We start from the raw sequence: 57,671 nt of genomic DNA on the forward strand, positions 1-57,671 counted from the left end.
GAAACTACGGATACTTTGGGCAACCAAAAGAAATTCAATTATGCCCTTCGTGCAGATATGACTCGCGAGGAATTTATCAAGGAAGTAACGGACGGGCTATTGCCACCTCCATCATATTTCCCTGAAAATGTGATGATGAACAAAAAGGGCTACGACTCAATAGACGAAGTGCTTGATCGTGGACTGCAAGCTTTAAGCTCAGAGGCCTTCGAAGCAGCAGCAAATGAAGTTGGCGCATTAATTCTAGATGCTAGAGATCCTGAAGTATTTGCGAAAGGATTTATTCCAAACTCAATTAATATAGGTATCAATGGAAGTTTTGCCCCTTGGGTTGGAGCACTTATCCCAGATATCAAGCAGCCGATTCTGATCGTAGCTGAGCCTGGTGTAGAGGAAGAAGTAGTGACAAGGCTTGCAAGAGTTGGCTATGACTTCGCTATTGGTTTTCTCGATGGAGGTTTCCAAAAATGGAATGGCGAAGTTGATAAAATTGAATCTATTTCTGCTGAAGAATTTGCTTCTCGCTTTGCAAAAGGCGGATTAGATGTGATTGATGTTCGTAAGGAAACGGAATATTATGCTGAACATGTAGATGGAGCTCGCAATTTGGCTCTTGACTATATCAATGACCACATGGCCGAATTCAGCAAAACTAAGCCACAATACCTGCATTGTGCGGGAGGATATCGATCAATGATCGCTGCTTCTATTTTGAAGTCTAGAGGCTATGATAATGTAGTAAATATCGAAGGTGGTTTTAAAGCAATTGCCGAAACTACTGTTCCAAAAACAGATTATGTGTGCCCAAGCACAATGACTAAATAAATAACCATTAGCTCAAGCTTGCTTATTTTCTTAAAAGGGAGCAAGCCGGCTTTTAACCAAAATAAAATGATGGACTTTTTTAAAAGCATGTTCACAAAGAACTACGAAAACCTAGATGGCAAGGCCTTCAAGGAGATATATGAAAAGGAAAAAAGCAATGCAGTATTGCTAGATGTTCGTACAAAAGCTGAATTCCAAGGTGGAACAATCAAAGGGGCAAAAAACATTGATTTGATGAGCCCTACTTTTTCTGAGCAGGTGGATAAACTCGATAAGAATAAGATCTACTTATTGTTCTGTCGTAGTGGAAACCGTAGTGGACAAGCTTGTAATATTATGGCAGGCAAAGGTTACAAGGTTTATAACCTTTCTGGTGGTGTAGGTGCTTGGCCTGTTTAGTTTCAACAGTTTTCAAATTATTTGATTCAATTACAAAATCTATACGACCATGAACAGCATCTTTAAAATAAGCATTTTGTTGATTGTGATAAGTATTGCAGCATTAGCTTGCCAAAACGCTACAACTACAGAAGTTATTGAGCCAAAGGAAATTGATTTCGAAGAGTTTACTGAAATGGCTTTGGATGAAAATGTGGTGGTGCTGGATGTAAGAGAACCACATGAATATGAAAACTGGCATTATGATGGTGCCATACTAATGGACTATAATAATGGTCAATTTGAAGCAGAAAAAGCACAATTAGATAAGTCTAAAACCTATCTGCTTTATTGCCATACCTCCCGCAGAAGTTCGGCCGCAGCACTTGAGTTAGCTGAAATGGGTATACAGAGCTTTTATCTAAAAGATGGTTACAGCGGATTGACCATCAACAAGTAAATTCCCTATTAATCAACATTTGAAAATGAATATTTTAATCCCAACGGATTTTTCTCCGCAGGTTGACTTTGCATTGATTTTGGCAAGGAAAATCGCAGCAAAAATTCCAACAAATATTGAATTACTCAATGTGATTCAATGCCGAACCGAAGCGCGTGTAGGTGCCAATGGCCAAATTGAGGTGGAGGAAGATAGTGTGCAAGGATACTTACAAGCACAATATGAGGCAGCACAAAAAGGTTTTGCAATGTATGACCTGTCGGTATTTGAACAAGCCAATACGCTTGTGGAATTTGGGCCATTGTCAGACACAATTGTAGCAAGAGCAGAGCAAGGTAATTTTGACTTGATAATAATGGGAACCAAAGGCGCCTATGGTTTGAAGGAGTTGTTCTCAGGTTCTGAAACCCAGCATGTGGTTCGCCATAGCAAGGCTCCAATATTGAGTCTGATGTGCGATAGATCAGATTTAGAAATTGAAGATATTTTGCTCGTGCATGATATTTTGGATGAAGATGCCACTTTACCTCGCGCCGTCAAAATGTTGATTGAAGCCTTTGGAGCCAAACTGCACATATTGAATAAGCAAGATGCAAAAAATGATGTGCTGACAGATGCTGTGTTTCAAGCATTTTTGGAACGTGAACATTTACAAAAAGTGGATGCTCATTTTTACAAAGATAAAATCGACGAACGTGCAATCATTGGTTTCGATCAGATGCACAAAATAGATTTGATTATGATTAGTGCACACATGCGCTCAGGTTTGTCACAACTTTTCCACCCTGAATTAGCAGAAAAGCTGGTAAACCACATGCACAAACCAATCATAACCTTTCACATATAAAAAATTAGAGATTTGATATGGAGTGGATAACCCAACCTTGGTCATGGTATGCTTCCGGCTTAGTCATTGCCTTTATAATGGTATTACTTATATTTTTTGGAAAGTCATTTGGCTTTTCTTCCAACCTGAGAACCATGTGTAGCATGGCTGGCGCAGGTAAGGTAGTTTCATTTTTTAAATTTGATTGGAAAAAGCAATCATGGAATTTACTGTTTGTAATAGGCTCGGTAATTGGCGGATACATTGCCAATACTTGGCTCAACGATGGTTCCGTAGTGGAAATTTCCCAAGCGACAATTAATGATTTGGCAGCACTTGGAATTGCTGCGCCTGTAGGAATTCAACCAACGGAAATATTCAGCTGGGAGTTTGCCTCATCTGCAAAAGGATTGATTTTCTTGATATTTGGAGGTTTCTTGGTAGGCTTCGGTGCGAGATGGGCGGGAGGTTGTACTTCAGGGCATGCAATTAGTGGCTTAAGCGATTTGCAAGTGCCATCGCTTATTGCAGTGGTCGGTTTCTTTATTGGAGGCCTAGTGATGACTCATTTTTTACTTCCATTTTTGATTTGATAGACCAATGGTAAAAGCATTAAAATTTATATTAGCAGGAATACTTTTCGGGATTGTGATGACAAAGTCCGAAGCGATATCCTGGTTCAGAATTCAAGAAATGTTTCGCTTCCAATCCTTCCACATGTATGGAATTATTGGCACAGCTGTGGCGGTAGGTGTGGTTGCAGTTCAACTGATCAAGCGATTTAAGCTAAGAGATATTGCTGGAAACCCAATCATCTTTAACCCGAAAGATATGAGTTGGTGGAGATACCTAGGAGGTGGCACCATATTCGGCTTGGGTTGGGCGATGACAGGCGCATGCCCTGGGCCAATGTTCGTAAACTTTGGCTATGGGTATACTATGATGATTCTGATTATATTAGGCTCATTATTAGGCACTTTTATGTATGGCGTGTTAAGATCAAAATTGCCACATTAAGATAATCGATCCATGAAAAGCCCTGAAAGAATCCTGCTCACCCTCACAAAAGTTATGGTCACGGCCATTGCACTTACAGTGTTTGTGGTAATTGCTTTGGTGTGGGTATTATGGTTTGAGCCGCAAAGTAGCTCCAGTGCTACTACGCCTAATTTGGCAGTAAATGTAGCTCCTGTAAAGCCTGTGATTGATTACTGGCAAGCTCCAGTCATTTCATCTATTCCGGAAGAGGATAAAGAAATGGTTCTTTACGGGAAAGATTTGATTGCAAATACCGCTCATTTTCTCGGCCCTAATGGAACTGTTGCCCAAATGAGCAATGGGATGAATTGCCAAAATTGCCATCTTGATGCGGGTACCAAAGCATTTGGAAACAACTATTCAGGAGTATCGAGTAATTATCCGAAAGTGCGAGCGAGATCAGGGAAAGAAGAGAGCATCGAAAAACGCATAAACGATTGCTTTGAGCGCAGTCTAAATGGCGATAAATTACCAGAGGAGAGCAAGGAAATGCAAGCAATGGTGGCTTACATGAAGTGGTTAGGAACGGGGGTAGAAAAAGGTGAATCTCCAACTGGGGTGGGTTTACCTCAATTACCGTATTTGGATAGACCAGCCGATATGGTGAAAGGCCAGCAAGTGTATGTTACCCAATGTGTAGTTTGCCATGGCGAAAATGGAGAAGGCGTAAAATCAGCAGACGGTCGCACATACACATATCCTCCACTATGGGGAGAACATAGTTATAATTCTGGAGCCGGGCTTTATAGAATATCTCGCTTTGCAGGATATGTGAAAGCTAACATGCCGCTCGGCGCTACAATCGATTTTCCAATTCTAACTGATGAGCAAGCATGGGATGTTGCAGCTTATGTCAACTCCCAAATCAGACCTGAGAAAGATCTATCTGCTGATTGGCCAGATATAAGCAAAAAGCCAATTGATCATCCATTCGGACCCTATTCGGATGGATTTACAGAGATTCAGCATAAGTATGGGCCATTTAAGCCTATTGTTGAAGCTCGTAATAAATAATACAAACTCATGATTCTACGACTTTCAATTACCGCTATACTATTACTAGCTGGGTTCAATTCTTTTGCTCAAGAAGTAGAGAAGAGAGACCTTGGCAAAATAGATGGTAGAGCGCGACTATATTTGATGAATACCTTAAATGAAGGTGGACTTACTGATTATTTCGCTTCTGCAATGGGAGTTGGCTTGGGTTATTCAAGTCCAATGATCAAAGGATTTCAATTCCGTACTTCAGCATTTTATACGCAAGGATTATACAATAGCGACCTTACAACTCCTGATCCACTAACCAACGCTGCCAATCGCTATGAAATTGGGCTATATGATGTAGGAAACCCATCTTCTAGAAGTGTTTTCCGGGTGGAGGAACTCTACTTACAATATAAATCTGAGTCATCTTATTTAAGATTGGGCAGGCAATTACTCAATACGCCTTTTATCAATCCGCAAGATGGCCGAATGAGCCCTACGTTTGTGCAAGGCATTTATGGAAATTTGCAACTTTCTACTCAGTGGAATGTAGAAGGAGGCTGGCTCAATAGGATGGCGCCAAGATCTACCTCCCGCTGGTTTGGCGTAGGTGAGTCGATGGGATATTACCCCCAAGGCTTATTGGAAACCGGGCAAGGGGCAAACTATTTTTCAAATATCGAAAGCGTCGGAATTGGTATTTTAGGGGTTCATTTTCGCCCAAATTCCAAATTCCAAATCAGTGCATGGAATTATTTCGTAGAGAATGTGCTGAATATTGGCCATATTCAAGTCACTGGAAATTTTCCTGCTGATGAAAAATGGTCGATAATTTCAGGAGTTCAATTGACCAGACAGGATGCTATAAATGATGGTGGGAATTCAGATTTGACTAAGACCTATCTCAATCCCAGTAGCTATAGCAATGTGTTAAGTGCTAGATTAGGTGCAAAGAATCAGCGGGTGGAATTTAATCTTAATTATACTCGAATTTCCAAAACAGGACGATTTCAGTTTCCACGAGAATGGGGACGAGATCCATTTTTCACCTTTATGCCTCGCGAGCGAAATGAAGGATATGGTGGTGTGGATGCGCTAATGGCCAAGTTCGAGTACAGCCTAAATTCTGGCAAGACTAAGCTCAGCTTATCGCATGGACGATTTAGTTTGCCTGAAGCCAATGATGCCAAATACAATAAATATGGAATTCCGAGCTATCACCAAAGCAATTTTGAACTGAGGCAACAAATCAATCCAAGCATTCAATTACAATATCTGGCGGTTTACAAAGGCCGTGTGGGCGATACCTATGGCAATGATAGATTTGTGATCAATAAAGTGAATATGTTTTATCAAAACTTGGTGGTGAATTACAAATTTTGATTTGACTAGCAATTTTGAAGCAAGTGAAATTCGATTAATTTTGTTTCATGAGGATCACTATTCCATTCATCTTTTTGGCTACTCTGTCAACCGGCTGTACACCGCAAAATGCTGAAAATATAACTCTGCCACTTGCAGAAGTAAATGCGCAAGGAGCCTTGCAGGAGGTGATGCTCAATGGCAATCTTCAAGCAAATATCCTTATCGATACGCTTGAAAATCAAAGGCTAATTGGCATTGGTCCATTAGGCAGATTGCAAGGAGAAATTACTATTTTGGATGGAAAAGCTTTTGTAACAAGTATAGATTCTGTTGGTAATCCTATCGCAGTAGAGGTAGATAGTCTACAGGCTCCTTTCTTTGCTTATGCGAATATTTCCGATTGGCAAACTTTCGGTTTTTTGAAGGAAGTAAATGACTTGCCAAGCTTGCAAGCAGCCATTGAAGAACTGGCAATAATTGAAGGATTAGATTTGACTCAACCTTTTCCTTTTCATATTAAAGGAGAAATCACCAAGGCTGGCTATCACATAATTTCTAAGCCCGCAGGCGAGCTCGAACATTCACATGATTTGCATAAAGCTGCCAAAGTCAATTTTGAAGTAGAAGAGGAGGAAGTAACATTTGTTGGCTTTTATTCTCAAGTACATCAGGGAGTTTTCACGCATAGGGGCGATTTCATTCACATTCATATTATTCTTCCCAATGGTAATATTACAGGTCATTTGGATGAGATTACCGCAAAGGCGAATACCTTAGAGCTCTGGGTTGGGTTAATGTAAATATTCGTTATTTCAATAAGATCATATTCAATTATTTCAAAAATCTGTTTCAAAGTCTTTTGCCTTTTTATAAAAATGCTATATTGCTGTAAATAAGAGTAATATGCAATTAGAAACAGTATTTAGCTTTTGTAGCAGTTTGGCTTTAATCAGTTGGATTCTGCTTTTTATTTTCTACAAAAAGTCATGGGTTTATGTCTTTTTGTTTTCCTTCGTTATTATGCTTTTGGCTTTGTTCTATGTCTTTTTTATTGCTCAGGGTATGGGCGGAGATTCAGCGGGGGGATTTGGCAGTTTGGCCGAAGTAGCCCTGCTTTTTCAAAAGGATGAAGCCTTATTAGCAGGCTGGATTCATTACTTAGCATTCGATTTATTTGTAGGAATGTGGGAAGCTAGCGATGCAGCCAAGCGAAATATTAACCGATGGCTTTTATTGCCTTGCATGATTTTTACCTTTATGCTTGGGCCAATTGGTTTGCTGCTATACTTTATTATTAGAGGGATTGCTAGCAAAAATGTATTGCAGAACCCATACGCAGCATGAAACTAGTAAGGGAGATATTTCAGCGAAACCAACTATTAGCTTGGTTTGGACTGTTTAATTTTTTATTATTTTTAGCACTGATTATTGTTTCCCAATTTGATACTCGCACTTTATTCAGCATAAATGTATGGGTTAAACCCATGAAGTTTTTCATTTCCATTGGCCTTTTCAGTTGGACGATGGCATGGTTGCTCGATTATATCAAAAGCTCAGGTAAAGTATTTCGAATTTCATTAGTCATTGTTATTTCAATGTTGATCGAAATTGTTATCATCAATTACCAAGCTTATAGGGGCGTCCCATCCCATTTCAATATTCAAAGTGTAATGGATGGCGTGCTTTTTCAAATTATGGGTATTGCTATTTTGGTAAATACGATCATGGTTTTTTGGTCTTTTGTCTTATTTGCGAAGCACAGTCGATTACCCAAAGGCTATTATTGGAGCATCCGAATGGGTATGTTAATATTTATTATTGCTAGTTTGGAAGGGTTTTTAATGGTTGGGAATTTGGGGCACACCATAGGCGCAGATGATGGACAAGAAGGGTATTTTTTTCTAAACTGGGCAAAGGAATATGGAGATTTACGGGTTGCACATTTCCTTGGACTACATGCTTTGCAAGTGATTCCCTTATTTGGCTGGTTTGTAGCTAAAGACAAGCCTAAATGGGTTTTCATTTTCAGTCTCCTTTATTTCCTATTATCCTTAGGCACTTTTTGGCAGGCGATAGCTGGGAAGCCTGTTTTTTGATGAGTTTGAAATCTTTTCTATCTGGGTATTTATCAAAGATTCAAGCATATTCAGCTTCAGACAATTTAGTTGCACACGCCTTTGATTAATACCCGAAATATTCCATAGGGCTGTTGGATTTAATATCGGATTCCATTAGGTTTAAAAACCTGTTAGTAACATCCACAGGTTACAATTCAGAAATGGCAAAAAAGATAATACTCTCATTAGCATCTGTCTTTTTATTTTGGCAATCTGTTTCATTGCTATCTAAAATTCATGAGTTTGACGTAGAGTCCTTAATTGCATTATTTATTATTGCTTGGATCGTGAATCTATTTATTACTGGGGTATTTGCTTTTGCAGGCTTTGCCTTTCCTACGCAGAGAATTCTTCCAGATTCATATTACCAAATACACAAACCCTCTAAACTGACGACTACATTTGAAGTGTTAAAAGTCGATCTCTTCAGGAAGTTTCTATTGGCTACCTTTTGGCGGAATAAGGCTCAAAGAAAGAAATATTTTAATGGTAAAAAAGATGGGATTTCCATCTTGGTCGAACAATCAATGAAATCTGAATTTGGTCATTTATTGCCCTTTATTATTATAAACTTGGTAAGTGCTTATTTTATAGCGATCAATTTTTTTGAATTAGCCTTATTTACACTTCTATTAAATATAATTGGAAATTTGTACCCTATCATTTTGCAGCGGCATCATCGCATGAGAATTCAGTTAATTAGTGAAAGACAGCAGGCAAGAAAGGATAAGTGAAATTTTTTTATAGTTTCCCAATTGGAGAAAATTAGAATTGAAGAAGAACCTTCATAAGTCTTCAATAATTTGAAGAGGAATTTAGTGAGTAAGTTTGTTCAGTGATGAGTAATAAGAATTAGATTAAAAGATCGAAGTCTACTTGAATTTATAACATCTGGTTAGCTAGTATTATTCAATTTGATCCTCTATCCCATAATTAGCACCTCCCAACAGAGGCAGGATTTACCAATCATGCTAGTAAATCTGCATTTTACACTCTTCTAAATGGCTTTCACTTTCAGATAAGAAATTTTGTCTATATCTTATTGAAAATAATCAAGCCAAAACCTATTTATGAATTTCGAGGAAGCAGAGTTACTATCGTTAAAAAATAGACAAGAGTTTATAAGCTTAGCAGGTAAAAAAAATGTCGATATAAGTAAGGCGCTTAATAAATTGAAGTACGAAACAGTACTCACTCAATTGCAAACTGAGCTTGTGGCATTGCAGCAATGGATTCACCAAAATAAAATGCGGGTGGTAGTGATTTTCGAAGGGAGAGATGCTGCTGGAAAAGGAGGCTCGATTAAGAGGTTTACCGAACATTTAAACCCTCGATATTCTAATCGGATAGCCCTGCCCAAACCCACCGAAATTGAAAGAGGCCAATGGTATTTTCGAAGGTACATTAAAGAGCTTCCCAATCCTGGTGAAATGGTGTTTTTTGATAGAAGCTGGTATAATAGAGCGGTAGTTGAACCTGTAATGGGCTTTTGTGACCAAAAAGAGTATAATCAGTTTATGGTTCAAGTGCCAGAGTTTGAGCATATGCTTTATGAAGATGGTGTTAAGATCATTAAGTTTTGGTTTTCAATCTCAAAAGACGAACAGAAAAAGCGCTTTGATGCAAGACTTAAAAGTCCACTGAAAAGATGGAAATACAGCCCAGTAGATATGAAAGGCCAAGAACTTTGGGACAGCTACACTAAATACAAAGAGTTGATGTTTAGTCGAACGCATACCAATTATAGTCCTTGGATTATTGTGAAAACCAATGATAAAAAGCAAGCTCGCCTAGAAAGTATGCGCTATGTATTATCTCAATTCGACTTTCCATTGAGTGAGAAATCGTCTGTTTCCATATTTCCCGATCCCAATATTATTATCAGGTATCATCGTAGTGCAGACCAAATAGATATTTAAATCCCTATGGAAAAGTTAAGTAAACATGCTGTGAAGCTTTTGAATAGTAAAATTGGTGTCAAAAACCTGCTAGCCAATAAGGAAATTGATTTGAAAAAAGTGCTCAATCGTACTCGCTACGAACAGGAACTTGGCCAATTGCAGGCAAAGCTGGTTAGGCTACAAACTTGGGTTATAGAAAATGATAAAAAGATTGTAATCATTTTTGAAGGAAGAGACGCAGCAGGTAAGGGTGGGGCAATTCGTAGAATCACCGAACATATCAATCCAAGGCATTTTAAAATCATCGCATTGGATAAGCCAAGCACTGATGAGGAACACCAATGGTTTTTTCAACGCTACGTTAACCATTTGCCCAAGCCCGGTCAAATGGTTTTTTTCGATCGAAGCTGGTACAACCGTGCCATTGTAGAGCCTGTAAATGGATTCTGCACCGATGCCGAATATCAAATTTTTATGAGTCAGGTAAATGGTTTTGAAAAAATGCTCATTCAATCGGATATCTACCTAATTAAGTTTTATTTTTCAATCAATAAAGATGAACAAGCCAGAAGGTTTGAAGAAATAGAAAACAGTCCTTTAAAAAGATGGAAACTAACGGCAGTTGATAAAAGAGCGCAAGAGCTTTGGGATGATTACACTAAGTATAAGGATGCGATGTTCGAATCTACAAATACTGAACTAGCACCTTGGACGATAATTGAAGCAAATAGAAAAACTAAAGCTAGAATTGCAGCTATTAATCATATTCTGCGTACTATACCATACGAGAAGTAAATTTAGCCCAAGCGTATTTTACTTCCTTGAACAGGTTAGAATCAAAACAAATTTTAAATTTATAAATACGGATCAATGAAAATTCAACTTAATTCAGACAACAATATTGAAGGAACTGATGACCTTAAAGGCTATTTGGATGAAACAATTAGCAAAGGACTTAGCCGATTTGAAGAGCAAATCACTAGAATAGAAGTGCACGTGTCGGATGAGAATGGAGCTAAGGGCGGCCAAAAAGATAAACGTTGCTTATTAGAAGCTCGTCTTGCTGGGCTCGAACCCATAGCTGTTACCCATCAAGCGGATACTTTACATCAATCTGTAACAGGAGCCATAGATAAAATGAAAGCAGCACTCGATACTCGAATCGGAAAGCTTAGAAATCATTAAAAATTATAAATGCTGACTCATTTGGGACAGCATTTTTTTTATCTAGCTAATACTATATTCATTGAATTTCAAATATATAAGTGGACAGAAATTTTAGGAAGATTATTTATTTAATTCTATTTCAACTATATTAGTAACATCTAATGTATATACACGTATTTGTGATATATAAGTAGTAATGACGAAGCTAGAAGAAGCCATACAGCAGAAGAAATTTGTGAGCGAGCGGCAAAAAGCCAACTTGAACATAATGTACACCTCATCTTGGATCACGGGCAAGATTAGTTCGGTACTCAAGCCGTATGGCATTTCTCCACAGCAATTCAATATTTTACGAATTCTGAATGGGCAAAAAGGCAAACCAGCCACAGTGAAGATGCTCACCGAGAGAATGATTGACAAGATGTCCAATACCAGCCGCTTGGTGGAGAAGCTAAAAATAAAAGGCTTGGTAGATCGCCGAGAATGTGAGCAAGATCGCAGACAAGTCGATATATTTTTGACCGACAAAGGACTTAAAGTAATGAATGAGTGCTCGGCCGAAATATTCAATAAAGTAGAATCAGCATTAAATCTTACGGAAGATGAAGCTGGATTACTTAACCAATTACTAGATAAAATTAGGGAGTAGTATTAAAAAGCGACTATATTCATGAGCGGCCACAGTGTCGCTCTTTTTATTTCAAGGCCAATCATGCATATTAGTTTATGGATAATATTTATCAGCAAGCATTTACCATACGAGCTTCCGAGATAGATCAGTATAAGCGGTTGAGATTAGATGCATTTGCCGCCCTAATGCAGGAAGTAGCTTGGGAGCATGCGAGTTTATTAAAAGTAGGAAAGCAGTTTTTTGATGAAAATAGATTTTGGGTTTTATCTCGATTGCAGATTCATGTAAATAGATTGCCAATTTGGGGTGAAGAGGTGGTGCTAAGAACATGGCCAAAGGGAATAGATAAATTTTTTGCATTGCGGGATTTTGAAATGAAAACGCGGGAGGGTGAAGAACTCGTTAGCGCAACTTCGGCTTGGCTTATAATGAATGAAACTTCTCGCCGTCCAATCCGCCCAGATGAAATAATAGGTAGGCTAAATCCAGTTGCAAACTTAGAAGCTATTGCAGGAACAGCACCAAAAATAGAAAGTACAAACCCATCCTCCCTCCGCATTTATACTCGCACGGCTCGAGTGTCTGACTTGGATATGAATGGTCATGTCAACAACGTTACATATCTCCGTTGGGCTTTAGATAGCCTCTATGGATCTGATTTTTCGGAAGCTCAGCCTTTCATGGAAATATCAATTAATTATCTCTCAGAAACATTTTTACATGAAGTAATTGACCTTTCAATCACTTCTGAATCAAAGCAATCAACTGTTATAGCGGGTATTTCAAGCCGTGACCAAAGAAAAGTATTTATGGTAAGGGTAAATTGAAAAATTGGAGCTAATTTCGGCTATTAAAAGATTGAATCTGCAGGGTCAAAATAGATTATAGATCTTTAGTATGAGAGCGCCTTTCCTTACCGTATTTATCTGCGTAGTGTTGAGCATTCCTTTCCAATCAATTGGTCAAGCCAAATTGGACAGCTTGCTTACGGTACTTCCTACGCAAAAGGATTTCGATAAACTTCAAACACTAAATAACCTTGTGTATGAGTATGCATTTTTCGATATGGAATCTGCAGAATTCTATGGTAAACAGGCTTATGAATTGGCTTCAAACTTAGGTAATGATAGTGCCAAAATTGAAACCATGAATTACTTTGGTATTGCTTTAATTGCAGCGAGGAAATTTGATGAAGCCTTAGAAATATTAGAGAATGCTAAAAATCAAGCAGAAGAAAAGGGATATAAAAAGGCTTTAGCAAATGCATTTAATAATCTGGGTCGCTACTATCATGCTCAATCTAATTTTCCCATTGCACTTGAGCATTTTATATTGGCAAAGGATGTCCGAGAGGAGATAGGTGATAGTTTAGGTCTTGCAGCTTCTTACAATAATTTGGGAGTAATTGAGCTTCAACAAGGAAATTATGAGCAGACTAGAGAATACTTAGAAAAGGCCTATTTTTTTTATCTAAAGACTGGAGACCTAGAAAGATCTGGAACCACCTTAAATAATATTGGAAATCTTTACAGAGATCAAGGCTCATTAGAAAAGGCAATAGAGGCATATTTGGAAGGAATTAGTATACTTGAAAAAGTTGGTAAGTACCATGAACTAGGTATAACCGAAAGAAATTTGGCTGTTGCTTTGGCTCAAAATGGTGAGTTGGAAAGGGCATTAGAATATGCTCGTAAAGCACTGGATTTTAGGAGATCTGGTTCTAATGATAACGAAAAAATTTCCACCTTGAATACAATGGGCAATATAATGCTCCGAATGGGTGAATTGGACAGCGCATTAATCTTATTGAAAGAAGCAGAAGAGCTGATTGTAGATAATACTCAAAACGCATTGTATCTGGATATATCCAAAAATCTAGCAGATACTTATGCTAACATGGGAGAGTATGATCAAGGCTTCTTGTATATGGAGAAGGCATTTTCGCTTAAAGACAGTGTGAATAGCGCAGAGAAGCAAAAAGCTTTACAAGAAATGAAAAATCGCTTCGAACTTGAAAAGTATCAAGAAGAATTGGCATTGCTGAATTTGGAATCAGAATCCCAACAAAACTCGATTAGACGACTTTTTATTATCAGCCTTGCAGTAGGATCATTGGTTATTATATTAGTGATTTTGCTTTACTTCCTGTTTAGATCGAGTAATCAGAAGAAGAGATTAAATGATGAACTTCAGCTAAGCTCAAAACTTATTGAGAGACAACGCAATTCTTTAATTGAGCTAAATAAAGAAAAGGACTATTTCTTAAGAATTGTGGCGCATGATATTGCCAATCAGCTTGCCAATATAAAAGGCCTACTGACATTAATGGAGCATGAGAAGAATGATGGAGCTGATAGAAGCGAATTGGCTCATTACTGTGAAAGAATAGGTAGTATCACGGGCAACATGATTTTGATGGTTCGTAAAGTATTAGATGTACGTAATCTAGATTTAGCAGTGCTGGTGCCTGATATGAAATCAGTAAATGTAAATGACCTGATTAAGGATTTGATTTTGTCCTACAAGGAAAAGGCGCGAAGTAAAAATATTGAAATCATTGTGCCTGAGTTGTCAAATAAAGAAAGTATAATTTCTGACCCGCAATTTTTGATGCAAGCCATGGATAATTTGCTCAATAATGCGATTAAGTTCTCTCCAGTTGGTTCGAAGGTTGGTGTATATATTCAAAAGAACAGTAATATTACTATTTCTGTTTTTGACGAAGGCCCTGGTATACCACCTAACGAAGTAGATAGGTTGTTTGAAAAATATTCAAAGTTATCTGCCAAGCCAACTGCAGGCGAAGACTCTAATGGTTTGGGCTTATCAATAGTTCGAAAATACGTAACGGTTTTAGGTGGGAGGGTCTGGCAAGAAAATCGTCCTGAGGGAGGTTCTGTATTTAAAATTGAGCTTCCATATTAGTGTTTCGAATATTTTATGGCGCAGTGTGGCATTTTTTTCCATTTAGAACTCATATTTCTCTAGTCTATTTATTCAAACAAGCTGGAAAAGCTTAATTTTGCCAGTCAAAAATAAATTTTTATGGGAAGAGCATTCGAATTTCGCAAAGCACGCAAAATGAAGCGTTGGGGTCAAATGGCCAAAACTTTTACCAAAATAGGTAAGGACATTGTAATTGCAGTGAAGGAGGGTGGTCCGGAGCCAGAAGCAAATGCGCGTCTTCGTGCGATTATTCAAAATGCCAAGGCAGTAAACATGCCTAAGGAAAACGTAGAGCGTGCGATCAAAAAAGCTAGTGCAAAAGATGTAGCCAACTATGAGGAAATCGTTTACGAAGGTTATGGCCCACATGGTGTTGCATTCCTAATAGAAACTGCCACTGACAATCCTTATCGAACAGTAGCTAATATTAGGATGTATTTCAGCAGATCGAATGGCTCATTGGGTACGAGTGGTTCAGTGGCATTTATGTTCGATCACAAATGCTTTTTGAGAATTGCTGCGGACGGAATAGATGTAGAAGAGTTGGAGTTTGAACTGATCGATTATGGAGCGGAAGAAGTTTTTGAAGATGACGATCAAATTGCTATTTATGGTGATTTCACAGCATTTGGATCTTTACAGAAATATTTAGAGGAAAAAGGCCGCGAAGTATTGAGTTCTGGTTTTGAGCGACTCCCATCAAACTTTGTGGAATTGGACGAACAGCAGGAGGAAGAAATTCAAAAGCTTATCGAAAAATTTGAAGACGACGAGGATATTCAATCCGTCTTTCACAATATGCAGTAATTCATTCTCAATTATTCTTATTTCCTCCAATTCGCTCAACACACAAAATGAAGAAAATATATGTAGCATCACGAAATCCTGTGAAAGTAGCTTGTACTCGAGCTGGATTTGAGCGATGTTTTCCATATGTAATGTTTGATGTGGAGGGAGTGAATATTCCTTCCGGAGTACCTGCTCAGCCAATGACTGATAAGGAAACCTATGAAGGAGCACTGATTAGAGCTGAACGAGCTAAGGAGGCATTTCCCGATGGTGAGTTTTGGGTTGGGATTGAAGGAGGTTTGGATCAGAAAGACGGAAACCTGGAAGCCTTTGCTTGGGTAGTGATTATTGGTAAATTCAAATCTGGTAAATCTAGGACATCCACTTTTTTTCTACCTCCCGCTATAATTGAGTTGGTATTAAAAGGACATGAATTAGGTGAGGCAACGGATATTATTTTTAATAAGGATGGCACAAAAATGAAAAGTGGTGCTGTAGGAATGCTCACTAGAGATTTACTTAATAGAACGGAGTATTATGAGCAGGCAATTACGCTAGCCTTGATTCCATTTATCAATCCACACCTTTTCTGATTTATTAGAATCCTTTGTTTCGCAAATTCTGAAAATAAGCTCGCATAGCTTGCTCCCAATTGGCATGTGCATCCCAAGTATCTCCAAGATAAATTTCTTGTGCGTAAAGTTGTCGCACATAATATTTGTGTACTAATTGGCCGCCTGGATGGGCATTTTCATTATAGCCAAGTATTTCTCTCAGGTTGCCTTCCGGAGCTCTCAAATAGCCAAGTATCCACTGAAAGCCATTACGACGAAGGACATCTTCGCTTATGGCAGCGTTTACCAATTCATATTTGTAAGGATAAGTCTTAGCGATTTCTTTCAGTCGAGCATTTTTTGCAGCTGCATTAGGATCGTTTTCTGGAAACATCCGTATGGCGAGGTTATCTAACTTTAAATCTGGGTTATATACCTCAAATCTTTTATCCGCAGGGATGCTTGCCGCTCTGAAAAAAGCCGGAAAATCAGGAATAAGGAAATTGGTGGAGGAAATGCTAGAGTTGCCAAGTGTATTTTTTAATGCTTCGTCTAATTGCTCAAATTCATTGAAAGAGAGATGCCAAGATGAAGCATCAGCTTTTACAAAATCAGCATCTTTGCTAAATGGAGCAATAGTTAGTTCCATTCCTCCCGCTCGGTTTTGCGAAAGTATTAGAACATTGGCAAATTGACGACGAAGCAACAAAGGCAGTAATTCTTTTTGGGCATCTGGTCCAGCCATCACTTCTTCTAATTGATAATAGGCAATCGCATCAATTTTGTTCTTTTGCAAAATAGGATGGATTTTCTTGGCTAATTCTTGCCAAGGAGTATTTCCCGGAGATATCAGAACCATGCTTCGTTCACGAAGTAGTTCGGGAGGCAAAGCATTACCATCTTTTAGCTGCGCAAGCTGTGGCATCACTTCTGTGGCTTGAGCGAAACTGCTAATCGGAAAATATGCCCAACCGCAAATGAGAATGGCCGTTAAAAATCTAGAAAAATTCAATTTCAATTTATATTTACCTTTGGATATAAAAGTAACCATAGCAAATTAACAACGCTACCAATCTAGGAATTTTATGAGCTCATTATATTATTTACCTAAAACCAATCAATCAGTGCAATCACCAAGAAAACCAATTGTAAATGTTTTGAATAAATTCAGTTTAATCACCTTTCTATTGATAGTTGGTTTTGTTGGATTATTATTCCCATTAGACTTAAGTGCTCAAAAAATTGATAGGGAACAATTACTTAAAGATATACAAATATTATCTGCCGATGATATGGAAGGTCGCAAGGCTGGAACGGCGGGAGGTGAAAAAGCACGACAATATCTTATTGGTAGATTTAGAGATAATCACATATTATCCTATGCTCAAGGTTATGAACAGCCTTTCAGTTTCAATACCTTCAGATCGAATGAGCGCTACGAGAATAATGTAAACTTAATTGGCTATATAGAAGGCGAAATTGAAGATATAATTGTCGTGTCAGCTCATTATGACCACATAGGTCTAGCAGAAGATAAAATATATAATGGCGCAGATGATAATGCCTCCGGTGTTTCAGCTATGCTAGCGATTGCAGCCTACTTCAAGGAAAATAAACCTAGACATACAATAGTTTTTGCGGCATTCGATGCGGAGGAGCAAGGCAAAAAAGGAGCAATTTACTTCGTTTCCAAGCCGCCTGAAGAATTGAGAAAAGGGCTAATTCGACTCAATATCAATATGGATATGCTATCGCAAAATGATAAAAACGAACTTTATGCATCTGGTACATTTCACAATCCATGGCTCAAGCCGCTTTTAGAAGAAGTTGTGACCCCAGAGAATTTCACATTACAATTTGGCCACGACAGACCAGAGCAAGGTGCTGATGATTGGACGAATTCATCCGATCATGGGCCATTCCATAAGGAAGGTATTCCATTCATTTATTTTGGAGTGGAGGATCATGCCAATTATCATCAAGCGACAGATACTTTTGAGAATATCCATCCAGACTTTTACTATAATGCTGCATCATTTGTGTTGGATGCGGTTATTCACTTAGATAAAGTGGACTTGATGACGGCACCATCCTCCCGCAATTAAGTTACCTTGCAAATATCTGCGAAGTGTCTTGAAATGATTTGAACTCCAACGCATTGCCGCTTGGGTCGAGAAAAAACATGGTAGCTTGCTCACCAACTTCTCCTTTAAATCTGATGTAAGGTTCTATTACGAAGTCTGTTCCAACTGCTTTCAGTTTGTCTGCTAAGATATGCCATTGCTCCCAAGGCAGCACGGCGCCAAAGTGCCTTACAGGTACCGACTTAGAATCTACTTCGTTGGTTTTGGCATTGCTTAGTTCCTCTGGTTTCAGATGAGCTGATAGCTGATGGCCAAAGAAATTGAAATCAACCCATTTGTCTGTAAATCGACCCATTTCACAGCCAAGTAATTCGCCATAAAAGGATTTAGTTGCTTCCAAATCGGCAACAGGAAAGGCTAAGTGAAAAGGTGTATAGTTTAAAGCACTCATTTTTGTGGATAATAGATTAAATTAGAAAATAATTTCCTTCGCAAGCGCAAGTTGCTAAAATGAATCAAGAATTAATAAAGAAAAAAGTAGCATTAGTATTGTCAAGTGGTGGTGCTCGTGGTGTTGCGCACATTGGTGTAATAGAGGCATTGGAAGAGTTGGGCTATGATATCCATTCTATTGCGGGCTGCTCAATGGGTGCTGTAGTTGGTGGAATATATGCTGCAGGCAAATTACCTGAATTTAAAGAATGGCTTTGTAACCTTGATAAGGTGGATCTCTTCAAATTGTTTGATTTCACACTGAGCAGTCAAGGCTTCGTAAAAGGCGAGAAGGTCTTCAAAGAGCTTAGAAACTTTATTGAGGATTGCAATATTGAGGATTTAAAAATCCCATTTGTATGTGTAGCAGTGGATATTTTAGGAGATGAAGAGGTAGTGTTCAACAAAGGCAGTTTATTTGATGCAATGCGTGCATCTGCTTCGATTCCATCTATTGTTACCCCTGTGAGAATAAATGGGCAAATATTGATCGATGGTGGTGTATTAAACCCTATTCCATTGAATCAAATCAACAGAATTGAGGATGACTTACTTGTAGTAGTGGATGTAAACGGCAAAGTAAAATTTGAGAAAAAGGAATCCAAAACCAAAAAGAATGAAGAAAAGGAATACCAAAACAAAGTGGAGGAATTTGCCCAAAAGCTTTGGTCTCTTTGGCCGAAGAGCCATGATGAGGAAAAGAAATTTGGCATCCTCGAACTTGTAACCAAATCATTAGACTTAATGCAAGACAAGCTTTCAGACATAATCTTAGAAAAGCATCGACCGGATATACTAGTAACGGTGCCGAGAAATGCAGCGGGCACATTTGAATTTTACAAATCAGCAGAGTTGATTGACTTTGGGAAAAAAATGTTTCTAAAAAAGCATGAGGAATGGGTGAAAAGCAAGCAGGAAGCATAAGTCAGCTTAACCAAAGCCTTGGGAATATCGACATATACTTGCTCGATCAAATACTAAAAGGCCGATTTGACGCGAGTATGAAATTACTCGACGCAGGTTGTGGAGAAGGCAGAAATTTGACTTGGTTTATTCAGCAGGGCTACGAAATCCATGCAATTGATCAGAATGAGAGTGCTTTGCAAATGCTCAAATACCAAATGCGCAGTCTTAATAGAGACGATTTAGTAGAGAATGTTTATAAAATGGATTTGGCAGAAATGCTTTTTCCAGACAAAGCTTTCAAAATTGTGATTTGTTCTGCTGTCCTTCATTTTGCAAATAATGAGCAGCATTTTGATGCAATGCTAAGCGAGCTCACCAGAGTAACTGCAAAAGGAGGGTATCTATTTGTCAGAGCTACGACGTCTAGAGGATTATCACCCGATTCCTATCAATCCATTTATGATGGTCGTTTTCATTTGGCTGATGGCAGTGAGCGTTTTTTGATGACCGATTCGCATATTTCTAGACTGCTAGCGATGGGTTGGGAAGCTGTTGAACCAATTAAAACAGTATTAGTAGAAGATTATCGAAGTATGTTAGTAGCAGTTTTACGCAGAAAAGAATAGTAGAACCTATTTTTGTAATACCAATTTTCGTCTGGCGATTTTAATACTCCACATTCCTCGTAAATCGCCCATGTCATGGTTCAAAGCATTATCATTAGGGTATTTCTCTTGGAGTGCTTTCAATGTTTCTGCTTGCACTTGGGTGTTTTCAATGCCGTGACAATTAAGACATAACCCATTTCCAATTACGATTGGCTTTGTATAAAGAATATAGTCGGCTCCTATCTTTTGAACATTATCGCTTAGTTCAATATCATTCTCCATGTTATATTCATAAGCCTCTAGAAGAGGCATTTCAGCTTCATTAGGTTGGTCTTGAGGATTTCTCCATCTATTGCTAGCTCGTCTTATTTCAACATCAAAGTCTTCCGAAACAGATTTCAGTAGTGGCAAAGCATTTACATTACAATAATCTATGGCGTTGGTTATTCCTCCCGCTTCTATTGCTTGCATTAATTCTTGGATCAAACTTGCTTGTGCGCTATCCGCGACCTTTCGACCATATTCAAATGCCCTGTCTATAATTTCACCGTCACTAATTACTCTTATTTCTCTTTCATCTAACTCTTTGGCTACTTCTTCGGTAATCAGTCCTTTCTGACTTTCTGGATTTCCACAGCTAATTATTAGACATCCGATAGCAATTATGGAGCAAATAGATTTATACATAATTCGAAGCTTTTTGTTAATAACGAATCAAAAGCAAAATTCTCTTTTCAATTTCGTAATTTTGCAGTCAATTACACAAAGATATGTTAGATAAGCTCGAAGCCATAAAAAATAGATTTGAAGAAGTTGCCGAATTCTTGGTAGATCCCAATGTAATGAGCGATGTAAAACGTTACACACAGCTCAACAAAGAGTATAAAGATCTCGACAAGATTGTAACCAAATACCATGAGTATAAGGATGTACTTGAAGGTATAAAGAACTGCAAGCAAATACTTGAAAAAGAAAAGGATCCAGATTTTAGAGAAATGGCTAAGGAGGAATTGGATTTACTTTTACCTAAAAAGGACGAGCTGGAAGAGGTAATGCGGCAAATGATGATTCCAAAGGATCCAAATGACAGTAAAAATGCCATTTTAGAAATTCGTGCTGGTACAGGAGGGGATGAAGCGGGCATATTTGCTGGGGATTTATTCAGGATGTATCAGCGATATGCAGAGAAAATGGGATGGAGATTGAATGTGATGGATTTCACAGAAGGTTCATCTGGAGGGTATAAAGAAATTGTTTGTGAGATTTCGGGAGAAGATGTTTATGGTAAAATGAAATACGAATCGGGAGTGCATCGAGTGCAACGTGTGCCTGCTACCGAAACTCAAGGTCGAGTTCATACTTCAGCAGCGACTGTTGCAGTACTTCCCGAAATGGAAGAAGTAGAAGTAAACATCGATATGAACGATGTAAGAAAAGATACTTTCTGTTCTTCTGGGCCAGGTGGTCAGTCAGTGAATACTACTTATTCGGCAGTACGGCTTACCCACGGCCCTACTGGCTTGGTAGTTTCTTGTCAGGATGAGAAATCTCAAATCAAGAACTTCGAGAAGGCACTTAAAGTGTTGCGCTCTAGGATATACGAATTGGAGCTAAAAAAACATAATGATGCGGTTGGCGCACAACGTAACTCCATGATAGGTAGTGGTGATAGGTCAGATAAAATTCGAACCTACAATTACCCACAAGGAAGAGTTACAGATCACCGAATTGGTTATACGGTTTATAATCTTCCTGTAGTAATGGAAGGAGAGATTGGAGAATTTATCCAACAATTACGATTAGCTGAAAATGCTGAAAAACTAAAAGCGGGAGGTGGAGGCTTATAGTCTTATATTGAGTTGAAGAGCAATTGCAGGGATGCATTAATTATATTGCGTTTTGATTAATCATTCCTTCAACGATGAAAAAAATTTTACTTCCAAGTTTAGTTCTTTTAGCTTTCATATTTGGTTTTGGGGTTGCCAAATATCAAGGTGAAATCACTATTGAAAGCATAGCCGAAGCAGAGAAAATTTTTAACCTAGAATTCTCCGATGCAAAGCGCAATCAAATGCTCAATAGTCTTAAATCCAATCAGCGCTCTTTGGAAGCATTGCATGGATATGAGCTTGATAATAATACTCCTCCCGCAATGGTTTTCAATCCACTGCCAATTGGATTTGAGGGTCCTTCGCAGCAATCGGTTATTGATTGGAATATCCCAAACAATATTGACATGCCAGCAAATAAGGATGAATTGGCATTTATGGGCATTGCTAAGCTAGCTTCCCTTATTCAAAACAGAAAAATCACTTCTGTAGAATTAACCCAATTCTTTATCAGTAGACTCAAAACCTATGGCGATACACTAGAATGTGTGGTTACCATCACAGAGGATAGAGCAATGCAAATGGCTCAGAAGGCAGACAGAGAAATTGCTGCTGGAAATTACAAGGGGCCGCTTCATGGGATACCTTATGGAGTGAAGGATTTGTTTGCTGTGGAAGGGTACAAAACTACATGGGGAGCTATGCCTTACAAGGATCAAGTACGTGAAGAAACGGCTACTGTAGTGCAAAAACTTGATGAAGCAGGTGCAGTTTTAATTGCAAAACTTACACTTGGTGCTTTGGCAATGGGCGATGTTTGGTATGGTGGCGTGACCAAAAATCCATGGAATATGGAGCAAGGCTCAAGTGGTTCATCTGCTGGTTCGGCTTCGGCAGTGGCTGCTGGATTAGTGCCATTTGCTTTGGGAACGGAGACACTAGGTTCGATTGTGTCGCCATCTACCCGCTGTGGTGTCACAGGCTTACGACCAACTTTTGGCAGGGTAAGTAGAGCAGGAGCAATGGCACTTAGTTGGAGTATGGATAAAGTTGGTCCTATGACTCGAAGTGCAGAAGATTTAGCGATTGTTTTCGATGCAATACAAGGTGTGGATGGTTTGGATCCTTCATTGATTCAGGCATCATTCAATCATAATTCCGATAAGGATTTGAGTCAACTGAAAGTGGGCTATATAAAAAGCTTTTTCGATGGGCAGTATAGAGGGAATGAATTTGATAAGCAGGTGTTGAAGGATTTGGAGTCATTAGGTGTAGAATTGCGGGAGGTTCAGTGGAACTTTGATTTGCCAATTACAGCTCTAAGAATAATTCTCAATGCCGAAGCTGGTGCAGCATTCGATGAATTGACTCGCTCAGGTATGGATAGTTTGCTAGTGGCTCAAAGCAATAATGCCTGGCCAAATATATTTCGATCTTCAAGGTTTATTTCCGCTGCCGATTATATCAACGCCAATAGAGTCCGTACCGAGTTAATTCAGCAAGTGAATGCCTTGATGCAGGATTATGATGTAATTGTTACACCTAGCTACGGAGGAAGCCAATTACTTGTAACCAATCTTACCGGACAGCCATGTTTGGTCGCTCCAAATGGTTTTTTCGATAATGGAAGTCCATCAAGTATTTCATTTATCGGTAATCTATTCGAAGAGGAGAAATTGATTCAGCTGGCAAGTGCTTGGCAAGGAGTCACTGAGCATAATAAGCTCCAACCTCCTTTGTTTGCGAGCAGCAAGTAATTGAATATTAAAATAGCTCTCCGATGAGCCATTTTTTATTTTGTTTCGAGCGTATAGTTATTAAGCCATCGGCTGTTGTCCTAATTTCTGAGGCTGATAACTGATTATACTTGCCTTCAATTTCAAGGATTTGATTTTCCCCCAATTTGAATTTCAATTGGGTTTGTTCAGGTAGCCACTTTTCAAATTTCAATTCATTGGGCAAGTGCCATTTGAAAGGATCACTGAAGATTATTATTTGCGAAGATGCTGATTCAAATAATTGAAAATCAATAGTTAATGTATTTTCAGTGTCAAATACATTCAGATTCCTCCCGCCATTTTTTTCAATGATGCGTAGGGATTTTTCAATTAAATTATCGGTAAGCTCAATTTCAAACAAATCGATATTCCACTGCATTTCGATCAAATTCAGAATCAATTCCCGATTCACTTTTTGACAAAGTACTGCGTCAATTTTTATTTCCTTATTAAGGACATCTGCAAATACATTTTCATGAACAATTACATATGGCGCCCATTCCAGCAAGGACTCCAATTTCCCAATACCCTCCTCCTCTAGCGAAAGAATAAGCAATGCCGGCTCTTGAAATTCCTTAACAAAATGATGGGAGGACATTTAATTCATAGTTGATTTCTGCAATAATAAGAAATCAAGGGCAATAAAAAAGGCTGACAGAATCTCTCCATCAGCCTTTCAAATAAGTTTTAAATTTTATCAGAAGTCAAAGCTAAGTCCGACCATGAAATTTCTGCCAGCCATAGGGTAGTAGAAGTTTTCTTGTACTCTTTCGCCGCCAGCGATATAGCCAAAGGTATAGCCATTTGGCTCGTACTCAATATCAAAAATATTGTTGAGCATAAAAGTGAATCGAGTACTTTTGATATGTTTGGATCTAAGCAAATAATTAAAGCGCAAGTTTTGGACAAAAAATGCATCCAATTTTCGATTTTGGTTGGAAGTGTTATCCAAAAATTGATCACCTACATACTTATTTGCCAAGGCAATTTCGAAATCGCGGGAGGGTTGATAAGCTAGTGTAGCCCCACCAACCCATTCTGGACTTAGCGCAATGTCAGTATTGCCATGAGCTATTTCTTGCTGACCTCCCGCATCATAATCGTCTACAAATTCTACGAAATCAATGATTTTATTTTTACTCCAAGCAAGATTAGCGGCCAAATTCCATTTACTATTCAATTGGAAACTACCATCCAATTCGATTCCTGCTCTATAGCTGTCATCTACATTGGTACGGTTGTATGCGCCAACGTCATTTACTTGACCAGTTATTACCAATTGATCTTTGTATAACATCAAAAAGTGATTTGCTGTAAAACTGAATCGCTCATTTCTCCAGCGTATTCCTGCTTCCACATTTTGCATTGACTCCGCTTTTGGCCTGCTATCAGGTGTAGATTCAGTCAGGTCATTACGAATAGGCTCTCTATTTCCGATGCTGTAACTAGCATAAAGCATGGTGTTGGCATTTGCTTCGAATGTTGCGCCAGCTTTTGGATTGAAGAAAGCATAATCAACTTCCTGTGTGATGTTATTTAGATTGCGGTCAAAACCTAAGAATGTGTAATTTATGGTTCGCAATTGTAGATCGCCAAAAAGATTGAATTTTTCACTGAGTTGATAATTTGCTTTGGTAAATAAGTTAAAATCTGTTTTGAGGCCGTTGTTATCGTAATATCGATCGCCGGGAGTGATAGAATTTCCAAGGAATCTTCCCCAAATTACTTCTCCAAAATGATCACCATCATATCTATTCCATGCACCACCAACAGTAACTTCTAGCTTATCATCTGGACGATAAGTTCCGCTGAAAGTGGTTCCGTAGAAATGATTGTCGAGCCATCTGCGTCTAACCAAATCGCTACGGCTTATGGTTTCCTCACCGATTGTGATATTGGGTAAATTATAATTAGACAGTCGGTCATTAAATCTGAATTGCTCGAAATAGCCTCGCCCACGAGTGTAGTGTAGAGCTGCATTGAAAGTAAATTGTGGATTTGCTTCCAAAGCATATATTAGCTGATAATGATCTTGTTGATAGTTATCTACTTGATTATTGTACTCATAGAAATTGTAAGTTCGGCTATCACTATTTAGCAAGTTTTCTTGCTGCTGTTCATTTAAGCCATTTCGCTCAATATAAGCCAACATCTCTTCACGATCTCCTCTAAGCCTCGATTCGGGAGTTCCCTCCCAAGCTTGGTATGTTTCTTCAGCTCCAGAAAATACATTTAGCTTCAAAAGGCTTTTTTTGCCATGTAGGCCAGCAGATAGATAAAATGACTTTAAGTCTGATCTAGCTCTATCAAGAAAGCCATCTGATGAAATTTTTGACAAACGTGCATCGAAAGTAAATTTTTCGTCGATCAATCCAGTGCCAACTCTTACCGTATTTTTCCAGCTATTAAATGAACCAAAAGAATTGTCAATCTGGGCATAAGCATCCTGATTGATTGGATCGGTTTGGATATTGATAGAAGCACCAAATGCAGCAGCTCCGTTGGTAGAAGTGCCTACGCCGCGCTGTATTTGTATATTCTCCACCGACGATGCAAAGTCGGGCATATTTACCCAAAATACACCATGAGATTCAGAATCGTTAATTGGGATTCCATTCACCGTAACATTCACTCTTGTGGCGTCGCTGCCGCGTATTCTGAGACCTGTATATCCAATTCCAGCACCCGCATCAGAATGTGTCACAATTGAAGGAGTTTGGTCAAGAAGCATAGGGATATCTTGTCCCAAATTCTGCTTTTGAATTTCCTTTCTGTTGACTGTGGTGAATGTTGCAGGCGTTTTTTGTGAAGCTCTAGTTGCAAAAACAATTACTTCTTGACCAAGTAATTCACTCTGTTCTAATTCGAAGATTGCATTTCCACTTGTACTATTTTGTACAGTTTGGGTCAGTGTTTTGTAACCTACGTAGGAGATTTTAAGGGTGAATTCGCTTTCTGGAGCATTGGAAATAATGAAATTACCTTCTAAATCAGAAACTGCTCCAAAACGAGTTCCTTCAATAGTGATGTTGGCATTAGGTAATGCCATTTTAGTTTCCTTGTCTATGACCCTACCTTCAAATGAGGTTTGGGCAAAGGAAACAATAGAGCCAAGGCAAATTGCCAGGCAGATGACGTACTTAAACATGTTAGAAATTTTTAGGTGAAACATTGCGAAGCATCCAAGGGGCAGACGCTTCCTTTAGTTGTTTTACCATACCTCCCTTCGACCGCATTACCGGCATCAGGTTCAATGGGTATAATCTCAGCCCGTATATTTGGGGCACCCCTTTATTCTGTCGCAAATGTACGCCTAATTGTTTTTAGTGCAAATTTCCAATCACTTTTAAAGCACTTTCGAGTCTTTCGTTTTCTTTTCCTTTTATGATTGTATAAGGGAGTCTTCTTTTCTTACACTCCTCATGATATATATTGAAAAAGTAGTTTCTAAGCTCGGGATGTTCTCTTTGAGGATCTTCCACCCAGGGCAAGTCAATATACATCAAGAAATAATGATCGTAGGTTCTAGTTCTCAATTCTCTTTCGATCCAACCTTCCACTTGTTTGAAACGGTGTAAGCTCCAAATTTTGATTACTGTAAGGTCTGTATCACAAATCAAAAGAGGAGGCTTAGTTTCCGCTAATTTATCTTCGCTTTCAATTTGCCCTTTGGCTATTTCAGATAAGTCGCTGTATTTATATTCTCTATTTAGGTTTTTAAGATATTCACGAGCAAATTCAGGGACTAACGGAAATGAGAGTTCATTTGATAGCTGATTTGCAAGAGTACTTTTGCCCGTTGATTCAGGGCCAATGATGGCAATTTTTTTCATAAATTCTTCTGGATACTTAATTCTCGACGCCATCTGGTAAAACCCATAATGGCAAGGATTAAAAAAATTAAAAATTGAAAGGAGGTTAACATAAGCCCTTTGTAAAAATATAACGGAATTGAAAGCAGATTAGTGAAAATCCACGCAATCCAATTTTCTATTTTCTTCTTTGCCATCAAAAGCATTGCCACAAAAGCCATAGAAGTAGTGAGTGCATCCCAATAGGGAACGTCACTGTCTGTAAAATTGATTAATGAATATGCAATAAGAATAAATGAACCGATGAGTGTTGCAATGCTTATTATCCACTCCTTTGTGCTGTTAGTCGTGATTGGTAAAAAGTTATTATTCGAATCCTTTCTCGACCATAGGTACCAACCGTAAATACTCATGATGAAATAATATGCATTAATACCTACATCAGCATATAATTTGGCGCCAAAACAAATGTATACGTAAATCAGTACGCTAATAATTCCCGTTGGGAATACAAGAATGTTTTCAAGTCTTGAATACCAAACACTTAGTAATCCAAAGAATACTGCCGTAGCTTCGAGTAAGGTCAAATGCTGGATACCTTCACGCAAACCTTCCCAGATTCCAATTCCTTCCATCCCGCAAAAATAGCGTAATGTTTAGTCGTAATTACAAACAGAAGATTATTTCGAAAAAGATTTTAAAAATGTGCCATTCAAATCAAGATTTCACTTTTTAATATAAAGGCTAGAAAAAACAAATTCTAATTACTTAAATTGTACCTCCTTTAAATGGAATGGCTTGAAGCAATTTTTATTTCGAATGGGATCGCTTTAATGTGATGATTTAGTAAATGAATTTTGCGAGAGTTTTATTCTGTTTTTCTGTTCAAAATCAAAACAATATTAAGAGTTTAAGAGATTATTAGTTAAATTTGGAGCTTGTTTTGCTCTATCACAATTATTAACTGGCATAACGGAGAAATGAAAATGAAAAAAGTATTAGCAATTGTAGCGTTTTTTGTTGTGGGGATTTTTTCTACTCCACTTTTTGCGCAAGGTGGTTTCAACTGGCCTCCAGATGAAACATTAGCGCAATCAGCGAAGGAAAAATATGTGTTGCATACCGACTCTAGGAAGATGGGTGATTACACTACGGCTCACTCTACTTTAGTGTGGTTGTTGAAAAATACGCCTGAACTTAGTGAATCACTATATATATCAGGCTATAAAGTATTCGAAGAAATGGCTGATGTAGAGGAAAGCGAAAAAAGGAAGTATGAGCTCCAAGATTCAGCTCTCTTATTATATGATTTGAGGGCTAAGTACTATGGTAATGAAGCCAGTATTCTGAATAGAAAACTTCTTCAAGAATATAAGTACTATGCAAATAGGTCAAATAAACTACAAGAATTAGTTAATGACTATACTAGATTATTTGAAATTGCTCCAATATCAGAAATCAATGATTACCATATGTTAACTTACATGGATGCAGTTCGTCGTAATCAGAAAAATAATGGAGGGTCGTTAACAGATCCTGAAATTATGGCCATTTATGACAAAGTAATGGTTGTATACGAGGAGAAAATGTCCACAGCTAAGAATAAGCCACAACTGGAAGAAATGAAGGGTCAGATTGATGGTATTCTTGCCGATATGGTAACTATTGACTGTAATTTCATTGACACTCAATTGGGTGACAAACTGAGAGCAAATCCAACTGATTTGGAAATGGCTAAGAAGATATTCAGTTATTCAATAACTGCATCTTGTACCGAGACTGATATCTTTACGCAAGCAGCTAAAGTTTATTATGAAAGTGAACCTCAATTAGCTGTTGCTAGAGTTTTAGCAAATAGAGCTATAAAAGAAGAAAACTATGATGAAGGTTTGAAATATCTGAATGATGCAATTGAGATGTCAGAAGATAATGCAGAGCAAGGTGAATTGACTATGAGAATAGCTGATATCGCATCATTTAGAAATGAAAAAGGTAAAGCGAGAGAGCTTTATTTAAAAGCAGCTCAAATTGACCCTTCGTTGAAAGAAGCTTATTCAAAAATTGGTGATTTGATTCTTGGAAGCTATGATCAGTGTAAGAAAGAGCAAAGTAGAGTAGATGACAGAGCCATATTTATTGCCGCTTATGAATATTATGTAAGAGGTGGAAATGGTCAAAGAGCAGCTCAAATGAAAGAACAATTCCCTACTGCAGAGATGATCTTTACAGAAGGTAGAGCAGTTGGTGAAGAAGTGAGAGTAGGATGTTGGATTGGAATGACAGTGAAAATTCAAAAAGCTGATTGATCCTCAGTAATATAGTATAAACAAAAAAGCCGCAATCTGCGGCTTTTTTGTTTTAAAGAAAAACGAAACGATTGACGAGTTAATTCTTAATGTCGTGTGGGTTATTACTAATTTTCTTATTTGGAAAAATCCAGATAGATAAAATTGCTAGTATAAAAAGCGCAATAATTAAAAAGAGCATTGCCATGATTCAGAAATTTTTGTTCTGGGCAAAAGTAATAAAAACTTACAAATTATTGGCTTAAAAAATTATTTACATTCATGCCGTACTATTAGGAACTTATGTCTAATTTTGTCCGGCAAATAAGGAATCCATTAGAATTATTTGCTATGCCCTTCGAAAACTCAAAAATTGCCTACGAAGCACTCACCTATGAAGATGTGCTTTTGGCTCCAGGTTACTCAGAAATCCTTCCAAGAGAAACTGACACTTCCACCCGCCTTACGAGGAATATTACTCTAAACATTCCACTTATTTCATCTGCAATGGATACAGTTACTGAAACTGATCTGGCTATTGCGATGGCTTTGGAAGGTGGAATGGGCTTTATTCACAAAAATATGCCTAAAGAAATGCAGGCAGAGCAAGTTAGAAAGGTGAAGCGTTCACAGAGTGGTTTAATTATCGACCCAATTACTCTCCCATTTGATGCGACAATAGGGGATGCGAATCGCATAATGAAAGAATTTAAAATTGGTGGTATTCCTGTGATTGACGACAACAATACACTTATCGGGATTATCACAAATCGTGATTTACGCTTTCAAAAAAATATGAATCGCCCTATTAAAGAGGTGATGACTACTGAAAACTTGATTACAGCTAGCGTAGGAATTTCCTTACTTCAAGCTGAGGATATACTGCAAGAGTACAAAATTGAGAAATTGCCAATTGTAGATAAAAAAGGAAAGCTTACTGGCTTAATTACCTACAAGGATATATTGAAAAGAAAAGATAAGCCAAATGCCTGCAAGGACGACTATGGCAGACTTAGAGTTGGTGCTGCAGTTGGCGTAACTCCTGACATACTTGAGCGAATTGAGGCTCTTAAAATAGCTGGTGTCGATGTAATTTCTATCGATACTGCTCATGGACATTCTAAAGGTGTGATTGAAGCTGCCAAAAAGGTAAAAGCGCGATTCCCTGAACTGGATTTAATTGTGGGTAATATAGCAACGGCTGAAGGAGCTAGAGCATTGGCAGATGCTGGTGCGGATGCTGTAAAAGTTGGAGTTGGTCCAGGTAGTATTTGTACAACAAGAATTATTGCTGGAGTGGGAGTACCACAGCTTTCAGCCGTAATGGAAGCAGCAAAGGGTTTGGAAGGTACAGATGTTCCTTTAATAGCTGACGGTGGAGTTCGCTACTCAGGTGATTTGGTGAAAGGATTAGCGGGAGGAGCTGATAGTGTAATGATCGGTAGTTTGCTAGCAGGAACTGAAGAAGCTCCAGGCGAAGTAATTATTTATGAAGGTAGAAAGTTCAAGAGCTACCGTGGGATGGGCTCATTAGAAGCAATGGAAGATGGATCGAAAGATAGATACTTCCAAGATGCTGAAGATGATATCAAAAAATTGGTTCCTGAAGGAATCGTAGGCCGAGTTCCATTCAAAGGATCTGTGGCAGAAGTGTTATATCAATTAGTTGGTGGACTTAAAGCTGGTATGGGTTATTGTGGAGCAAAAGACATTGCTTCACTAAGAGATGCAAAGTTTGTAAAGATTACTTCAGCGGGAGTTAGAGAAAGCCATCCGCATGATGTGCATGTAACTAGAGAAGCACCAAACTATAGCCTTAGATAATGTTCTAAAATTTGGTAAAAAAATAGGGATTCGCTAGCTAGCGAATCCCTATTTTTTTGATTATAAGTTATAACTAAGCTTTAGAAGGGGCTGATGCAGCAGCTTCAGCAGCTTTTTTCTGAGCCTTTGCTAAAGATTTACTTGTTAGATCCACTACAAGTGGAGCAGCAATGTAAATTGATGAATAAGTACCTACTAGGATACCAATTAAGATTGAGAAAGAGAACCCTCTCAATACTTCGCCTCCAAATATTAATAGAATAACCATTACCAATAGTGTAGTCATAGATGTAATAATTGTACGGCTAATAGTATCATTAATTGCCTCATTAAATACTTTTTCAAAATTCTTAGAAAGTGTGTTTTCGAGATTTTCCCTAATACGGTCAAATACGATTACTGTATCGTTGATTGAGTAACCAATTACAGTAAGCATTGCAGCAATAAATACCTGATCAACCTCAAAGGCAAATCCAAATGCTCTAGCAATAGCAAATGCAGAAAGTACAATAAGCACATCATGGAATAGTGCGATGATTGCACCTAAGCCAAACTGCCATTTTCTAAAACGGATGAAGATGTAAAGGAAAATAGCAATCAATGAAAGGATTATTGACTCAACTGAGCTTGCCTTAATATCATCTGCAATAGTCCCACTAACTTTTGATTTACTTGAGATTGTGAAAAATCCATCTGCAACTTTCGTGTCATCAGCATTGAATGAGAGGCCAGTGTGATTTTCTAAGCCAGTAATTAATGCAGATTCTACTTTTGCATCAGCTTCCTCGCTAGTTTCTGCGATTAAGTAACTGGTAGTAATCTTCAACACATTATTTCCACCGTAGGTTTTCACTTCCGTTCCAGCGTCTTCGAATTGATCTCCAAGGGCAATTTTGGCTTCTGTGGCAGATTGAGGTGTTGGGAATGTCACAACAAATGAGCGGCCACCTGTAAAGTCTACACCAAGGTTCAAACCTTGCTGAACGACAATTAAAATAATACCTATACCAATCACAACAGAAGAAGCAATATATGCTTTCCTTCTTTTCGACATGAAGTCAATATTAATTCCATTTAGCAAGTTTTTAGACCAAGCAAATGAAAAGTCAAGCTTAGTTGAGTCACCTTTGCGAGACATCCACTCGATTACTACTCTGGTAATAAATACTGCAGAGAAGAATGAACAAATAATACCGATGATAAGCGTAATAGCAAACCCTTTAACTGGCCCTTGACCCATTGTGTAAAGGATAATACCAGTTAATAATGTAGTAACGTTTGCATCTATGATTGAGCTATATGCTTTTTCATAACCCAATTTAATAGCGTTTAAAAGATTTACTCCTTTACCTAATTCCTCTCTAATCCTTTCAAATATCAGTACGTTGGCATCAATTGACATACCGATGATTAATACAATACCCGCAATACCTGGTAGTGTAAGAGCGGCATTAAGTTGAGCCAAGATGCCTACGATAAAGAACATGTTGAAAACCAAGGCAAGGATAGCGACAGCACCACCTTTGGCATAGTAAGCAAACATAAATAATACTACTAAAGCCAAACCAACTACAATGGAAATGATGCCTTGTGCTTGAGCTTCTTGTCCAAGTGTTGGGCCGATAATTCCATACTCAACAATCTGGGTAGGAGCTGGTAGAGCACCTGCTTTCAATAAGTTTGCAAGGTCTCTAGCTTCAGTAATTTCGAAATTACCGGTAATTTCTGAGCTTCCTCCAGATATTTCACTTTGTACCGTTGGTGCAGTAAGCACATAGTTGTCAAGTACAATTGCTACTCTTTTACCAATATTTTCGCCAGTGATTCTTCTCCAGTTTTTAGCACCATTAGAGTTCATGGTCATGCTAATGGCTGGTCTTGATCTCTGATCGAACGACTGTCTTGCATCTGTAATCACATCCCCACCAAGTGCTGGTTCAGAATTACGCCCTTTTTTCAAGGCGATCAATTCCAATGTTTCAGTTCCATCAGTTCCTACAATTGGACTAATAGACCAAGCAAATGATAAATTGTTATTTAGAAGAGCATTTACTTCATCTCTTTCTAAGATTCTGTTTATTCTTGCAGTATCTCTTACTTCGTAAGCTAATCCAAATTGAGATCTATTTAATGACAACAATGGCGATACTTGGCTGCCCAATAAATCTTGATCTGTATCTTGAGCTAATTCTGCTTCTAGATCATCTAATTCAGTTGAATCACCAGCCACTGAATCTTGCTCAAGGGCTAATTCATCTTCTAAATTAGTCTCAGATGTTGCGGGTGCTTTTGCTTTTTCTTCGGCAACTAAGAAATCGTTAACAGCTTGGATTGATGCACCGTATTCTTGGATATCCCAAACCTCCCAAAATTCTAACTTAGCAACTCCTTGAAGCAATCTTTTTACTCTTTCAGGATTATCCACACCAGGCAATTCAATTTGGATACGTCCACTACCTTGTAGCTTTTGGATACTTGGCTGAGATGTACCGAAACGGTCGATCCTAGTTCTTAAGATATTGAATGAGCGATCAATGGCATCTTCAACCTCTTTGTTTATCTCAGCAAGAATTTGATCGTCAGGAGTGTTAAAATCAAACCTCCCGCTATTCGCTGCAGTTGCGAATATATTTGCTAATGATTGGTCAGGATTGTTTTCTTTGAATGCATCGTAAAAGTGGCTTGTATAGTTTCCACCTTGTTCACGCACTCTTACGTTTGCTTGAGCGATTGCATTTTCAACCTCAGGCCCCGAATTTCTTCCTGCTAAACCACGAATAATATCGGATGGGTCGATTTCGAGGGTTACTTGCATACCGCCTTGCAAATCGAGACCAAGTCCAAGCTCAGTTTCTTTTACTTCTTGGAACGTATATGCAATTCCAAATAGGTTATAAACTGGTTCTCTCCATACGGAGTCCAAGTATTGCTGTTTTTTAGTAAAATCGATATTGCCTGCCTCGTCTGTTGCATATTCTGTAGCATTTTCTTGCACAGAGCTAGATACAAACGTGAAAGACAAATAGTATAAACACAGAAGTGTTGTAACTATCGAGATGAATATAACTCCACCTTTGTTACGCATAGTTGTAATATTTAGAAATGGAAAAATGTGTTTTTAATGAAAATTTTGATCTAAGGAATTAGATCAAATTAAGGGGCATTAGGCGAAATTATTCGTCTAAAGAGTACTTTTGAAAACCTAACTATAGGCTCTGGAGTGAGAACTTCAGTCCATACTATCTTCTTCTCCTGTAGTGGAGATTCCCATAATAAGGATACTTCTTGATTTTTGTTGAGTTGCTTTAATACGGGTACAGTTGCCTCGTAAGAGCTTACTTGAATTTCCTCATTGCCTTCACTATTCGAGTCATCATCAGTAGACTGTGTAGAATCTTGTAGATGAGAGTTAGCCGAGATTGCAATAATAGATGCTGGCTGAACCACAATAATGAATACCGCAGTAAATAAGGCTGCAAGCATTATTGCTGATTTTTTGAGCTGTTTTATTTTAGTGATGCTTCTCATTTTGGCCTACAAAACTATAAAGCTTTTGTCAATTCACAATAGCGGGAGGAAATTGTTTCTCGAATAGCCTGCTAAATATCAATCTTTTAATGATTTTTCAGCTTGTTATTTAGATAAACAACCAATACATCCATTGCATTTTTGAAATGGTTGTTGTTGGGAATCACCAAGTCAGCATCGCTTTTGAATGGCGCAATGTACTTTTCATAAGTAGGTGCAACATGTCGATCGTAGCGATATAGTACATCTTCAAGATCATAGCCACGTTCATCACGGTCACGGATAATCCTTCTCGAAAGTTTGATATATTCTTTGGCGTCGATGAAAATTTTTAGATCAAGCAAGCTGGCGACCTCAGGATAATAAAATACGAAAATACCTTCTACAACAATTATTGGGGCTGGTGAAAAGGTTAATACTTCGGGCTTTGCTTCAGGATTATTAAAAGCATATTCCAGCTTGCTTACAGTTCGTCCAGCGAGTAGTTCGCGGATATCATGTGCAAATTGTTCGTAATCTATTGAATTGGGCGTATCAAAATTCTTGATTCCCATATCGTCAATGGGCTGTAATTCGCGAGCACGGTAGTAGTTGTCTTGCGATATAAGACAGATTTCCTTATTAGGAAACGACTTTATTAGGGTATTGAGGAATAAGGTTTTACCTGATGCACTGCCACCTGTAATGCCTATGATGTATGGTTTGGTCATCATTAAGCTTGGTCTATTTCATTTTGTTTAAGGAATTCGACGAGCTTTTTCACTGCAATTGCTCGATGGCTTATTTTATTTTTTTCTTCGCGACTCATCTCCGCAAAAGTACAATCATATCCATCAGGAACAAAAATAGGATCATAACCAAAGCCATCTTTCCCTCTCATTTCATCGATTATTTTGCCCTTTACTATGCCAATAAACTGTTCTTCACCGTTTTTCCAAGTTAAGGTTATCACAGTTTTGAATTGAGCGGCTCGATTTTCATTGCCATTTAAATTGCGCAATAGCTTCTGCATATTAGCAATGTCGCTTCTTTCTCCTCCCGCATACCTTGCTGAATACACTCCGGGTTCTCCATCGATTGCTTCAACTTCTAATCCCGAATCATCTGCGAAACTGGGCATTCCAAATTTCTTAAAACTAAAGCGAGCCTTTAATATAGAATTTCCCTCCAGTGTAGATTCAGTTTCCGGAATATCCTCTGTATACTTAAGGTCATGCAAATTCAGAATTTCAAATTGATCGCCCAATAGCTGATTTACTTCTTTGGTTTTATTAAGGTTTTGGGTGGCGAAACAGATTTTCATAATACTGAATTGGAAAGTAATTAATGATGATTTTATCTAAAAAATGTTTCTATTCAACATTTTCAATGGAAATGGAGCGGGAGGGAAAAGAAAAAGGTGCCCAATTTGGACACCTTTTAAAATATTTAGGGCCTAACAGAAATTAGGTGAACATCGAAAATTAGAATGCCTCTGTCTGGTATAATTCCACCAGGAGAATAGGCACCGTAAGCTAATGGAGAAGGAACATAAAATGTAGCTCTACCATTTTCTTTCAAATATTGGAAACCAATATCCCAACCTTCGATTACTGCACCAGTCTGATATCTAAACTCATAAGGCGTATAGGCTCTATTTGGACTGTAAATTCCAGCATCCCTAGCTACTTGCTCATAACTCGTGTCGAAAACTTGACCATTAAGTAGTTTTCCAGTATAATTCACTCTGAGGATATTTCCAGCTGTAGGAATACCCCCTGCGCCAGGTTCATGCACTACATAAAACAAACCCTTGTTGTGATATTGCGCAGAAATATCATTGGCGGCGAAATACTCCTGTAGTACTTGAGTGTCTTCTTTCAATTGTTCTTCTGGATCATACAAGTCGTTATCCCTAAAGCAAGAAGATTGAAGTAAGACCATTGCAAAAATGGCTGTAAGAGCAAAAATTTTGTTCATTTAGATTATTCTTTGGTTATATCAACCATCTCAACGTCAAACATCAAAATAGAGTTTTCTGTAATTTCTGCGCTGCGTGCTTGCGGACCATATGCTAATGGTGATGGAATATAAATTGTCCCTTTTGATCCTTTTGGGAACATCATAAGGCCTTCGTCCCAACCACGAATTACCATGCCTTGACCTACAGTGAATTGAAGTGGTTCGTATTCTCTTTGTTCGGAATATTTGCCAGCTTCTTTCGCAACACTTTCTATACTTGTATCAAAAACTCTTCCGTCAAGTAATTTACCAACATAATGTACTTTCACTTGGTCACCTGCTTCTGGCAATGGTCCTGAGCCTGGCTCTGTTATTATATATCTTAAGCCGTTGTTTGCCACTTGTGCAGTTATATTATTATCTGCCAGATATTTGTCAATAATAGCAATGTCAGTTTCTGTTTGTGCGGCGGCCTTCTCTTCTGCTTCTCTTTGGCTTCTAGCCATAAATTCCTGTTGCAATGCTTGAATCCCTGCTTCATCTTCAACATTGGTAACTCCTAGTATTACAGTTAACATTTCGTCTGGAGAAACGCCTTGAGGAATGTTTTGTGGTCCATAAGCATCCAATGCCGAAAGTTTAATGTGAAGGCTATCACCCACTCTTTTCCCTAATAGAAATGCTTCTTCTACTTTGTTGTTTGGAGCTAATGAATCACTAACTGGAAAAATTTGTGGAAATCCACTATCCAAAGAGCTAAAAAGCACTGAATCCTTGTCATTACAAAGCTCAAGGTTCATTACTAGGAATTCACCATTTTTAACTTCATCACCTGAACCTTTGGTAATGTAGGTGTAAGTTAATCCTGATTCTGTAGTTTGCTCAGTTTGTGTATCACATGCTGAAATGATGGCTGTAAATGCAAATATTGTTGCGATCCAGCCGGCTGATTTTAAAATCATTATTGGTTTATTTAATTGTTAATAAGTTGTTCTTTTACTTCGATAAGAGCATTTCTAAATTTGCTAACCGTATCTTCCAAGCTAGTAGTCGATTGACCCCCCGCAGCGTTTTTATGGCCTCCACCTTCAAAATAGGTTCTAGCAAAATCATTCACAGAAAAATCACCTACTGATCGGAAGGACATTTTTACAGCAACTGCTCTATCGATAATTACTGCTGCAAATACGATTCCGTTAATAGAAAGAGCATAATTTACTATGCCTTCTGTATCACCAGTCTTGGATGAAAATTTCTTCAAATCTTCTTGGCTAATAACAAAATAGGCAGTTCTCAATTCTGGTAATACAATTAACTTTTGTGAAAGTGCATATCCTAGAAATTGAAGTCGCTCTACTGAATTGTTATCGTAAATTAATTTGGATACCTTGGAGACATCCACACCCATATCTATTAGTTCTGCTGTGATCAAGTGCACCTTTTTGGTTGTATTTGGATGCTTAAATGATCCAGTATCAGTCATGATACCAGCGTAAATAGCCTCTCCGATTGCAGCATCGATTAATTCAGGATCTCCAAAATGGTGAATCAAATCAAAGATCAATTCCGCGGTAGAAGCAGCGCTAGTGTCGTGTAATACGTAATCGGCAAAATCTTCTGGTTCAGGATGATGGTCGATATGGAGTTTTTTCCCTCCCGCATTTCTTACAAGGTCGCCCATTTCATTGATTCGCTTGAGCACCGGAAAATCCAAACACACAATCAGTTCTGCTTCTTCTATTAGTTTGGCAGACACTTCTTGATTTCCTTCTTCAAATATAATTACCTCATCATTTCCCGACATCCAATTCAAAAAATTGGGGTAATCAGTAGGAGTGATAACAGTAACTTGGTGATTCTTCTTCTTTAAATAGCCTGCCAATCCCAACGATGAGCCTAATGCATCTGCATCCGGCTTATGGTGTGTTGTGATCACCACTTTTCGTGGGTTTTGGAGGAATTCTGTTAAACCCTGTAGTTTTTGCATGCTTTAGTTCAAACCGGAATTTACCCCGCTTGTTGTTAGACAAGATGCAAAACTGAGAAGAAAATTTGACAATCAAAAAAAATGGCATTTCGACGCCATAAAATTGAGCAAATTTTGAAATGCTTAGGGCAATAAGGTTTAATGTTCTAATTTTGCAGCCGAATTAACAAAACATATTCAAAATGTCAGGAAACAAGACTTTTACGATGTTGAAGCCGGATGCCACTAGCGCAAATAATACCGGTGCAATTATCAAAATGATGGAAGAAGCAGGCTTCAAGATTGTAGCCATGAAAAGAACTCGCATGACAGCAGAGGTGGCTGGACAATTTTATGCAGTGCATAGCGAAAGACCGTTCTACGCTGATTTGTGTGCGTATATGTCATCAGGCCCAATAGTCGCTATGATTTTAGAAAAGGACAATGCAGTTGCAGATTTCCGTGCTTTAATTGGTGCTACTGACCCTGCTAAAGCAGAAAAAGGTACTATCCGTAACTTATTCGCAAAGTCGATAGAAGCGAATGCCGTTCACGGTTCTGATTCGGACGAGAATGCTGAAATCGAAGGTAACTTCTTTTTCTCTGCTCTTGAGAGATTCTAGTCCATCGGATTTATTGGAATATAGAAAACGAAGGCTGATGCAGTCTTCGTTTTTTTATGCTCAGGATCGAGAATTTTAAGACATAAAAAAAACCCTTCTCAAAAATGAAAAGGGTTTCTAAAATGGGTGAAAGACGGGATTCGAACCCGCGGCCTCTAGTGCCACAAACTAGCGCTCTAACCGACTGAGCTACAATCACCATTTTTGGGAGTACAAAAGTAGATGTTTGCATCTATTTTGCCAAAACTTTGTGCGTTATTTTTATTGAGCTTCAAATAAGCATGTTACCTCGACTAGCGATCAAATACTAATCGTTGCCCTAATCCTCCTTCTATAATTTCACCATGCTCATATGCCAAACGGCCATTTATGAAAGTATGGCTTACAGCAGATTGAAATTTCTGACCTTCGAATGGTGACCAACCGCATTTATAGAGCAGATTGCTTTTTTTCACCTCCCAAGGTGAATTCAGATCTACCAATACCAAATCTGCCATATACCCTTCTCTGATATAGCCTCTATCTTTCACAGCAAACATATCCGCTACGTTGTGGCACATCATTTTGACAATATGCTCTAGACTGATTTTGCCTTGGTGAAAAAACTCCAACATTGCCACAAGGCTATGCTGAATAAGCGGCCCGCCAGATGGCGCTTTGAGGTAATCTTGCATTTTTTCCTCTAATGTATGTGGAGCATGGTCTGTGGCAATTACATCTATTCTGCCATCGAGTACAGCTGCAAATATTGCCTCTCGATCTTGTTCCGATTTTACAGCCGGATTCCATTTGATAAAATTGCCTTTGCTGCCATAATCCTTCTCGCTAAACCAAAGATGATGCACGCAAGCCTCGGCAGTGATCTTTTTTTCGGCAAGCGGAATAGTATTGTCAAACTGATCTAATTCGCGGGAGGTTGAAATGTGCAGGATATGCAATCGGCTGCCATATTTTTTGGCCAATGAAATTGCATAAGACGATGACTTGTAGCAAGCTTCTGCATTTCGAATTTTTGGATGGAAAGAAGCGTCTATACTCTCGCCAAACTCTTCAATTATTTTAGCTTGATTTGCTTTAATCATTGGGTCATCCTCGCAATGTGTGGCAATAAGCATTGGTGCATGTTCGAAAATGCCTTCTAATGCTTTAATATCATCTACCACCAAATTACCTGTGGAGGAACCCATGAAAATCTTTATTCCCGCTATATTCTTAGGATTGGCTTTTTTTATTTCCTCCAAATTGTGATTGGATGTGCCTAGGTAAAATGAATAATTTGCCAAACTGGTATTGGCGGCAATCTTAAATTTATCCTCTAACAGCTCCAAAGTAGTTGCAGCTGGCGATGTATTTGGCATTTCCATAAAGCTAGTAACACCTCCCGCCACCGCTGCACGCGACTCGGTATAGATATCTGCTTTGTGTGTGAGCCCAGGTTCCCTGAAGTGTACTTGGTCGTCAATCAAGCCAGGAAGCAAATATTTACCTCCCGCATCTATTACATTAGCATCTGAATCAGAGATAGTCCCAGCAATTTTTTCAATCCTTTCTCCTGCTATCAGTACATCGGCCTGAATGATCTTGCCTTCGTTGACTATATTTGCGTTGGTTATCAGTATTTTCGACATAATAGTTTATTTGTGGACACACCCAAAGATAAGGAAAGTCAAGTTTCATTCGAGGATTTTAAGCTGAATAAGCAAGTGCTTGATGCAATTGCCGATGCAGGATTAGAGCATCCTACTGAAATTCAAGAGAAAGCCATTCCTCAAATTATGGCTGGCCACGATATTTTTGGAATTGCACCTACTGGAACTGGCAAAACTGCAGCTTTCATTCTGCCCATTTTAATGAAGCTTCGCTATCCGCAGGGAGACCATGCTCGAGTACTGATATTGGGACCCACGAGGGAGCTTATTTCTCAAGTAGCAGATGAGGCTCGGAAGTTTGCAAAGAATACGGGACTTCGAGTTGTGGAATTGTATGGAGGGATTGGCCCGAAAACTCAGATAGAAAATATACAAGCCGGAGCAGATATCATTGTAGCCACTCCAGGGCGCTTTTTGGACATATACAGCCGAGGCGAAATGGTGGTGAAACTCATCAAAACGCTGATCCTAGACGAAGCAGATAAGATGATGGATATGGGTTTTATGCCTCAGATTAGGCAAATACTAGAAGTAATCCCTACCAAAAGACAGAATTTGCTCTTTTCGGCTACCATTCCGCAAAAGGTGGAAAAGCTATCAGAAGAGTTTCTGGAATTCCCTGTGAAAGTGCAAGTAGCACTCACGCAGACTACTGCAATTACGGTAAGTCAAGAGAAATATCTTACTCCGAATTTGAAAACAAAGATTAACCTATTGCTTCATTTATTGACAACAAATGACGATTTCGAAAGAGCAATCGTTTTTGTGAAAAAGCGTGGGCATGCAGATGCTGTGTTCAAATATTTGGAGAGGAAGAATTTGGGTGATGTAAGAGTAATCCATGCAAATAAAGGCCAAAATACCCGCATGAATAGCATTGAGGCATTTAAAGCGGGAGGTGTCAGGGTTTTGGTAGCTACAGATGTAATGGCGCGTGGTATCGATGTACTAGACGTAAGCCATGTAATCAATTTCGATGTACCATTAATTTATGAAGATTATATCCACAGAATTGGTCGTACTGGCCGTGCTTTCAAATCAGGTATTTCAATCACTTTTGTGACTCCTGCCGAAGAATACCATTTCGATAGAATAGAGAAGTTGATTAAGCAAAAAGTGCCAATAGCCCATATTCCAAAAGGAGTAGAAATAGTAAAAACACCAAAGGCAGAAGAGCAAGAAATGCTTCGCGAAATAGACGAGCAAAACCGTAGAGAAAATCCTGAGTTTAAAGGGGCCTTCCATGAGAAGAAGGAAAGGAAGTTCAGCAAATCTAAATCAAATAAATCAAAACGAAATCCGAAAAGAAAGTAATAATTGCCTATCTAATTTTTTGGAATTTCTGCCCATAGCAAATCAGATGTGCTGCTTTCTTCGATGGCATAAATTTTAGAATCATCTGAGCTTACTGCTATTGCATTTACTTTAGTGTCGAATCGTAAGGTTTCGTGTTGATTGCCTTCCCAATCATAGATAATTACTTCAGTGTATTTATCAGATGATATAGGAGAATTTAAGTAAATAAAATTAGAAGTTACCGTTCCAAAGCGAAATCCTCCTTTATTAGTGTTATTAAGTCTTGCTCTACTATTTGATCCATTTTCAACTCCGTCAAAGTCAGGCTTCCAATAGTGCCTCTTGATATGTGATGCTGGAGTATAAGGAACTTCAAATATGTCAAGGTTAGGACTATTAAAAGTGAAATAAAGAATTTTTTTTGATTGATCGGGATGAATTTTTAGCTTTCCTTGGTAAGCCATAGCTAAGACATTATGACTATACTCAAGTAATTCTTCCCTAAAAGGATAATCAATAATGTAGCTTTCTTCAGTATTGTGGCTAACCCTTAGCCTTTTTGGAAATCGACCTGTAGAAATTTGATATCCATTGTCTAATTCAATCATACTAAAAAGATGCCCTTGAATTCGAGGACTAACTGTAAAATGACTTACTGAATTATTGACAATATCATTCACAGAAATTTTAAGCAAACTCCTCCTTTGCATATCAAAAAATTGCAGTATTCTATTTGATTTATTGAAATCATTAAACACTACCCAATCAGATACCTCATTAGGTCCTTCACCAATCAAGCCGAAAGGAAAGAGTTTATTGTTGTTAATATCAAAAAGAACAAAGTTATAGGTGTCACTACCAATTTTTAATATTGCTAGACTGTCTTCCACTAATGAAAGCTGCATTGGCATGACTAGAATTGAGTCAGGGGGATCAATTTTATTGGTTGTTAATTCTATTATTTCTTTATTCTCAAGTTTGGAAGTTTCTTCTTTAGTTTCAGAACAGCTAAAAAGAAATATGCAAACGATTAAAGGAAGAAAAACTTTCATGAAAAATAGTGAGTTGGCCAATCCAGCATTACGCTGATTTTTACAAATTTTATTAATTGCATTTAAGGTATTTTTAATTTTCTAAAATGACAAGTTCTTTGCTAATATAATTAAGAGATTAGTTTTTGCTATTCGCCCATTCCTTAGCAAAATAAGTAAGAATAATATCTGCACCAGCGCGCCGCATACTCGTTAGAGTCTCGTCTATAGCTCTTTGTCGATCGATCCAGCCTCGTTCGGCAGCAGCAGTAATCATGGAATATTCTCCACTTACATTATAGGCTGCTATGGGTAATTCAAAATTGTCCTTGAGCAAGCGAATGACATCTAAATAGGCCAAAGCGGGTTTTACCATTAAGAAGTCAGCTCCTTCATCTTCGTCTAGTCGAGCTTCAATCAAAGCTTCATTTCTATTAGCTGGGTTCATTTGGTATGTTTTCTTATCACCAAATTTGGGTGCGGAGTCTAAGGCGTCGCGGAATGGCCCATAAAATGCGCTAGCATATTTGGCCGTATAGCTCATGATAGAAGTTTCAGTAAAGCCATTATCATCCAAAAGCTCACGAATATAGCCCACTCGCCCATCCATCATATCCGATGGCCCAAGTATATCGATACCGCAATCTGCTTGTGCCAAAGCCATATTTCCAAGTATTTCTAAACTTTCGTCATTTAGGATTTTGCCATTTTCTACCAATCCGTCGTGGCCATCGCTACTGTAGGGATCCATCGCTACGTCTGTCATAATGCAAGCTTCAGGAAATTGCTTTTTGATTTCTCTGAGTGCTTGCAAATAGAAAAAATTAGGATCGTAGCTTTTAGTGGCAATTTTATCTTTGTACTTCTCATCCACTACAGGAAATACATCGAAAGTCATAATTCCTAAATTCATACATTGCTCGATTTCTTTCAGCATGTGATCCAATGAATAGCGGTAGATGCCGGGCATAGAATTCACCTCGATTTTCCTCCCGCTTCCTTCCAACAAAAACAGTGGGAGGATAAGATTTGCAGCTTGGAGTTGCGTTTCCTGCACCATATTTCTGATGGCAGCTGATTTGCGATTGCGACGAGGACGTTGATTCATGTTCTTTAATTTTTTGCTAAATTAAGCATTGAAGGTATGTTTTAATAATAAGCTTTGTCTGGCCGAAGTTAAATGACAAGGGAATCTTGAAACGAGATTTTTTCTAACAGCTTCCATTTCCCTTTTGTCATCAAAATAGCACCTTATAAGTTAAGTAAATTTCTTAATTGAATTTCTTGCATCATTTTTGAACAATTGGCGTTTTATTAGGGTAAAGAAAATTGAAAATTCCCTTCGTGGTTTTAGATTGGACAATCAGATTTTTAAAAATTCCCTCATTAAGAATTATTACAAATATTTTATATGAAAAGATTAAGCATATTTTTTAGTCTAATAGCTATTCTGTCTTTCAGTGCATTTGCGCAAACGCAAAATAGCGAGCCTTTGGAGGTTTTACAGCCAACAGAAGCTCAAATGAAACAAACAGTAGTAGTTACCAATCTTCTAAACAATTACCATTATCGCAAAACGCCACTTTCGGATTCTCTATCACAAGTGGTTTTCGATCAATACTTATCCTCTTTGGACAATGGTAAATTGTATTTCCAGCAATCCGACATAGATGCTTTTCAGCGATACAAGCTGCGTTTGGATGATGACTTAAAAAGAGGAAATCTAGAAGCGGCTTATGTGATGTTTGAAATATTCCGTCAGCGAATGATGGATAGAATGGTATTTTTGAATGAAGTGCTTGATGAAGGATTCGATTTCACACAGAATGAATTTTTTGATACCAAAGAAGAAAATGAAACCTATGCGAGTAGCCTTGAGGAATGGAATGAGCGTTGGAGAAAATATATGAAGTTGCAAGCACTGAATTTGATGCTAGCTGATCGAGATTATGAAAGTGCAAAAGAAGTACTAAAAAAGAGATATAACACAATTAGCAGAACGTTAAGACAATACAGAAGTGAAGATGTATTTCAGATTTATATGAATGCATTGACCGAGTCATTCGATCCGCATACCAGTTATTTCTCGCCAATTACAGCAGAGAAATTCCAAGAGGAGATGAGTTTGACTTTTGAGGGAATCGGTGCAAGACTGCAAATGGAAGATGAATACACCAAGATCGTAGAAATAATCGCAGGTGGACCTGCATTCAAAAGTAAGGAGCTGCAAGCGAATGACTTGATAGTAGGTGTTGGTCAAGGCGAAGATGGTGAAGTTGAAGATGTAGTTGGTTGGAGGCTTGATGATGTTGTCGCTCTGATTAAAGGGCCAAAAGGCACCAAAGTAAGGTTGAAAATCAAGCCGGGTGAAGGTGGAATTAATGCGCCTCCAATGGAAATTGTGCTAGAAAGAGACGAGATTAAATTAGAAGATGAGGCTGCAAAAGCTGAGTTGTTGCAAGTGGAAAGAAATGGAAGAAACTATAATGTAGGAGTAATTACCATCCCTAATTTCTACATGGATTTTGAGGCAGCATCTAAAGGCGATCCAAACTACCGAAGTACCACTCGCGACGTGAAGAAGCTAATTACCGAACTGCAAGAACAAAATGTTGAAGGAATTATTATTGACTTAAGAAGAAATGGTGGAGGAGCTTTGCTTGAAGCAATTCAGCTTTCAGGCTTATTTGTAAATCAGGGTCCGGTAGTTCAAATACGTAGTGGGAATGGCGCTGTTAGAGTGGAAGAAGATGATACTCCTGATGTATTTTATGATGGTCCGCTAGGTGTATTGGTGGATAGATTCTCTGCTTCAGCTTCTGAGATTTTTGCTGGTGCGATCCAAGATTACAAACGTGGAGTGGTAATGGGCGAAACAACTTTTGGAAAAGGTACAGTACAAAATGTGATAGACCTAGAAACTTATCTACCACAAGAAAGAGATAAACTAGGTCAATTGAAATTCACGCTTGGTATGTATTATAGAGTGAATGGTGAAAGTACTCAACGTAGAGGTGTAGTGCCTGATGTTAGTCTTCCTTCGATAATGGGACCTGATGAATTTGGCGAAAGCTCAAGACCAAATGCATTACCATTTGAAAAAATTAACCAAGCGAAGTTCAAGCCGAATAATAAAATTGATTCTGAATTGGTAAAAAGCTTAAATAGCTATTTTGAAAACAGGCTCAAAAATGAGCAAGACCTAAATAACTTGCTTGCTGAAATTGAAGATATCAAAAAGGAAAGAGCTGAAACCCGTATTTCACTGAACTTGGAAGAACGCCAAGATCAAATGAAATTGGCTGAGCAAATTAGAACTGCTAGAAACAAACTGAGTGGTAATGTTGGCTCCAGCGAGATCCGAAATGTGAAAGATAAGGAACCACTTACTAATGACATTTACTTGAAAGAATCAGTGATGATTATGAGTGAAATGTTATTCCGAAAGGTTGGTTAAACATTCTTTAAAAGGTGCTTTAAGCACCTTTTTTTATTTTGTAGCTTGCTGTCGAAAGAAAATAGCTATTTTCAATAAATTTTAGGTTTATGAAAAATTCATCCAATCACAAATCGACTTTTGGTGGGATTTGTTTACTATTTGCGGCCTTATTCTTATTCCCTTGTTTGAGTGCGCAAGCATTGCAGGAGCCAGATGCATTAAGTGCGGATTGGCATCGAGAAAGAAGAAATGAGCTTCGTAAAATAATGCCTGAAAACTCTGTTGCTGTACTTTTCTCGAATCCCGTTCGCAATAGAGCCAATGATGTTGATTACGACTATCATCAAGATCCTGACTTTTATTATCTCACAGGCTATAAGGAACCTCATTCTGTTCTATTGATTTTTTCTGAAAATCAAACTGATGCAAATGGGAATCAATTTGATGAGATACTTTTTGCGCAAGAACGAAATCCGCAAGCCGAAATGTGGAATGGACGAAGATTAGGCGTAGATGGTGTAAAGGAAAAGCTAGGATTCAAAATGGCTTTTAACGGTAAAGATTTCAAAGATTTGCCAATCAATTTCAGTAATTTCGATAAGGTGCTTTTTTTCAATTTCTTCAATGATGTGCGAGATTCTAGGGATGGAGCAGATTTATTTGATTTGATAAATTCCTTCAAGGAGAAAGCAAGCTTTCCAGCTAATTACAGTGCAGATAAGCAAAGGCTTTATAATCTTATAAGAACCACTGATGCTAAAAATCACAGCAATGTAGCCTCCACTATTGACAGATCTTTGAGTATGAACGAAAGCTTGAAAGAGGATAAAATACTTTCAGATTACACATTGAATCCAAATCCGGAGATCAGATTAAAAATAGCGCAAGAATTACCTGAGGATAATTTGGATGGAACTGCGCTTGCTGGATTGATGGGTCAGTTGAGAGAAATTAAAACACCTGAAGAAGTCGATTTGATGAGAAAGGCGGTAAGCATTAGTGCTCAAGGCCAAATTGAAGTGATGAAATCTATGCATCCGGATATGTCAGAGCGGGAGGTTCAAGGAATTCACGAATTTGTATACAAGAAATATGGATCAGAAGCGGTTGGATATAGCTCTATAGTGGGAGCGGGAGAAAACGGATGTATTCTACATTACATCGAAAATAGTGACACCCAAGTTGGCGATAGACTAGTACTTATGGATTTGGGGGCACAATACAGAGGCTATACAGCCGATGTAACCCGTACAATTCCTGCAAATGGAAAATTTACACCAGAGGAAAGAGCCATTTACGATTTGGTATATGCAGCGCAAGAAGCAGGGTTTGCGGAATGTACTCCAGGTAATAATTTTAGAGCACCTCACCTTGCAGCAGCAAAAGTGATTAACGAGGGCCTAGTAAAATTGGGCATCATAAAGGAAGGCCAACGTCATTCTTATTTTCCTCATGGTACCTCGCATTATTTGGGATTAGATGTGCACGATAGGGGTACCGGTGGCGTATTTAAGCCAAATACGGTAATAACTGTGGAGCCTGGTATTTATATTCCAGAAGGAAGCCCTTGTGATGAGAAATGGTGGGGAATAGCCGTACGAATTGAGGACGATGTATTGATAACAGAAAAGGGATGGGAAAATCTATCAGCAGCAACTCCAAGAAAATCTAACGAAATTGAAGCAATGATGCAGCAAGAAGGTATTTTTAGCAAAATAAGTCTCCCAAACGTAAATGATATAAAGTAATATCATCATTACTCAGTCAATGGAGCTTTTTTCATTGGCTGAATTGCTCATTTTGTGACCAATTATGGCCAATAAACTCACGATTTTACAAATAGTTACTCGAAGGCAATATCGGGGAGCTGAAATGTTTGCATCCAAACTGAGTGAGGGTTTGGTTGGTCAAGGGCATAGAGTAATTTTTCTCGGTTTATATCCTCCACCTCCCGTCGATTTGCAACCTCAAGGTGCGGAATGCCAAGACCTAAATGGAGATAGCTCTGCTTTTATTTCACCCAAATTATTAAAGGAGCTCAAGCAATTTATAGCTGAGTATAAGCCTGATATTATTCAAGCTAATGGCTCTGATACTTTGAAATATTCAGCTCTTTGCAAGCGGCATTTCCCACAAATACCGCTAATCTATAGACTAATTTCAATGCCATCTTATTGGATGGGAACCAATCCATTTAAGCGAATGGTGTATTGCTTTTTTTATAGCAAAACAAATTTCGTAACTGGAGTTGGCAGGCCAGCTATCGATCAATTGGTGGAACTGATGAACTATCCTCCCGCCAAAACCAACGTGATTTATCGTGGAGTGGACGAGTATTTATTTGATAAAGATTCTTGTAGACAAACGCTTGGAGCCGAATTGAATATTCCACAAACTGCGAAAGTTTTAATTACTGTGGGTGCACTAAAGGACGAAAAGGATCATCATTTTATGATTGATGCTTTCGCACAAATGAATCACCATGATAAAGAACTGCACTTGATCCTGTTGGGAGAAGGTGATCTGAAAATGGATTTAATGGCAAAATGTAAATCTAGTGGCTTTGGAAATAAAGTTCATTTTGTCGGCTTTAAGGATAATGTAGGGGAATGGCTCGCGGGCGCAGATTTATTTTTGTTGACAAGTAAAATAGAAGGAGTACCTGGTGTAGTTCTCGAGGCTGCAATCCAAAAACTGCCTGCGCTTGCAATTGACGTTGGAGGAGTGCGGGAGGTTATCGAACACATGATAACCGGAATTGCCTTGCCTGAAAGGGAGGTGAAGTCTTTCGCATTTAAAGCAGATTATCTGCTAAGCCAGCCTGCTTTATTAGCTGAAATGGGAACAAATGCCCGCCAATTGGTTGTCAATAAATTTGGTTTATCTCGCGCTGTTAGAGAGTTTGAAGAACTTTATTTACAATTGCTTTGAGTTTAGTCTCTTGTGTATTCGATTATATCGCCTTCAGCAATTCCATATTTTTGACAAAAGCCGGCGAGAGTTTCCACTACGAACATTGCAGGAAATTCAGACGGTAAAGTTTCTTCTGAATAGGGAGTTGCATTACGATATATCTTCACAATTTCACCACTTTTATTCGCATACATAATATCCAACGAAAGGCGGGTATTACTCATCCAAAAACCTTGTTCTTCCTCTTTGTCAAAAATAAACAGCATTCCTTGGCTTTCAGTCATGGTAGTACGATACATCAGACCTTGTGCTCTTTTGATGTCATCATCAGCTATTTCAATATCAATTTTACGAATTTCAGTGCCATCTGCTTTTTTGAAAACTAGTTCGCCTTGCTTCTTAAATACAGGCTCAGTTTTGAGACTTGATGTGTCCTCATTGCTGCCTTCATAAAAGCTCAAAACTGAATAAATAATCATTAAGAGAATTAAAATTGCAGCAAAAATTATGGTCTTTTTACTTGTGCTTTTCTTGGCCGCAGGTCTTTGGATATATGGTTTTTTCTCTCTCATAATTTATTCTTCTATTTCCTCAGTGGCATTACTAAAATATTGTTGGCATTGGGTAAGTAATTGCTCAGCTTTAGCTTGGATAGTTTGGATAATGTTTCTTTGTTCTTTTTGCAATTCAAGCATTTGCTCTGGCAAGATTTCAACTTCTGGGCCATTACTTTCATGCGTATGATCGTGGTCATGATCTTCTTCGCCAGGAATTTCAACCTCTACAAATTCAACTTTCCAGTTCGTAAGTTCCTCTTCTAGAATTTCAATTTCAAGCAAAAGCCCTTTAATTTTCTCTACTTCCTCCTGAGCTATTTCATCTGATTGGCTTTCGCTATTATTAGAAAGTGCTACTTGCATAAAATTTTTATGCTCAGCAATCTGCGCCATTAATCCATCTACTTGGCCTTGAGTGGCATAAGCTTCATTGTGGATAGTTTTAGCTTCACTTAATGTTGCCATTTCTTCTTCACTTAATTCACCACCACTGCAAGCAATTATGGTTGATATGAAGAAGAATGATAAAAGTACCTTGAATTTATTCATAGCTGCTATTTAATGTAGCTTAAGACAAATTTACTAATTTATCTATTGTAAGTATTAACTCTAATACATTTCTTCATTCTGAAAATGATCTTTACTACCAGCCTCTTTTGGTTTTTCGTATTTCCATCTACGATGCGACCAAAGCCAATCAGCTGGATTCTTACGAGTACTTTTTTCCAGAAGATTTATATATCCATCCAAGATTGGGAAATTGCTGGTATTCCCCTCTTTCACAGTTATTTGTTCATATTCTGCCACATAGTGACCTCGTTTTGTACGGTGCATGCTATTCATAAATACGGGCCATTTGGTGAATTTTGCTAACTGCTCCGGCCCCAAATAAAATGCAGTATCCACACCTAGAAATTTAGCCCAATATTTTTCCGTTGCTTGTATGGGTAATTGATCAGCCACCATTGCAACATCACGCTGGAGTTTTCTACGCTTTACAAGTTCTCGCACAGTTTCATCTTTAGCAATGGGTGTACCTCCAAATCGAGATCTCACTTCCATGATAAACCTGTCCACACCTTTATTCTTTAGTGGTTTGTATACTGGATCTATTGGGTAATTTAGCTCCATGGTGCAGGCCAACAGCATCCACTCCCAATTTCCAGTATGACCTGTAAAAATGAATATTGGACTACCTTGGTCGTGATACTTTTTGATTTGATCTAAGCCCCTAATTTGTACTCTCCTTTGGATTTCGGTAGCAGATAAATTGTGCGCCTTTATTGTCTCAATAGCTAAATCACAAAGATTGCGATAAAATTTCTTGGTGATTTTTTTCCTCTCTGCGTTGCTTTTTTCTGGAAAACAAAGAGCTAGATTCTCCATAACCACTTTTCTCCGATAGCGGATTATGTAATAGATAATCAGGTACATAAAATCAGATACTCCATAGAGCACTGATAAAGGGAGTTTCGAAATTAGCTTGAGAAACCTGTACATGGCCGGAAAATTACATATTTTCGGCCTATCCATTTCAATTTTCTTAATTATGCTTGATAAAGAGGTTGCCGTATTTAATAAAATCATTGAAAATCGTCGTTCGGTTCGGAAGTATCTACCCGATGTTCAAATTCCTGACGATGTAATTGAAAGATCTATTCATTGTGCGACAATTGCGCCCAATAGTAGCAATTTACAATTGTGGGAATTTCATCGAGTAAAATCTGAGCAAATGCGAAATTTGATGGTTCCGATGTGTATGAAGCAAAATGCAGCTAAAACTTGCTCTGAGCTAATGGTGATTGTCGTACGAAAGGATCTTTGGAGAAAAAGGAGAAATGCGCTTCTCAATTCCATTTATGAACAAAAGGATCTTCCCGAGAAGCAAAAAACTATTATTGCCAAATACTACAACAAGCTGATTCCAATTTTTTATACGAATGACATTTTCAATATAGCTGGCTTGCTGAGGAAAATCACCGCTTTTAGTATTGGACTCTTCAAGCCAATAGTGCGGGAGGTTGGTTATGCTGATGTTCGAGTTACCGCACATAAAAGTGCTGCATTGGCAGCTATGAATTTTATGAATAGCGTTAGTGCCGAAGGATTTGACTCATGCCCCATGGAAGGGATGGATTCCTCCCGCATCAAAAAGGCCTTGGGCTTATGTAAAAAAGCAGAAATTAACATGGTAATAGCTCTTGGTAAGCGCTTGCCAGAAGGCGTGTATGGTGAGCGATGGAGAGTGCCGCAATCTGAAGTGTACTTTGAGCATTAAAAGGAATTGTTTATCTTAATTGCATGATTTCCAATATAAAAGAAATTCTATTCATCGATATTGAAACAGTAAGTGCCAAGGCTCAATTCCACGAAATGGATGAAAGGCTGCAAAAGCAATGGATAAAAAAGGCAAATTTCTTCAAACAAGAAGAAAAAGAGCCAGACGAATTGTATCAAGATAAAGCTGCCATTTATTCAGAATTTGGTCAAATTGTATGCATCGGAATGGGTTTTTTACGTGAAAAAGATGATGAGCTGGTTTTACGCTTGGGCGAACTATCTGGAAAAGATGAGAAAGATTTGCTAGAGAAATTTGCCAAGCTTTTAGATGAGCAATTTCCAAAAAATCAGCCAAGGCTATGTGCCCACAATGGTTATGAATTTGACTTTCCTTATATCTGCCGTAGAATGCGTGTACATGGAATTCCATTGCCTAGTTCCCTTGCTTTACTCATCAATGCTAAGCCATGGACCAACCCACATATTGATACCATGGAAATGTGGAAGTTTGGTGATCGCAAGCATTTTACTTCCTTGGACTTGATGGCGACTATTTTTAATGTGGAAACCAGCAAAAGTGATATCGATGGAAGTATGGTTTCTCATGTGTATCATGTTGATGATGATTTGCCGAGAATCACAAGATATTGCATTCGCGATGTGGAAGTACTTACACGTGTTTATCTCAAATTAGCTGGCCTCGATTTGGAAATAAGCTCTGTAGAATATCCTGATTCCTACTTTGAAGAAGAAGACCAAAACCCTCCCGCCGATTTAGCATAATTTGATTCTGCCATCCTGTCACATCTTTGCTTGTGGTACAGGAATTGGGATTGACGGTCATCGTCTAATCAACAAAAGAATATATATTATGCAAGAAAAAGGTACTATATCCATTCATACCGAAAACATTTTCCCGATCATTAAGAAATTTCTCTATTCAGACCATGAGATATTTTTGAGGGAACTCATAGCCAATGCGGTAGATGCTACACAAAAAATTAAACGCCTTACTTCTTTAGGAGAAAATACTTCGGAACTAGGGGATCTTAGCATAGAAGTATCTTTCGATAAAGACAAAAAGACCATTACCGTGAAGGACAAAGGTCTTGGTATGACAGGCGAAGAAATCAAAAAATATATTAACCAAATTGCCTTTTCGGGTGCGACGGAGTTTGTTGAGAAATTCAAGGACGCCGAAGATGCTAAGCAGATTATAGGAAAGTTCGGTCTAGGATTCTACTCGGCATTTATGGTTGCGGATAAAGTAGAAATCATTTCTAAATCTTACCAAGAAGGAACCGAAGCCGCCAGATGGACTTGCGATGGAAATACGGAATTTGAATTGAGCCCAGCTGAAAAAACTGATCGCGGCACGGAAATAATTCTTCATGTAAATAAGGATTCGGAAGAGTTCCTAGAAGAATACAGACTAAAAAGCATACTTGATAAGTATTGCAAGTTTATGCCTGTGGATATCATTTTCGGTACAGAAGATGAAAAATTGCCGGATGGTAAAGATGAAGATGGCAAAGACAAATTTAAAACGGTAAAGAAGCCAAGAATCATCAACAATACGACTCCAATATGGACAAAAGCTCCAGCGGATTTGAAGGACGAAGATTACTTGGAGTTCTATAAAGAGCTTTATCCATTTAGTGAAGATCCACTGTTCTGGATTCACCTCAACGTGGATTATCCATTCAACTTGACTGGGGTATTGTACTTTCCGAAAGTGAAAGGGGACTTGGAATTGCAACGAAACAAAATTCAGCTGTATAGTCGCCAAGTATTCATCACCGATGAGGTTAAAGATGTAGTGCCAGAATTTTTAATGCTGCTACATGGTGTAATTGACTCACCCGATATTCCGCTTAACGTGTCGCGTAGCTATTTGCAGTCGGATAGCAATGTGAAGAAAATCAATAGCTATATCACCAAAAAGGTGGCTGATAAGCTGGAAGAATTATTCAAAAAAGACAGAGCGGCTTTCGAAACCAAATGGGATCATATTGGCCTGTTTGTAAAGTATGGGATGATCTCGGAAGAAAAATTTGCAGAGAAAGCTCAGAAATTCACTTTACTGAAAAATACAGAAGGCAAATATTTTACACTTGAAGAATACGGAGAGAAAACAAAAATAAACCAAACCGACAAGAATGGTCAAAACATTTGGCTATACGCAAGCGATGAAGGTAAGCAGGACGCTTATATCAGAAGTGCTGGTAAAATGGGTTATGATGTTGCAATTCTAGACGGAATTCTGGATAGCCACTTTGTTAATCACTTAGAGCAGAAAATTGAGAAAACTAGCTTAAAGCGGGTGGATGCGGATGTTATTGATAAGCTTATCGAGAAAGATGAGAAGAGAGAAAGCTTATTGAATGAAAAAGAGCAAGAAAGCTTAAAGGAAGTGTTCACAAAGGCTATTGCAAATGAAAGCGCTCAAGTGTCTGTAGAAGCATTGGCGCAAGATGAAATGCCGGTGGTGATCACGCAAAATGAATTTATGCGTCGAATGAAAGATATGGCCAAAACAGGCGGGGGGATGAACATGTTTGGTGCTATGCCAGAAACGCAACAAGTTACCCTTAATGCGAATCACCCCATAATGGCTAAAATCATTAAAGAAGAAAATGAAGAGCTAAAAGGTCAAATGGCTACACAAGCTTATGATATTGCTTTGCTTGGTCAGGATATGCTTAAAGGCAAGAGGCTTACAGAATTCTTGTTGAGAAGTGTTGATTTGCTTGGAAAGTAGATTTGGCTTGAAGATTCAATTGAAAAGGCTACTCGAATTGGGTAGCCTTTTTTATTAGTCTTTCTTTTTTAGGGACTTAATAAATTCCGCCCAGGCAAATGGATTGAGGAAAGAGAAGGAGCGAGGGCCTACGCGATCTTGTGCCATTTGGCGTTGCTGATCGAGAAAATATCGATAATTCATTTGAGGCGACATGGTAGCATTTTGAACATATTGTTCATACACTTCTGGATCTATACTTTCAGTAAACAAATTGTCTGAAAGTTCAGTCGGTGTCCTCATAGCAAGGATTGCTTCTTTAAAATCCCTTTCAGTAGGGAATAGTCTTACATTCACATTGTCCAGTTGGATTGTATCTTGTTTCATCTCAATTACTACTGTGTAGCTATCAGAATCCATTTTTGGGATCTTCAAATATTGTCTTTGATAGCCAACCATATTGAAAACAATACTATCGCCAGACACGACTGGTAAAGTAAAAAATCCGAAACTATCAGAGTTTGTCATTTTCCCCCTAGCCGGAACATAAATATTAACTCCTGGTAGGTATGTCGTTGTATCTTCATTGAGAATTACACCCGAAAATTGAATCACTTTCGGAGGGTCTTGTTTCGGAGGATCTTGTGCAAATGCTTGTTGTTTCACCAAACACAATCCAGTAATCAATATTGCACAAAATATAAAGTAGAATCTACGGTTCATATTGTATAAATTACGACGAACGAAGATAAAGGTTAGTGAGCCCTAAAACAAAAATCCTAAAACAGCATGCGGTTAAAGAACATAAGTTTACCCTATAGTATTCAGATTTTCAAAGCACTTTCTGAGGAGGCCAGAGTCCGAATAATTAACCTGCTTGCTAATAATAAGGAAATGTGCATTAGCGATTTGGAATTGGTGCTTGGCTTTACCCAAACCAAAACCTCCCGCCATTTGACCTTCCTTAAAAATGCTGGCATCGTAAATAGCAAAAGAGTCGATAAATGGATATTTTATTATATCAAAGAAGAGGCGTCTGAAATTTTAAGACAGATCTTCGTTTTTATCCAAAAGGATCCTCAACTTATCAAAGATCAAGAAATCTTTAAAGTGCTCTATTCGAATAGGGAACTTGCCCTAAACCAAATCGAAACCCGCAAATGGCAAGGTGATTGACAATTGAACAATTACTTCTGTTCAAGCTTTATTATTTGATCAAGCCAATGCCAAATTTTTCTGAAAACACCATTATTAATGAACTACCAATTTCTATTTTTCGACCTCGACCATACTTTGTGGGATTATGAAAAAAGCGCTCGCGAAACATTGCGTGAGCTTTATGATGCCTATCAGCTTCATCAAAAGGTGGTGTTTGATGCTATGGCCTTGCAGCAAAAATTTTTCGAAGTCAATTACCAACTTTGGGCAGATTATAATATTGGTAAAATAGATAGTGAATACCTAAGGACGCAGCGCTTTGTGCGAATATTTGAGGAATTAGGTGCGGATAAAAGTTTGATCCCAGCCAATTTTACCTACGAATATGTGAATGGCTGTCCCCAAAAGCCTTATGTAATTGATGGAGCTTTCGAATTGCTTGACCACCTACAAGATCGTTTTTCATTGCATATAATCACTAATGGATTTGAAGATGTGCAGCATGTGAAATTGGAGAAATCCGGCCTACGAAAGTATTTCGATGAAGTGGTGACCTCTGAAAGAGCGGGAGGTAAAAAACCAGGCAAAGAGATATTTGAATTTGCACTGAAAGTTTCGAAGGCACATCTGCAACATAGTTTAATGATTGGTGACAATATCCAAACAGATATCCTAGGAGCCAAAGGAGTAGGAATTGGCCAAGTCTATTATAATCCTGAAAAAGTAGCGCATACAGAAGAACTTACCTTCGAAATTAGCCATTTATCAGAGCTTAAGTCAATTCTCTAACACAAATTACCTTCCTTTGAATTCCTCTAAATATTATCTATATAGATGCTTATCTTTGTTTATAATTTAGTTTTAATCAAATCTTAAAAGATATGTCAGTAGGCTTTTTCAACGTACCAAAACCTTATAACGAACCTATAAGAAGCTATGCTCCTGGAAGTC

The 57,671-nt window shown here is 38.3% G+C and carries 59 protein-coding genes, 1 tRNA gene and 1 riboswitch (2 of these 61 cut by a window edge); of the genes, 38 read left to right on the plus strand and 22 right to left on the minus strand.

The features are described from left to right. The 20 genes from ACOXY8_RS11895 to yjjX form a co-directional block, all read left to right on the plus strand. Positions 1–825: the 3' portion of an MBL fold metallo-hydrolase gene (locus ACOXY8_RS11895; RefSeq protein ID WP_458331819.1), read on the plus strand. 579 nt of this gene lie to the left of the window's left edge; 825 of the gene's 1,404 nt are visible here — the last part of the coding sequence; its start codon lies off the left edge, out of view; its stop codon occupies positions 823–825. Positions 826–912: 87 nt separating this feature from the next. Beyond that, complete coding sequence (locus tag ACOXY8_RS11900; protein ID WP_458331820.1) at positions 913–1,224, plus strand: rhodanese-like domain-containing protein; 312 nt, start codon at positions 913–915, stop codon at positions 1,222–1,224. A gap of 49 nt (positions 1,225–1,273) precedes the next feature. Further along, on the plus strand, positions 1,274–1,663 hold the full coding sequence (locus tag ACOXY8_RS11905) for a rhodanese-like domain-containing protein (RefSeq protein ID WP_458331821.1): 390 nt from the start codon (positions 1,274–1,276) through the stop codon (positions 1,661–1,663). Between the two features lie 25 nt (positions 1,664–1,688). After that, positions 1,689–2,510: a universal stress protein gene (locus ACOXY8_RS11910; protein ID WP_458331822.1), complete on the plus strand. Its 822-nt coding sequence runs from the start codon at positions 1,689–1,691 to the stop codon at positions 2,508–2,510. A 17-nt stretch (positions 2,511–2,527) separates the two neighbouring features. Next, positions 2,528–3,082 (plus strand): YeeE/YedE family protein, encoded by a 555-nt coding sequence (locus ACOXY8_RS11915; RefSeq protein WP_458331823.1) that lies wholly within the window; start codon positions 2,528–2,530, stop codon positions 3,080–3,082. Between the two features lie 7 nt (positions 3,083–3,089). Then, the gene (locus ACOXY8_RS11920) at positions 3,090–3,506 is read left to right on the plus strand and encodes a DUF6691 family protein (RefSeq protein WP_458331824.1); all 417 of its coding nucleotides are present in this window, start codon (positions 3,090–3,092) and stop codon (positions 3,504–3,506) included. A 12-nt stretch (positions 3,507–3,518) separates the two neighbouring features. Then, positions 3,519–4,541, plus strand: a complete 1,023-nt coding sequence (locus tag ACOXY8_RS11925; RefSeq protein WP_458331825.1) for a c-type cytochrome — start codon at positions 3,519–3,521, stop codon at positions 4,539–4,541. 9 nt (positions 4,542–4,550) lie between these two features. After that, positions 4,551–5,894: an OprD family outer membrane porin gene (locus ACOXY8_RS11930; RefSeq protein WP_458331826.1), complete on the plus strand. Its 1,344-nt coding sequence runs from the start codon at positions 4,551–4,553 to the stop codon at positions 5,892–5,894. Between the two features lie 47 nt (positions 5,895–5,941). Beyond that, positions 5,942–6,676, plus strand: a complete 735-nt coding sequence (locus tag ACOXY8_RS11935) for an acetolactate decarboxylase (RefSeq protein WP_458331827.1) — start codon at positions 5,942–5,944, stop codon at positions 6,674–6,676. 103 nt (positions 6,677–6,779) lie between these two features. Further along, positions 6,780–7,220: an ABA4-like family protein gene (locus ACOXY8_RS11940; protein WP_458331828.1), complete on the plus strand. Its 441-nt coding sequence runs from the start codon at positions 6,780–6,782 to the stop codon at positions 7,218–7,220. Between the two features lie 140 nt (positions 7,221–7,360). Continuing rightward, positions 7,361–7,972 (plus strand): hypothetical protein, encoded by a 612-nt coding sequence (locus ACOXY8_RS11945; protein WP_458331829.1) that lies wholly within the window; start codon positions 7,361–7,363, stop codon positions 7,970–7,972. 182 nt (positions 7,973–8,154) lie between these two features. Then, on the plus strand, positions 8,155–8,727 hold the full coding sequence (locus tag ACOXY8_RS11950; RefSeq protein ID WP_458331830.1) for a glycosyl-4,4'-diaponeurosporenoate acyltransferase CrtO family protein: 573 nt from the start codon (positions 8,155–8,157) through the stop codon (positions 8,725–8,727). Positions 8,728–9,063: 336 nt separating this feature from the next. Then, a complete protein-coding gene (ppk2, locus tag ACOXY8_RS11955; protein WP_458331831.1) occupies positions 9,064–9,912 on the plus strand; it encodes a polyphosphate kinase 2 in 849 nt (282 codons plus the stop codon). Between the two features lie 6 nt (positions 9,913–9,918). Then, complete coding sequence (gene ppk2, locus ACOXY8_RS11960) at positions 9,919–10,689, plus strand: polyphosphate kinase 2 (RefSeq protein WP_458331832.1); 771 nt, start codon at positions 9,919–9,921, stop codon at positions 10,687–10,689. A gap of 75 nt (positions 10,690–10,764) precedes the next feature. Beyond that, positions 10,765–11,079, plus strand: coding sequence for an HPF/RaiA family ribosome-associated protein (locus ACOXY8_RS11965; RefSeq protein ID WP_458331833.1), 315 nt, complete (start codon positions 10,765–10,767; stop codon positions 11,077–11,079). Positions 11,080–11,257: 178 nt separating this feature from the next. Then, on the plus strand, positions 11,258–11,710 hold the full coding sequence (locus tag ACOXY8_RS11970) for a MarR family winged helix-turn-helix transcriptional regulator (protein WP_458331834.1): 453 nt from the start codon (positions 11,258–11,260) through the stop codon (positions 11,708–11,710). A gap of 77 nt (positions 11,711–11,787) precedes the next feature. Further along, a complete protein-coding gene (locus ACOXY8_RS11975) occupies positions 11,788–12,519 on the plus strand; it encodes an acyl-[acyl-carrier-protein] thioesterase (RefSeq protein ID WP_458331835.1) in 732 nt (243 codons plus the stop codon). A gap of 70 nt (positions 12,520–12,589) precedes the next feature. Next, positions 12,590–14,617, plus strand: coding sequence for a tetratricopeptide repeat-containing sensor histidine kinase (locus tag ACOXY8_RS11980; protein WP_458331836.1), 2,028 nt, complete (start codon positions 12,590–12,592; stop codon positions 14,615–14,617). 120 nt (positions 14,618–14,737) lie between these two features. Further along, on the plus strand, positions 14,738–15,445 hold the full coding sequence (locus tag ACOXY8_RS11985; protein WP_458331837.1) for a YebC/PmpR family DNA-binding transcriptional regulator: 708 nt from the start codon (positions 14,738–14,740) through the stop codon (positions 15,443–15,445). A gap of 47 nt (positions 15,446–15,492) precedes the next feature. Next, positions 15,493–16,020: an inosine/xanthosine triphosphatase gene (gene yjjX / locus ACOXY8_RS11990; RefSeq protein WP_458331838.1), complete on the plus strand. Its 528-nt coding sequence runs from the start codon at positions 15,493–15,495 to the stop codon at positions 16,018–16,020. A gap of 4 nt (positions 16,021–16,024) precedes the next feature. On the opposite strand, the gene ACOXY8_RS11995 is transcribed toward yjjX, so the two are convergent. Further along, positions 16,025–16,999: a hypothetical protein gene (locus ACOXY8_RS11995; protein WP_458331839.1), complete on the minus strand. Its 975-nt coding sequence runs from the start codon at positions 16,997–16,999 to the stop codon at positions 16,025–16,027. Between the two features lie 67 nt (positions 17,000–17,066). Here ACOXY8_RS11995 and ACOXY8_RS12000 point away from each other — a divergent pair, with 67 nt between their 5' ends. After that, a complete protein-coding gene (locus ACOXY8_RS12000; RefSeq protein WP_458331840.1) occupies positions 17,067–18,086 on the plus strand; it encodes a M20/M25/M40 family metallo-hydrolase in 1,020 nt (339 codons plus the stop codon). Position 18,087: 1 nt separating this feature from the next. Here the strand turns inward: ACOXY8_RS12000 and ACOXY8_RS12005 are convergent, their stop codons facing one another. After that, positions 18,088–18,516, minus strand: a complete 429-nt coding sequence (locus tag ACOXY8_RS12005; RefSeq protein ID WP_458331841.1) for a VOC family protein — start codon at positions 18,514–18,516, stop codon at positions 18,088–18,090. Between the two features lie 59 nt (positions 18,517–18,575). Between ACOXY8_RS12005 and ACOXY8_RS12010 the strand changes: the two genes are divergently transcribed. After that, complete coding sequence (locus ACOXY8_RS12010) at positions 18,576–19,481, plus strand: patatin-like phospholipase family protein (RefSeq protein WP_458331842.1); 906 nt, start codon at positions 18,576–18,578, stop codon at positions 19,479–19,481. Further along, positions 19,454–20,089, plus strand: a complete 636-nt coding sequence (locus ACOXY8_RS12015; protein ID WP_458331843.1) for a class I SAM-dependent methyltransferase — start codon at positions 19,454–19,456, stop codon at positions 20,087–20,089. The genes ACOXY8_RS12010 and ACOXY8_RS12015 overlap by 28 nt, the downstream gene beginning before the upstream one ends. Positions 20,090–20,095: 6 nt before the next feature. Here ACOXY8_RS12015 and ACOXY8_RS12020 read toward each other — a convergent pair whose 3' ends face one another. Beyond that, complete coding sequence (locus ACOXY8_RS12020; protein WP_458331844.1) at positions 20,096–20,758, minus strand: Tll0287-like domain-containing protein; 663 nt, start codon at positions 20,756–20,758, stop codon at positions 20,096–20,098. A gap of 83 nt (positions 20,759–20,841) precedes the next feature. Between ACOXY8_RS12020 and prfA the strand changes: the two genes are divergently transcribed. Both prfA and ACOXY8_RS12030 read left to right on the plus strand, forming a co-directional pair. Beyond that, on the plus strand, positions 20,842–21,918 hold the full coding sequence (prfA, locus tag ACOXY8_RS12025) for a peptide chain release factor 1 (RefSeq protein ID WP_458331845.1): 1,077 nt from the start codon (positions 20,842–20,844) through the stop codon (positions 21,916–21,918). A gap of 74 nt (positions 21,919–21,992) precedes the next feature. Next, entirely contained in the window at positions 21,993–23,657 is a 1,665-nt protein-coding gene (locus tag ACOXY8_RS12030; RefSeq protein ID WP_458331846.1) for an amidase, read from the plus strand. 7 nt (positions 23,658–23,664) lie between these two features. Here ACOXY8_RS12030 and ACOXY8_RS12035 read toward each other — a convergent pair whose 3' ends face one another. The 4 genes from ACOXY8_RS12035 to pnuC form a co-directional block, all read right to left on the minus strand. Continuing rightward, entirely contained in the window at positions 23,665–24,276 is a 612-nt protein-coding gene (locus ACOXY8_RS12035) for a hypothetical protein (RefSeq protein ID WP_458331847.1), read from the minus strand. Between the two features lie 99 nt (positions 24,277–24,375). Further along, positions 24,376–26,826, minus strand: coding sequence for a TonB-dependent receptor (locus ACOXY8_RS12040; protein WP_458331848.1), 2,451 nt, complete (start codon positions 26,824–26,826; stop codon positions 24,376–24,378). Positions 26,827–26,881: 55 nt separating this feature from the next. Then, positions 26,882–26,979: riboswitch (TPP riboswitch) on the minus strand. A 22-nt stretch (positions 26,980–27,001) separates the two neighbouring features. Next, entirely contained in the window at positions 27,002–27,511 is a 510-nt protein-coding gene (locus ACOXY8_RS12045; protein ID WP_458331849.1) for an AAA family ATPase, read from the minus strand. Next, on the minus strand, positions 27,508–28,125 hold the full coding sequence (gene pnuC / locus ACOXY8_RS12050) for a nicotinamide riboside transporter PnuC (RefSeq protein WP_458331850.1): 618 nt from the start codon (positions 28,123–28,125) through the stop codon (positions 27,508–27,510). The genes ACOXY8_RS12045 and pnuC overlap by 4 nt, the downstream gene beginning before the upstream one ends. Positions 28,126–28,476: 351 nt before the next feature. Here pnuC and ACOXY8_RS12055 point away from each other — a divergent pair, with 351 nt between their 5' ends. Both ACOXY8_RS12055 and guaB read left to right on the plus strand, forming a co-directional pair. Continuing rightward, on the plus strand, positions 28,477–29,796 hold the full coding sequence (locus ACOXY8_RS12055; RefSeq protein WP_458331851.1) for a tetratricopeptide repeat protein: 1,320 nt from the start codon (positions 28,477–28,479) through the stop codon (positions 29,794–29,796). A 330-nt stretch (positions 29,797–30,126) separates the two neighbouring features. Further along, positions 30,127–31,599: an IMP dehydrogenase gene (gene guaB, locus ACOXY8_RS12060; RefSeq protein WP_458331852.1), complete on the plus strand. Its 1,473-nt coding sequence runs from the start codon at positions 30,127–30,129 to the stop codon at positions 31,597–31,599. A 73-nt stretch (positions 31,600–31,672) separates the two neighbouring features. On the opposite strand, the gene secDF is transcribed toward guaB, so the two are convergent. The 7 genes from secDF to ACOXY8_RS12095 form a co-directional block, all read right to left on the minus strand. Further along, positions 31,673–34,684, minus strand: coding sequence for a protein translocase subunit SecDF (gene secDF / locus ACOXY8_RS12065; protein WP_458331853.1), 3,012 nt, complete (start codon positions 34,682–34,684; stop codon positions 31,673–31,675). Positions 34,685–34,752: 68 nt separating this feature from the next. Next, positions 34,753–35,082, minus strand: a complete 330-nt coding sequence (locus ACOXY8_RS12070; RefSeq protein ID WP_458331854.1) for a hypothetical protein — start codon at positions 35,080–35,082, stop codon at positions 34,753–34,755. 131 nt (positions 35,083–35,213) lie between these two features. Beyond that, entirely contained in the window at positions 35,214–35,837 is a 624-nt protein-coding gene (gene udk, locus ACOXY8_RS12075; RefSeq protein WP_458331899.1) for a uridine kinase, read from the minus strand. 2 nt (positions 35,838–35,839) lie between these two features. Then, positions 35,840–36,430, minus strand: a complete 591-nt coding sequence (locus ACOXY8_RS12080) for a non-canonical purine NTP diphosphatase (RefSeq protein ID WP_458331855.1) — start codon at positions 36,428–36,430, stop codon at positions 35,840–35,842. Positions 36,431–36,555: 125 nt separating this feature from the next. Next, positions 36,556–37,086: an FKBP-type peptidyl-prolyl cis-trans isomerase gene (locus ACOXY8_RS12085; protein WP_458331856.1), complete on the minus strand. Its 531-nt coding sequence runs from the start codon at positions 37,084–37,086 to the stop codon at positions 36,556–36,558. A gap of 5 nt (positions 37,087–37,091) precedes the next feature. Next, a complete protein-coding gene (locus ACOXY8_RS12090) occupies positions 37,092–38,030 on the minus strand; it encodes an FKBP-type peptidyl-prolyl cis-trans isomerase (protein WP_458331857.1) in 939 nt (312 codons plus the stop codon). Positions 38,031–38,041: 11 nt separating this feature from the next. Then, a complete protein-coding gene (locus tag ACOXY8_RS12095) occupies positions 38,042–39,055 on the minus strand; it encodes a DHH family phosphoesterase (RefSeq protein ID WP_458331858.1) in 1,014 nt (337 codons plus the stop codon). 182 nt (positions 39,056–39,237) lie between these two features. Between ACOXY8_RS12095 and ACOXY8_RS12100 the strand changes: the two genes are divergently transcribed. Continuing rightward, the gene (locus tag ACOXY8_RS12100; RefSeq protein ID WP_458331859.1) at positions 39,238–39,657 is read left to right on the plus strand and encodes a nucleoside-diphosphate kinase; all 420 of its coding nucleotides are present in this window, start codon (positions 39,238–39,240) and stop codon (positions 39,655–39,657) included. A gap of 124 nt (positions 39,658–39,781) precedes the next feature. Here the strand turns inward: ACOXY8_RS12100 and ACOXY8_RS12105 are convergent. After that, a tRNA-His gene (locus ACOXY8_RS12105) sits at positions 39,782–39,857 on the minus strand. A 93-nt stretch (positions 39,858–39,950) separates the two neighbouring features. Continuing rightward, positions 39,951–41,285 carry a dihydroorotase gene (locus ACOXY8_RS12110; RefSeq protein ID WP_458331860.1) on the minus strand — a complete coding sequence of 445 codons (1,335 nt, stop codon included), beginning with the start codon at positions 41,283–41,285 and terminating at the stop codon, positions 39,951–39,953. 12 nt (positions 41,286–41,297) lie between these two features. Between ACOXY8_RS12110 and ACOXY8_RS12115 the strand changes: the two genes are divergently transcribed. Beyond that, positions 41,298–42,620, plus strand: a complete 1,323-nt coding sequence (locus ACOXY8_RS12115; RefSeq protein WP_458331861.1) for a DEAD/DEAH box helicase — start codon at positions 41,298–41,300, stop codon at positions 42,618–42,620. Positions 42,621–42,631: 11 nt separating this feature from the next. Here ACOXY8_RS12115 and ACOXY8_RS12120 read toward each other — a convergent pair whose 3' ends face one another. Continuing rightward, on the minus strand, positions 42,632–43,654 hold the full coding sequence (locus ACOXY8_RS12120) for a hypothetical protein (protein WP_458331862.1): 1,023 nt from the start codon (positions 43,652–43,654) through the stop codon (positions 42,632–42,634). Between the two features lie 118 nt (positions 43,655–43,772). After that, the gene (gene hemB / locus ACOXY8_RS12125; protein ID WP_458331863.1) at positions 43,773–44,741 is read right to left on the minus strand and encodes a porphobilinogen synthase; all 969 of its coding nucleotides are present in this window, start codon (positions 44,739–44,741) and stop codon (positions 43,773–43,775) included. Between the two features lie 303 nt (positions 44,742–45,044). Between hemB and ACOXY8_RS12130 the strand changes: the two genes are divergently transcribed. The 3 genes from ACOXY8_RS12130 (at position 45,045) to ACOXY8_RS12140 (ending at position 50,003) form a co-directional block, all read left to right on the plus strand. Further along, a complete protein-coding gene (locus ACOXY8_RS12130) occupies positions 45,045–47,090 on the plus strand; it encodes a carboxy terminal-processing peptidase (protein ID WP_458331864.1) in 2,046 nt (681 codons plus the stop codon). Between the two features lie 89 nt (positions 47,091–47,179). Beyond that, complete coding sequence (locus ACOXY8_RS12135) at positions 47,180–48,820, plus strand: aminopeptidase P N-terminal domain-containing protein (RefSeq protein WP_458331865.1); 1,641 nt, start codon at positions 47,180–47,182, stop codon at positions 48,818–48,820. 64 nt (positions 48,821–48,884) lie between these two features. Next, entirely contained in the window at positions 48,885–50,003 is a 1,119-nt protein-coding gene (locus tag ACOXY8_RS12140) for a glycosyltransferase family 4 protein (protein WP_458331866.1), read from the plus strand. 2 nt (positions 50,004–50,005) lie between these two features. Here ACOXY8_RS12140 and ACOXY8_RS12145 read toward each other — a convergent pair whose 3' ends face one another. From ACOXY8_RS12145 to ACOXY8_RS12155, 3 genes are read right to left on the minus strand one after another with little or no spacing between them, the layout of a single operon-like run. Beyond that, a complete protein-coding gene (locus tag ACOXY8_RS12145) occupies positions 50,006–50,557 on the minus strand; it encodes a DUF192 domain-containing protein (RefSeq protein WP_458331867.1) in 552 nt (183 codons plus the stop codon). 3 nt (positions 50,558–50,560) lie between these two features. Then, complete coding sequence (locus ACOXY8_RS12150; RefSeq protein ID WP_458331868.1) at positions 50,561–51,091, minus strand: hypothetical protein; 531 nt, start codon at positions 51,089–51,091, stop codon at positions 50,561–50,563. A 60-nt stretch (positions 51,092–51,151) separates the two neighbouring features. Then, on the minus strand, positions 51,152–52,129 hold the full coding sequence (locus tag ACOXY8_RS12155; RefSeq protein ID WP_458331869.1) for a lysophospholipid acyltransferase family protein: 978 nt from the start codon (positions 52,127–52,129) through the stop codon (positions 51,152–51,154). Between ACOXY8_RS12155 and ACOXY8_RS12160 the strand changes: the two genes are divergently transcribed. The 3 genes from ACOXY8_RS12160 to htpG all read left to right on the plus strand — a co-directional run bounded on the left by ACOXY8_RS12160 (position 52,092) and on the right by htpG (position 55,583). Further along, the gene (locus ACOXY8_RS12160) at positions 52,092–52,820 is read left to right on the plus strand and encodes a nitroreductase family protein (RefSeq protein ID WP_458331870.1); all 729 of its coding nucleotides are present in this window, start codon (positions 52,092–52,094) and stop codon (positions 52,818–52,820) included. The genes ACOXY8_RS12155 and ACOXY8_RS12160 overlap by 38 nt on opposite strands. A gap of 23 nt (positions 52,821–52,843) precedes the next feature. Continuing rightward, entirely contained in the window at positions 52,844–53,605 is a 762-nt protein-coding gene (locus ACOXY8_RS12165; RefSeq protein ID WP_458331871.1) for a 3'-5' exonuclease, read from the plus strand. A gap of 88 nt (positions 53,606–53,693) precedes the next feature. After that, positions 53,694–55,583 (plus strand): molecular chaperone HtpG, encoded by a 1,890-nt coding sequence (htpG, locus tag ACOXY8_RS12170; RefSeq protein ID WP_458331872.1) that lies wholly within the window; start codon positions 53,694–53,696, stop codon positions 55,581–55,583. A gap of 54 nt (positions 55,584–55,637) precedes the next feature. Here the strand turns inward: htpG and ACOXY8_RS12175 are convergent, their stop codons facing one another. Further along, positions 55,638–56,285: a carboxypeptidase-like regulatory domain-containing protein gene (locus ACOXY8_RS12175; RefSeq protein ID WP_458331873.1), complete on the minus strand. Its 648-nt coding sequence runs from the start codon at positions 56,283–56,285 to the stop codon at positions 55,638–55,640. Positions 56,286–56,351: 66 nt separating this feature from the next. On the opposite strand from ACOXY8_RS12175, the gene ACOXY8_RS12180 reads away from it, so the two are divergent. The 3 genes from ACOXY8_RS12180 to pruA form a co-directional block, all read left to right on the plus strand. Next, positions 56,352–56,738: an ArsR/SmtB family transcription factor gene (locus ACOXY8_RS12180; RefSeq protein ID WP_458331874.1), complete on the plus strand. Its 387-nt coding sequence runs from the start codon at positions 56,352–56,354 to the stop codon at positions 56,736–56,738. Positions 56,739–56,816: 78 nt separating this feature from the next. Then, entirely contained in the window at positions 56,817–57,509 is a 693-nt protein-coding gene (locus ACOXY8_RS12185; protein WP_458331875.1) for a YjjG family noncanonical pyrimidine nucleotidase, read from the plus strand. A gap of 92 nt (positions 57,510–57,601) precedes the next feature. Further along, positions 57,602–57,671, plus strand: the beginning of a protein-coding gene (gene pruA / locus ACOXY8_RS12190; RefSeq protein WP_458331876.1) for an L-glutamate gamma-semialdehyde dehydrogenase. It continues 1,562 nt past the right edge of the window; only the first 70 of its 1,632 coding nucleotides appear in the window; it begins with the start codon at positions 57,602–57,604; its stop codon lies beyond the right edge, outside the window.

It is taken from the genome of Peijinzhouia sedimentorum (assembly GCF_049340005.1).
GTDB lineage: Bacteria > Bacteroidota > Bacteroidia > Cytophagales > Cyclobacteriaceae > CAXBDP01.

Excerpts from the sequence above, each read along its gene's own strand:
- ACOXY8_RS11900 (WP_458331820.1), top strand. The coding sequence starts at position 913 with ATGTTCACAAAGAACTACGAAAACCTAGATGGCAAGGCCTTCAAGGAG.
- ACOXY8_RS11905 (WP_458331821.1), top strand. The coding sequence starts at position 1,274 with ATGAACAGCATCTTTAAAATAAGCATTTTGTTGATTGTGATAAGTATT.
- ACOXY8_RS11910 (WP_458331822.1), top strand. The coding sequence starts at position 1,689 with ATGAATATTTTAATCCCAACGGATTTTTCTCCGCAGGTTGACTTTGCA.
- ACOXY8_RS11915 (WP_458331823.1), top strand. The coding sequence starts at position 2,528 with ATGGAGTGGATAACCCAACCTTGGTCATGGTATGCTTCCGGCTTAGTC.
- ACOXY8_RS11920 (WP_458331824.1), top strand. The coding sequence starts at position 3,090 with ATGGTAAAAGCATTAAAATTTATATTAGCAGGAATACTTTTCGGGATT.
- ACOXY8_RS11925 (WP_458331825.1), top strand. The coding sequence starts at position 3,519 with ATGAAAAGCCCTGAAAGAATCCTGCTCACCCTCACAAAAGTTATGGTC.
- ACOXY8_RS11930 (WP_458331826.1), top strand. The coding sequence starts at position 4,551 with ATGATTCTACGACTTTCAATTACCGCTATACTATTACTAGCTGGGTTC.
- ACOXY8_RS11935 (WP_458331827.1), top strand. The coding sequence starts at position 5,942 with ATGAGGATCACTATTCCATTCATCTTTTTGGCTACTCTGTCAACCGGC.
- ACOXY8_RS11940 (WP_458331828.1), top strand. The coding sequence starts at position 6,780 with ATGCAATTAGAAACAGTATTTAGCTTTTGTAGCAGTTTGGCTTTAATC.
- ACOXY8_RS11945 (WP_458331829.1), top strand. The coding sequence starts at position 7,361 with ATGAAGTTTTTCATTTCCATTGGCCTTTTCAGTTGGACGATGGCATGG.
- ACOXY8_RS11950 (WP_458331830.1), top strand. The coding sequence starts at position 8,155 with ATGGCAAAAAAGATAATACTCTCATTAGCATCTGTCTTTTTATTTTGG.
- ppk2 (WP_458331831.1), top strand. The coding sequence starts at position 9,064 with ATGAATTTCGAGGAAGCAGAGTTACTATCGTTAAAAAATAGACAAGAG.
- ppk2 (WP_458331832.1), top strand. The coding sequence starts at position 9,919 with ATGGAAAAGTTAAGTAAACATGCTGTGAAGCTTTTGAATAGTAAAATT.
- ACOXY8_RS11965 (WP_458331833.1), top strand. The coding sequence starts at position 10,765 with ATGAAAATTCAACTTAATTCAGACAACAATATTGAAGGAACTGATGAC.
- ACOXY8_RS11970 (WP_458331834.1), top strand. The coding sequence starts at position 11,258 with ATGACGAAGCTAGAAGAAGCCATACAGCAGAAGAAATTTGTGAGCGAG.
- ACOXY8_RS11975 (WP_458331835.1), top strand. The coding sequence starts at position 11,788 with ATGGATAATATTTATCAGCAAGCATTTACCATACGAGCTTCCGAGATA.
- ACOXY8_RS11980 (WP_458331836.1), top strand. The coding sequence starts at position 12,590 with ATGAGAGCGCCTTTCCTTACCGTATTTATCTGCGTAGTGTTGAGCATT.
- ACOXY8_RS11985 (WP_458331837.1), top strand. The coding sequence starts at position 14,738 with ATGGGAAGAGCATTCGAATTTCGCAAAGCACGCAAAATGAAGCGTTGG.
- yjjX (WP_458331838.1), top strand. The coding sequence starts at position 15,493 with ATGAAGAAAATATATGTAGCATCACGAAATCCTGTGAAAGTAGCTTGT.
- ACOXY8_RS12000 (WP_458331840.1), top strand. The coding sequence starts at position 17,067 with ATGAGCTCATTATATTATTTACCTAAAACCAATCAATCAGTGCAATCA.
- ACOXY8_RS12005 (WP_458331841.1), bottom strand. The coding sequence starts at position 18,516 with ATGAGTGCTTTAAACTATACACCTTTTCACTTAGCCTTTCCTGTTGCC.
- ACOXY8_RS12010 (WP_458331842.1), top strand. The coding sequence starts at position 18,576 with ATGAATCAAGAATTAATAAAGAAAAAAGTAGCATTAGTATTGTCAAGT.
- ACOXY8_RS12015 (WP_458331843.1), top strand. The coding sequence starts at position 19,454 with ATGGGTGAAAAGCAAGCAGGAAGCATAAGTCAGCTTAACCAAAGCCTT.
- ACOXY8_RS12020 (WP_458331844.1), bottom strand. The coding sequence starts at position 20,758 with ATGTATAAATCTATTTGCTCCATAATTGCTATCGGATGTCTAATAATT.
- prfA (WP_458331845.1), top strand. The coding sequence starts at position 20,842 with ATGTTAGATAAGCTCGAAGCCATAAAAAATAGATTTGAAGAAGTTGCC.
- ACOXY8_RS12030 (WP_458331846.1), top strand. The coding sequence starts at position 21,993 with ATGAAAAAAATTTTACTTCCAAGTTTAGTTCTTTTAGCTTTCATATTT.
- ACOXY8_RS12035 (WP_458331847.1), bottom strand. The coding sequence starts at position 24,276 with ATGTCCTCCCATCATTTTGTTAAGGAATTTCAAGAGCCGGCATTGCTT.
- ACOXY8_RS12040 (WP_458331848.1), bottom strand. The coding sequence starts at position 26,826 with ATGTTTAAGTACGTCATCTGCCTGGCAATTTGCCTTGGCTCTATTGTT.
- ACOXY8_RS12045 (WP_458331849.1), bottom strand. The coding sequence starts at position 27,511 with ATGAAAAAAATTGCCATCATTGGCCCTGAATCAACGGGCAAAAGTACT.
- pnuC (WP_458331850.1), bottom strand. The coding sequence starts at position 28,125 with ATGGAAGGAATTGGAATCTGGGAAGGTTTGCGTGAAGGTATCCAGCAT.
- ACOXY8_RS12055 (WP_458331851.1), top strand. The coding sequence starts at position 28,477 with ATGAAAAAAGTATTAGCAATTGTAGCGTTTTTTGTTGTGGGGATTTTT.
- guaB (WP_458331852.1), top strand. The coding sequence starts at position 30,127 with ATGCCCTTCGAAAACTCAAAAATTGCCTACGAAGCACTCACCTATGAA.
- secDF (WP_458331853.1), bottom strand. The coding sequence starts at position 34,684 with ATGCGTAACAAAGGTGGAGTTATATTCATCTCGATAGTTACAACACTT.
- ACOXY8_RS12070 (WP_458331854.1), bottom strand. The coding sequence starts at position 35,082 with ATGCTTGCAGCCTTATTTACTGCGGTATTCATTATTGTGGTTCAGCCA.
- udk (WP_458331899.1), bottom strand. The coding sequence starts at position 35,837 with ATGACCAAACCATACATCATAGGCATTACAGGTGGCAGTGCATCAGGT.
- ACOXY8_RS12080 (WP_458331855.1), bottom strand. The coding sequence starts at position 36,430 with ATGAAAATCTGTTTCGCCACCCAAAACCTTAATAAAACCAAAGAAGTA.
- ACOXY8_RS12085 (WP_458331856.1), bottom strand. The coding sequence starts at position 37,086 with ATGAACAAAATTTTTGCTCTTACAGCCATTTTTGCAATGGTCTTACTT.
- ACOXY8_RS12090 (WP_458331857.1), bottom strand. The coding sequence starts at position 38,030 with ATGATTTTAAAATCAGCCGGCTGGATCGCAACAATATTTGCATTTACA.
- ACOXY8_RS12095 (WP_458331858.1), bottom strand. The coding sequence starts at position 39,055 with ATGCAAAAACTACAGGGTTTAACAGAATTCCTCCAAAACCCACGAAAA.
- ACOXY8_RS12100 (WP_458331859.1), top strand. The coding sequence starts at position 39,238 with ATGTCAGGAAACAAGACTTTTACGATGTTGAAGCCGGATGCCACTAGC.
- ACOXY8_RS12110 (WP_458331860.1), bottom strand. The coding sequence starts at position 41,285 with ATGTCGAAAATACTGATAACCAACGCAAATATAGTCAACGAAGGCAAG.
- ACOXY8_RS12120 (WP_458331862.1), bottom strand. The coding sequence starts at position 43,654 with ATGAAAGTTTTTCTTCCTTTAATCGTTTGCATATTTCTTTTTAGCTGT.
- hemB (WP_458331863.1), bottom strand. The coding sequence starts at position 44,741 with ATGAATCAACGTCCTCGTCGCAATCGCAAATCAGCTGCCATCAGAAAT.
- ACOXY8_RS12130 (WP_458331864.1), top strand. The coding sequence starts at position 45,045 with ATGAAAAGATTAAGCATATTTTTTAGTCTAATAGCTATTCTGTCTTTC.
- ACOXY8_RS12135 (WP_458331865.1), top strand. The coding sequence starts at position 47,180 with ATGAAAAATTCATCCAATCACAAATCGACTTTTGGTGGGATTTGTTTA.
- ACOXY8_RS12140 (WP_458331866.1), top strand. The coding sequence starts at position 48,885 with ATGGCCAATAAACTCACGATTTTACAAATAGTTACTCGAAGGCAATAT.
- ACOXY8_RS12145 (WP_458331867.1), bottom strand. The coding sequence starts at position 50,557 with ATGAGAGAGAAAAAACCATATATCCAAAGACCTGCGGCCAAGAAAAGC.
- ACOXY8_RS12150 (WP_458331868.1), bottom strand. The coding sequence starts at position 51,091 with ATGAATAAATTCAAGGTACTTTTATCATTCTTCTTCATATCAACCATA.
- ACOXY8_RS12160 (WP_458331870.1), top strand. The coding sequence starts at position 52,092 with ATGCTTGATAAAGAGGTTGCCGTATTTAATAAAATCATTGAAAATCGT.
- ACOXY8_RS12155 (WP_458331869.1), bottom strand. The coding sequence starts at position 52,129 with ATGATTTTATTAAATACGGCAACCTCTTTATCAAGCATAATTAAGAAA.
- ACOXY8_RS12165 (WP_458331871.1), top strand. The coding sequence starts at position 52,844 with ATGATTTCCAATATAAAAGAAATTCTATTCATCGATATTGAAACAGTA.
- htpG (WP_458331872.1), top strand. The coding sequence starts at position 53,694 with ATGCAAGAAAAAGGTACTATATCCATTCATACCGAAAACATTTTCCCG.
- ACOXY8_RS12175 (WP_458331873.1), bottom strand. The coding sequence starts at position 56,285 with ATGAACCGTAGATTCTACTTTATATTTTGTGCAATATTGATTACTGGA.
- ACOXY8_RS12180 (WP_458331874.1), top strand. The coding sequence starts at position 56,352 with ATGCGGTTAAAGAACATAAGTTTACCCTATAGTATTCAGATTTTCAAA.
- ACOXY8_RS12185 (WP_458331875.1), top strand. The coding sequence starts at position 56,817 with ATGAACTACCAATTTCTATTTTTCGACCTCGACCATACTTTGTGGGAT.